Genomic DNA, 57,671 nt, shown 5'->3' with positions numbered 1-57,671 from the left:
GATTTTATGTGATGCGATTAAATCTGATCTACAAAAGCCGGACTCAGGTATTGCACAAAATTTAAGAGTCGCCATTCAACAAGTGGGCGAAAATATTGTCTCTAACGTCGCTGTACGCCAATTGCTGAATGAAAAAATGAGTGATATTGCCATCAATCTCTCCGATCAATATAGCGAAAAAGTCATTCGGTTTATCAGTGAACGTATACATGAATGGGACTCACGTGAAATGATAGATAAGATCGAAAACGAAGTCGGTGGCGACTTGCATATGATTCGAGTCAATGGTGTCGTGGTCGGTGGTTTTATTGGCCTCGCACTAGGGATTATTCGTGCCTGTGTAGAATGGCTGCTTTAGCCGCCTGCAGCAGTCCTCCTCAAAGGAGATTGGCCGCAGGTTTGAGCTTTATGCGTAGAACCGTTAAACTTTGCCGATCCGAAAATTTAATAGAACAATAAAATCTATGCACTTACCTGCCATCTATACACTACCATTCATTCTAATCATCAGTAGCTTAAGCGCTTGCCAGACCATTTCCAAAACCAGTAGCACAGTCAGCGACAAAGTGATGGGCATGCTCGGTAAAGAAAAAGCCCCTGAAATCGATAAAAAAGGCACAGTCGATATCAGCAAAAGTACCCAACAACAGTTAGAAACCCTACTGACCAATATGCCGAAAAATCAGTGGGTCTATATTGAAAATGATCAACAAGGCACATCTACCCTCAAAAATAAATCGGCAGACAATTTCACCTTGAGCCTCAAATTGAATTGCAAAATCAGCACTCAGCGCCCTACTTTCAGTTTAAGCAATGCAGATGGCCAAGACATCCTAAAAGCACATGACACGAATGTGGGGCAAATTCAAATTTTGCTCGACAATAAAAACTTTGGAAATCCGTTTGAGACAGCCAATCAGCAAAAGTTCCAAAACTTTAAAACCGCTATCGCTCAAGCTAAAGTCATCAAAGTGTTTAATGCCTCAAAACTCTATACCTTCCAAAACAACAAAGCCGAGTTACTCTCTAAAGCCGTAAGTTGTCGCGATAGCTTATAAATATTCAAGGCAAAATGCAGTAAGTCACCTTTTGACTCAGCTGTGACTTACATGCAGGCTTATTTTGCAGGTGGTTGTGGCCCTGACATATCGACCAACAGGCCTGTAAATTTTCGAACAAACGGCAATAAAATCAGCACAATGGGAAAAGCAATTGCCCAAGAAATCATCCAATTATGCAGCCATAGGGTAAGAAAACCCTCAAACCAACCTAAATTTCTGAGCATATTAATAAACGAAATAATGCCGCTCATGAGACAAGACAAAATAAACGGCACGATAATCAGCGCCCAGCGTGCAGCTAACTTCGGCACATTGCCAAAAATTTTAGGGGTGGGTTGTGACATGTCCATATACTCAAGCAGTGATCCTGAATCGCTAAACCACTTATATCGTTTTACTTCGATATAAGCAATGCTTCACTTTTATCGAATATTTTTTATTCGCAACAAATGGGTTCACCTAAAGAGCCTGAAATTTGCTATATTTACCGTTTTTCTGCGACATTTATTTTTCGACTGATTATGAATACGGCAATACAAGCAGCGCTCGATCATGCAGTGCAATCCCTTCAAGCTGAAGGTGTACTCCCAAATGACTGGAACAATACTAGCAATTTGACCCGAACCAAAGACCGAAGCCACGGTGACTTTGCGTCAAACATTGCCATGATTGCCTCTAAAGCTGCAGGTATGAAGCCGCGTGATTTAGCCGAAAAAATTCTGGCAAATCTTCCAGAAGTCGCAGATATCAGCAAAGCAGAAATTGCAGGTCCTGGCTTTATTAACTTCTTTTTAAATGCTGACCAACGTTTTGCTGTCTTAGACCAAATTCAAGCTCAGAAAGATCAGTTCGGTCGCACACAGGCCAATGCTGAAAAACGTGTTCAAGTGGAATTCGTTTCAGCCAACCCAACGTCTAGCCTACACGTGGGTCATGGTCGTGGCGCAGCTTACGGTATGACCGTTGCCAATCTTCTTGAAGCAACAGGTGCCAAAGTTGACCGTGAATACTACGTCAACGATGCTGGTCGTCAAATGGATATCTTGGCGACATCGACTTACCTGCGTTATTTAGAATTGACCGGTCAACAACTGGTCTTCCCTAAAAATGCATACCAAGGCGACTACGTTAAAGAAATCGCTCAAAGCATTATCGACAAAGATGGCGATGCTTATGTACGCCCTGTTGCCGACATCTATAAAGATGTACCAGAAGACGTTCAATATGCAGCTGAGCTTGATGCTGAAGGCAACAAAGTGGTGCTTTCTGGCGACAAAGAAAAGCATATTGATGGTTTGATTCATAATTCTCAAAACCATTTGGCTGCAGGCTACCGTGTGTTCCATCAAGCTGCGCTGAAAGCCATTCTTGATGACATTAAAGATGACCTCTGTGAATTTGGCGTGACTTTCAATCAATGGTTCAGCGAAGCAACCTTGACTGAAAAAATTGATGAAGCATTACAAATGCTCGATCAACGTGGTTTCTTATACGAAAAAGATGGCAACATCTGGTTCAAATCAACTGAATTTGGTGATGAAAAAGACCGTGTTGTGAAACGTCGTAATGGTCAGACTACATACTTCGCATCCGACATTGCTTATCACTTAAATAAACTACAACGCGGATATACCGATATCGTTGATATCTGGGGTTCAGACCACCACGGTTATATTGCACGTGTGAAAGCAGCGATTGATGCGCTTGGCTATGATTCTAAAAAATTGACCGTACTTTTGGTTCAATTTGTGAGCCTATGGCGTGGCGGCGAGATGGTTCAAATGTCATCTCGTTCAGGTCAATTCGTGACTTTACGTGACTTACGTAAAGAAGTGGGCAACGATGCTGCTCGTTTCTACTACGTCATGCGTAAATCAGAACAACACATTGACTTCGACTTAGACCTTGCTGTGTCTCAAAGTAAAGACAATGCGGTGTACTACATCCAATACGCACACGCACGTATCTGCCGTATGCTCGAAAAAGCTGCTGCGACAGACGTTCAATTCTCTGCTGAAGCTGCACGTCAATTTGCAGCTAAACTTGAGTTAGAAGCTGAAACTGAAGTTCTTGCTAAACTTGCGGCTTATCCTGAAATTGTGGTTCGTGCAGCAAACAGCTATGAACCACACCAAGTGGGTAACTACTTGAAAGAGTTGGCGGCGTTGTTCCATGGTTGGTACAACGAAAATAAAGTCTTGGGTGATGATGCAGAACTGACTCAAGCTCGCTTATTACTGTCTGTAAACGTACAGCAAGTTTTACGCAATGGTCTTGAATTATTGGGTGTGAGTGCGCCTGAAAGCATGTAAGCAACCCTTTATGTTGCGAGCACAATAGAAATTCATCGGCATCGCCCATGCACAAACACAGCGCATGGGTTTAAGCGTCATCAATTGCATTGTGCTAAAAAGAATCCTTTTCAATACAGGCTCGAAATGAGCCTGTATTTCGTTTATATTCAGCAATATGTCCGTGTCATCTTGGCTGTGCTGAAATTGTGAAAATTAAACAAATTCCTGATGACACTCATGTAATATATAACAATCAAGACTTGCTACTTTGGGCTGCCCCAAAGTGGTTCGTGACAATTAAAATTAAATGAGGTTTCCACGTGTTTGGAAAAACGCAGCGCGGTGTATCTGATCGGCCAAATAAGCCTAAAAAACCATTGATTCCAGCATGGCTAGGTACACTTGTCATCATTTTAATCGTGTTGAGTTTCTTAGTTGCGCTCATGCTTTGGAAACCTTGGGAGCCTGTGAAGCCAAAAGGTCAAATTACCTCTGAACACTACCAAGAAGAAACCAATAAAGACTATCGTTTCTACGACCTATTGCCTCAGCAACAAGTGACGCCAATTCCTGAACAAGCTGTTCCAGAAACCGAAAATAAAGAAACGGTGGTGATTGTTGATGCACCAGAACAAAAGCCAGTTGAAACCACAGAGCTTGGACTAGAAACCACAGAAACTGCGCCTGTTGCTGCAAGTTATATTCTGCAAGTGCGCAGTTATGATGATCCTGATCAAGCCGATGCACGACGTGCTGAAATTATTTTGAACGGTTTATCTGCCGATGTGATTCAAAGTAATGAAAACGGCAAAGTTTGGTATCGCGTTGTGTCTGGCCCCTATGATTCACAAGAAGCTGCTGTGATTGCACAGCAAACTTTACGTCATAGCAGTATCGACTCGATTGTCGTAAAACGCTAAATTTTGAAATTAAAAAAAAGCGCCTGATGGCGCTTTTTTTTATTCATTCCTTTAATAAAGGGAGGTTAGAAGGGATTCTTTTTTGAATACATCAGCTTAGCTCAAAAACCTCTCCCTAACCCTCTCCTAAAGGGACAGGGAATTCATTAAATGGTATGCCCTAAAGCTTCGCCCATCACCACAGTCGAGTTGGCTTTAAAGGTCGCATCCCATTGCATTTTGTTTTCTTCAAACAACACAACCGCTGTTGAACCTAAATAGAAACGGCCCAATTCTGCACCTTTTTCTAAGAATAAATCGTGTTGATTCAGTTCCAAACGCCCTGTCGGTTTAACTTTACCTGTAGCCACGGTTTCAATACCTGCCACGATCATTGCACCTACCAGTACAACCGCCATACGACCAACTTCTGTATCAAATAAGCAGACCATGCGTTCATTGCGAGCAAATAAACCCGGAATATTTTCAGCAGTGGTTTGGTTTACAGAGAATAATTCACCCGGTACATACAAAGTTTCTGTCAATGTCCCTGCAAATGGCATATGTACACGGTGGTAGTCTTTTGGTGACAAATAAACCGTAGCAAACTGCCCATTTTTAAAGGGTTCAGCCAATTGTGGATCGGCAATTAGGTTTTCAACAGTGAACTTCTGGCCTTTGGCCTGAAATACATCACCATTTTCAATTTTACCCAGTTGTGAAATCGCACCATCTGCAGGTGAAACAACACTGGATGGATCAGCATCGACTGCACGCACGCCTTCTTTTAAAGAGCGAGTGAAAAATTCATTGAAGGATTTAAATTTTAAGGCATTGCTTTGCTCAGCAATCGACATGTCGATGCCATACTGCGCTTTAAATGCGGTAATCACGGCATTTTTCACCACAGGGTTTTCGCTTGCAGCCAATTTACCCACGATACGTGATAATTTGTGCTGTGGAACAACACGCTGAGCTTGAATAAAAATTTGTTTTTTTAACTGAGATGTAAGGCTCAAGACGGCAACTCTCCGGTGATCACAGGACTATCGAGTCGGTTGCCCCACTCGCTCCACGCACCATCATAAGCTCGAATATTCCAACCGAGTAAACGTCCCAGTATATAAGCTAGGCCCGACCGATGATGGGACTGACAATACACCACCACGGGTTCGTTTAAATTGAATCCCAATTGTTCTAAGCGTTGTTGTGTGCGTTCTAAAGGATGCAATTTTAAATGATTTTCTCGGTTAAGGGCAGTACTCCATTCGAAATGTCGTGCCCCCGGAATGTGACCGCCGCGTCGCGCAGCCAAACGTAAGCCTGTATATTCATCTTCGGTACGGCAGTCCCATACTTGGATCTGCTCCTGCTGTACACGAGCCAATAGCTCATCATAGTTTGTTTGATACTGAGCACGCGCCTCTGCACTTACTTCAACCAATGGGCTCACGGGTTCAAATTGCTCAATTTCAGACGAGGTCGGTAAGCCTGCCCCAAGCCAAGCATGGATGCCACCATTGAGGAGACTGGTATTTTCAAAACCGAGGCAATGTAAGTTCCAAATCAGTCGACCAGCCCATGCCCCACCTTCATCGTCATACACTACTACATGATGTTCTGGACTGATATTCAGATAGCGAATGAGCTGTTCTAAGCCAGCTTGGTCAGGTAATAGCCCCATCGCTTGTTCTTCTTGGCGCACTAACAGTTTCGGCTGCACATGCAGTGCATGTGGAATATGCAATTGGTCATAAACCGAACGACGACTCAAATCGACGATCCGTAGTTTTTCATTACCAAGATGTGGAACCAATTCTTCCGCTTCAATCAGCAGACCAAAATTCAGTGTAGATGCTGTCATCGTTGTTCGTGTTGTATTTTGTGCGATTAAATTCGATCTTAGCATAAGTCATTTTCACTATTATTCTGAATTTTTGCATTCCTTTAGCAATATTTTAGATATAAAAAAGCCGAATCATTGATTCGGCTTTTTTATTTTTATCTAATGCTGTGTTTAAGCGCTAACTTCAGAGATGTCAAACACCTGACGTAGATACGCTAAGAAAGTATCATTATCCGTCATGGTTTTACCCGGACTATCTGAAATTTTTGCCACAGATTGACCATTACATTCAACCAACTTCAGCACGATATTCAGTGCAGTTTGTCCCATATCATTGGTCAAGTTGGTGCCAATACCAAAACTCACTTGGAAACGGTCTTTAAAGTAATTGTGTAAATCCCAAGCTTTTTCAATGTTCAAGCCATCACTGAAAGTCAGCATTTTGGTTTTACTGTCAATTTTAAGCTTTTTGTAATGTGCATAGGCTTTATCGCCCCATTCATACGGGTCGCCACTGTCATGACGTAAACCGTCGAATAGTTTGGCAAAGTACAAATCGAAGTCACGTAGGAACGCATCCATACCGACAACGTCCGTTAAGGCTATTCCTAAGTCACCGCGGTATTCCTGTACCCATGTTTCTAGCGCAGACTTCTGGAAGTTACGTAGACGAACATCAAGCGCTTGGAATGCTTGTAGGAACTCATGCGCCATTGTACCAATTGGAGTAATGTTCAAGTCTTTGGCAATCAGAACATTACTTGTACCGCGGAAAATATACGGTGAAGCCTGATTTAATTCTTCAATTACATGCTTTTGCCATGCATAACTATAACGACGACGCGTGCCAAAATCAGAGACCAAGAATGGTGGATCATTTGGATTTTGCCGTGCTTCATACTGCTTCAGCAAGGCAATCTTATGTTGCAAACGGCGCTCACCTTCGGCTAAAACTTCGGGTGTACGAATACGTTGGAAATATAATTCATTGACGATGGCTAAAACAAAGATTTCAAACATCATCGCTTGAACCATTGGGCCTTCTACCCAAATGTCGAGTCGACCTTCATCATCAATACCCGCTTTAATAAAACGGCGTTTAAGCTGAAATAATTCAAGATAATCAACAAAATCGCTTTTAATAAAACGTAAACTGCGTAAATACTGCAATTCATCTTCTTTAAACTTCAACTGACAAAGCATGTCGAGCTGCATGTTTAAATCATCCAAAATTTCAACCAGTGGATAGGCTGTATCATCCAAGTTACGGCAACGAAAGTGATACACACTATGGGTTTGCGGAAATTTGTGTAACACCACCTGAAGCATGGTGAATTTATACAGATCTGTGTCTAATAAGGATTGGATGATTGGAGACATAAAGACTTTCAGTTTTTATCAACTCTTTGCATTAAAGCATACTTTATTGATAAAAAGCCGATTGATTTAGTGGAATAACTTATAAATCACCGCGATTCATCGACTTTTTTCAATTTTTTTGCTGAAGCTGAGCGCGATCAAGCTCACTATTTTTTGAGTAACTGTCGATATTTTTCTTCTTGACCAAATTCACGCGCAAACTGTTCTGCAGTCTTTTGCCCCATTTTTTTGGCATTTGCATCGCAATCCACTTGGCGTAATTGCTTTGCAATCGCCCATTCTAATTTAAACATGGCACCCATCAATGCGGTGTTGCCTTTATTGTCACGTGCGCAGCGGTCTGCACCTTGTTCTAGCAAACGAGTCACAATATTTTGATGACCATAATAGGTCGCCATCATCAGTGGTGTAAAACCCGAAGCATTGCGCACATCGACCGGAAAACCGTGCTTAAGAAATTCATTGATGACTTCTTCATTGCCAGTTTTGGCTGCAGCAAAGAAAATTGCGATCAATTCCTGTTGTGAGGTCATCTGATCGCTTGCAGTTGCTTTAGCGGGGGAGATATCTTCCGCGATTGCCACGTTTGCGAATGCGGAACCAAACGCTAGAAGACTGGCTAAAGTCAAATGTTGCATAACTTTCATGATGAACTCCAACAGAAATCGAATGTAGAATTGAATTGGAAACAATTCATTTCATTAAAAAAATGAATATTTAAGGAGTGCCTATGAAACTCCCCCTAGGGTGCAGGAAAGGTATGGAGCTTCATAGGACTTTTTTGAGGTAACGTTCTAGCCCCTAGTTACCAATCCTTCAGACTGATCGAAATTAGTCTTTCAGTTGTGCTGCTTTGGCTTTTACAGTTGCAAGGTTACCGTTTACTGCTTTGGTCATACGCATACCGTAGTCTGCATCTGCTTTGTAGAAGTAAGACAACATGATGTGTTTCGTTTCCGAATCTTTTACGTTGCCAAGGTCAGCAGCCAAGTTCATGATTAAGTTTTCTTTCTCTTTCGCAGAGTATGAACGATAAAGCTCACCCGCCTGCTTGAAGTTTTGCTCTTTCACGCCTTTTTGCTGAACTGTGCCAGAAAGCGGTGTTTCAACCGCACGCGCTTTCGCAGTCGCTGGTTTTGGCTCAATACGGCTTGGCTCGTAGTTCACATTTGATGAAGTGCCGCCAACATTCATGTAACCATCTTGGTTGTTGTTGTTTACAGCAACTAATGGACGGTTGACTGGAATTTGTTGGTGGTTCGCACCTAAACGGTACATTTGTGTATCTGAGTAAGAAAAGATACGGCCTTGCAGCAGACGGTCTTCTGATGGCTCGATACCTGGGACTAAGTTACCTGGAGCCAATGCCACTTGTTCCGTTTCCTGGAAGAAGTTTTTCGGCATACGGTTCAGCGTCAATGTACCCACTTTAGTTTCTGGAACTAAGTTCGTTGGCCAGATTTTAGTTGGATCAAGTGGGTCAAAATCAAAGCTGTTTAAATCTTTAGGATCTAACACTTGGATATAAAGATCCCATTTCGGGAATTTACCAGCATTGATGTTGTTATAAAGATCGTTAGTCAAGTGGTTGAAATCTTTACCTTGTTGCTCAGCAGCTTCTTTAACGTTCAGACCTTTCACACCTTGTTTAGAGCGGAAGTTGAATTTAACGTATTTGTATTCGCCTTTGTCGTTATAAAGCTTGTATGCATGCACACCAAAGCCGTCTTGTTCGCGGTAGCTGGTAGGCACGCCTTGGTTACCATACACATAAGTCAACATGTTGGTTGCCCATGGCTGGCTAGACAAGAAATCAAATACGCGGTTTGCGTCTTGAACGTTGTTGATTGGGCTAGGCTTCATGGCATGGATGAAGTCTGGGAATTTGATCGCATCACGGATGAAGAACACTGGAGTTTGGTTACCCACTAAGTCCCAGTTGCCTTCTTGTGTATAGAACTTAATCGCAAAACCGTGCGGATCACGTAAAGTTTCTGGAGAACCTTTACCGTGAATTACAGTCGAGAAACGTAAGAAAACTGGAGTCTTGGTACCTGCTTTGAACAATGAAGCAATGGTTAGATCAGATAAATCTTTAGTTGCAACGAATTCACCATAAGCACCTGTACCACGGGCATGTACCACACGCTCAGGAATACGCTCACGACCAAAACGTTGTAATTTTTGAACCAATTGCACGTCTTGAAGTAGAACTGAACCATTTGGACCCGCAGTAATCGAGTTTTGGTTATCGCCTACTGGTGCACCATTGTCTTTGGTTAATGGCGCTGCTTGAGTCGCCGCTGTTGCTGTTGCTAACATCGCAACCAATAAAGAACGCTTAAACATCGTCTTAATCTCTCTGTTAAATACCTTTCCTGCCCCGCAAAGATACTGATATTCAATAAATAGATAAAACAGATTATTTTTATAAATTCAATCGTATTATTAGATTTATAAAAAATATACATTTCATTTTCAAATGTTTGAGCCCAAAATTTTCTAAACATCGCTTCGAAAGAATGCTGTCTTTGCTACAATCCCTGCCCTATGTTCAATTTTCTACTCGGAAGAATTTATGCGGGCCTTGTTACAACGTGTTTTGGAAGCCAAAGTAGTGGTCGATGGTGAGATCACGGGTGAAATCAATCACGGTATTTTAGTGTTTTTAGGACTTGGTAAAGCTGACGATTTAGAAAAGGGCAAAAAACTGATCGATAAGATCTTGAAATACCGTTTTTTTGATGATGAACAAGGCAAGATGGGCTGGAATGTCAGTCAAGCCGGCGGCGGTATCCTCTTGGTGTCTCAATTTACTCTGATGGCACAAACGCAAAAAGGCCTGCGCCCCGATTTTGGCCCTGCCATGCCGCCAAGCGATGCCAAAGCGCTGTATGAACAGCTGGTCGATTACGCCAAGAGCCAATATGACCATGTACAAACAGGCATCTTTGCTGCCGACATGAAAGTGCATTTGGTCAATGACGGTCCAGTGACCTTTAATTTAGAAGTTGAATAACCACTGAAGCATTAAAAAAGCCCTCTTTTGAGGGCTTTTCACAAGCTAGAATAATACGGTCTTAAATGGTTGTAATCAGTTTTGCACGTTGCATTACTTCCACAGGGATATCTTTCACAAGCATGACTGTTAATGACTGATCATTTTTCTTTGACGTTGTTGTTTGATTTGCGTCTAGAACAGTATTTACATCAGCGGGATTCAATGTATACATTGCACCAGTAGCTGGATCAACAATTAATAAACCAATTAATCCACCAAAAATAATATTGGCTACATACCAACCATTTACTGTCCCTGTTACCTGCACAGTTTTTGTTTGAAAACCATCTTTTTTGAACGTTACTTCATAAGCTGCTGGTTTAAAATATCCTGTACCGCGTTTTAAAGTTACAGTTGCAGGTGTGATACCTGTATGTACCTTTTCCCCCGCTTTATTTGTAATTGAAATCGATGCTTCATCCGGCACTGACTTAAACGTTAAAGTTTGAGTTGACCCCGAAATGATACTTGCACAACCTGTCATTGTTAATGATGCAGCAATTAAACCCGACGTAATTAATTTTTTCATAAAAATACCCCCTAAAAAGTGGGGGTATTTTTACCAAAAAAACGTTAATTTTCAACGAAAATTAAAATTATTTACCGGTTTTTTCTTTAATAAACGCACGTGCGATTTTGATTTTTTCTTTAACCGGTTTTGGAAGTTTAGGTGGAATTAACTTCGCCACTTGGTTAAACCAGACCAGTAGACCAAAATCACCTTCCATTTTAATACTGCCATTTTGCATACCCGTCATAAATGCTGTTGGGTCACCTTTCATTAGGGTTTTCACGCCCTGTTCGCTGTCCGCAAATTGCAAAATAAAGTCTGCTTTTTCCGCATCGCCTGAAACAGTATCAATCTGTCCATTATTTACAATAATTTGACGTGCAACACCCAAATCTGTACCGATTTGAATGCGGAATTGACGTTCATGAACCAATTCAATGAATTTAGGGCTAGTACGTGCAAGCTGTTTCATACGAAGCGCTAAACCTGCCACGAGTAAATCAAGTGGATCCGTACTGACATCAACTAAAGGTAGTTTTACGACAGGAATTGATGATAGTTTCATGACTTAAAGCCTATTGTAATTGTTGGAAAATTGACTGGCTTCATCCTACCATAACTTGGCTTTTGAGAAGTAAGGCTTTGTATCTCAAATCGGACTAATGCGTTCATAAAAAAATGCGCCCTCAGGCGCATTTTCATTGAAATTTTGTTCTGACACTTATCGGCTCGAACATTGCTGTTCTTCATCATATACAGGCGTGTGCTCTATACATTGGCGCTTTGCCATCGCACGCTCTGCACGGCGGTCTTCACGTAACAATACTAAAGTGAATACCACCATTGCGGCCATTAATGCCGTTAAATAACTATAGGTCACTGATAATTCAAACATGGTTTGTGTGCCAAATCGAATCACTTCAATGAGTCCCCACACCAGCATCCCCGCCAGCATAAAACTTAACCAGCGACGATAAGGCGAGAAGAAAACAGCAATCACAGCCGCCGATACCAAGCTCAGGCCAACGATTGTTGCTAAATTCGCTGTTAACATAAAAACCTCCGTCATTTGACAGCTGACATCTCTTGTCTTACAGGATGCTGAGCCGTCTCACTACTGTATCTTCAGTAAATAGATTTGGTCGATCTCAATCTCTTGCAAGCATTATGCTGAGTTTTTTGCATAAAAAAAGTCTCGTTTTTTGTCCATGCGACACACCTTGTCGCAACATTATTTTGTCATTACATTTTTTCTTTTTAAAGAATTTCTAGAACAATGATGGCATCTCGTTTCGAGTGTCATTACAAAAAAAACAGCTGGTTTTAGGCTAAAAAAATTAATTTTTCGAATGCTGTTAATCGTTGTTTTTATCGACAATTTTCTTCTACCGTTCATCGGATGAGCTGAATTTTTGGCATAAAAAAACGCAGCCTTTTGGCTACGTTTTTTAGTATGACTTAAATGGTTTTAAGCACGATTCAAATCTTTATCATGCACACCAAGCAGGTAAAGAACACCATCTAGACCCACGCTTGAAATGGCTTGATTGGCATTTTGACGCACCAAAGGTTTCGCACGGAAGGCAACGCCTAAGCCAGCTAAAGACAACATAGGTAAGTCATTCGCACCATCACCGACTGCAATGGCTTGTTCTAATGAAATCCCCATTTCTTCAGCGATTTGTGTCAATAAGAAGGCTTTGCGGGCACCATCTACAATATGGCCTTTCACTTCACCTGTTACAGCACCATCTTGTACGTCCAGTACATTGGCATGGACTTCATCGATACCCAGTTTTGCTTGTAGATATTCGGCAAAATACTGAAAACCACCTGACAAAATAGCCGTGCGATAACCCAATGATTTAAGCGTTGAAATGAGACGTTCCGCACCTTCTGTGACAGTCAGACGTTCTGCAATCTTAGGCAATACCGAAGCATCCATACCTTTGAGCAGTGCCACACGTGCACGGAAACTTTGTTGGAAATCGAGTTCACCTTGCATAGCACGTTCAGTGATTTCTGCCACTTGAGCGCCAACACCCGCTTCAATCGCCAATTCATCAATTACTTCTTGCTCAATCAGCGTCGAGTCCATATCAAAACAAACTAAACGACGATTACGACGGTAAGCATTGTCCTCTTGAACGGCAACATCTACCCCAAGTTCGGTAGATAGACGTAAACATGCTGCACGCATCGCAGTGGCATCCAACATTTGGCCTTTTAAACCAAATTGAACGCAGGCACGGCGCGGACCTTCGCTCGATCCATCTAACTCTGGACGGCCAGATAAACGAGTCACAGTTTCAATATTGAAGCCTTGGCTCGACACAATATTTGTAACTGCCTGTAAATGAGATGCCTGTAATTCTGGCGCAAGTGCCGTAACGATATAGCGTGTGCGGCCTCCCTCATTTACCCATTGTTGATATTCTGTTGTAGAGATTGGTTTAAAGCGCACAGTTAAGCCAATATCATGTGCTAAAATCAACATCTCCTTCATGGCTAATGCTGTCGCAGTCTGGTCTTCCGACGAAACAACAATACCTAAAGTCAGCTGATTGTGGATGACTGCTTGTCCGACATCTAAAATCTGTAAGGAATGTGCGGACAAAACCTGCATTAATCGTGTAAATTGATTAGGTTGGTCAGGTCCTAAAAGTGATATAAGAATGATTTCTCGCATGAATTGACTCGGGTCTGAGCTACAACTAATGTAAGAATCATAATCTAAATTGAATAGAATTGCCTTGGAAGTTTACGTTGAATGCGCCTAGACAAGGGCTATTTGCTAGCCTATTAGTAGTTTGTTTTGCTTTGCATACCTTTTTATTGGTATTGGCAACAACCCACCAACTGAACGAAAACCGTGCCAGTCAGGGACAACTGATGACCAGTCAATTGGTTACAGACAGCCTATCTGAGCTTGAGCCGGCCAATACCGTATCATTAGCCTTACTTGCTGACCGCTATGCAACCAACCCGAGCGTGGCTTCCATCCGCATCTTAAATGCCAATAATCAAGTCTTGGCTACAGGCGGTTTGACCAAAACCCGTGACGGTGAAATCTTTGTTCGTGATGCGCTGCAAAACGAAAAGAAAGTTGGAACGGTTGAAATCACCTTAATTAAACCAAGTATTGGTGAAATCTTACGTACGCAATGGGCCGCGATTCTATTTTCATTATTCTTACATGGCTTGTTGTGGTTAGCGTATCGCGCAATTGCACGTCCAAGTCGTACTGAATATTTAGCGCGAATCAACAATGAATCACGTCTAAAACATGAAATTCAAACGCTAGCGCAGGCTTTAGAACAAGAAAAACACAATGCCGCTGTGGCGATTGCTCAAGCGCAGCAAAATGCGCAAGCCAAAGCAAAACAGCATAAAGATATGAAACCAGTGGTTCTCGACAGCAACAGCTTGGCATTAAATATTCAATTTTATGATCCGAAACAGCTTCTCGATAGCGTCAACAAAACCGTGTCTGTGCCGTATTTTAATCTCTGCCAAATTTTCTTGAATAAAACCACAGAACTCTGTGTTCAACATTATAAATTGAACAGTTCTGACATCAGTACAGTGCATAAGTTTGATGAACATGGCGCAACCATCAGCATGACCGCTGACACTCCAGATGCGCTACGCTGTCTCACCATGATCAGCTCAGTATTCCAATTGCTCTCAGATGTTTTATATAAACGCTACCGTGAAGAAAAACGTTTCGTTTTACAAACCCGTAGTGCGATTTCAAGCTCTGTCGAAGCTATGCAATTGTCTTCTGTACAAGCGGCTGAACGTTTAGTCCAACAATTGGTTGCCAAAGAAAGTGCCATTCATGTGCCGACAACTTTGCTCAAAGAGATTTCAGATCATTTCCAATTGGTCAGCTTGCCAAATCCGACCAATGTGTTGACGCGTCATGCGTTTATGCTCAATGGAATGGACAGTGATGCCGCTGAATTGGCTCAAAACTTCAGAACTGAAATTTTAAAATCCAAACAGTCAAAAGCCTCGTAAAGGTTTTAGCGCAATCAAAAATCCCGACTTGAGTCGGGATTTTTTTGTCTTAAACAGTCGAAATTTTCTGTGCAATCAAATATTTTTGCGCGTTATGCGGTTCGGTACCTGCTTCAACCGCGACTTTCTCCCATTGCCCATTCGACTGCATTTCCCATGCATTTTGATTATCTTCCAAATAGTTAAGTAGACCATCTTTCATAATGCGTTTTTTCAAACGGCTTTCCAAAATGGGAAAACAGGTTTCGACCCGTGAAAATAAGTTACGTCCCATCCAATCGGCACTGGCACAGTACAATCGTTTTTCGCCTGCATGCTCAAAATAATACACTCGAGTATGCTCTAAAAAGCGCCCAACGATAGATCTCACATGAATATTCTCAGACATACCTTTGACCTGAGGAATCAAACAACAAATCGAACGGATAATTAAATCTACACGTACCCCTGCTTGCGATGCACGATACAAAGCAGCAATCAGTTGCGGTTCCGTGAGTGCATTGACCTTCACAATAATTCTTGCGTATTTTCCCGCTTGTGCGGCAACAATTTCCTGTTCAATCAGTTTCAGTAATTCAGTATGCAGGGTAAATGGTGCATGCAGTAAGGCTTTCAGCTTCGCCATCTTGCCCATGCCGGTCAGTTCCTGAAACATACGATGCACATCTTCGCAAATATCGGAATGCGTCGTCATCAGGCCATAATCGGTATACATCCGCGCATTGCCTGCGTGGTAATTACCTGTTCCCAAATGGGCGTAGCGTAACAACTGATTATTTTCACGGCGTACAATCAAAATCATCTTGGCATGGGTTTTATAGCCCACAATGCCATACACCACGACAGCGCCCGCTTCTTGCAATATATTGGCCACGGTAATATTGGATTCTTCATCAAACCGCGCCCGAAGTTCGATGACGGCGGTTACTTCCTTGCCGTTGCGTGCCGCCTCCGCCAAAACTTGTACGATGTCCGAATCTGGCCCACTACGATAGAGCGTTTGCTTAATGGCTAATACCTGAGGGTCTTTTGCAGCTTCACGTAATAAGTTGATGACCGGTTGAAAGGAGTCAAACGGATGATGTAACAACACATCTTGTGTTTTTAATACATCAAAAATCGCGGTTTGTTTACGAAAAACTTTAGGAATAATCGGTGTATAGACCGGATATTTCAGTTCAGGTCGATTAAAACTAGTACTGAGACGTGATAAATTGATCGGGCCTTCAATGCGATAGAGCTCCTGCTCACTCAAATCAAATTCATCTAACAAATAATCAATAATGCTTTGTGGACAATCATCTTCAATTTCTAAGCGAACTGCCCGACCAAAACGGCGTGAAGACAATTCATCTTTTAATGCCACCGCCAAGTCATCTACATCTTCAGCCAGAACCAAATCTGCATTGCGTGTCACTCGAAAGGCATAACAGCCTGTCGCTTTCATCCCCGGAAATAAATCATTGATATGTTGCTGAATAATGGCGGTCAGAAAAATTTGTGTTTCTGTACTGCCTTCAACTTCGACGGGCATTTTGATTAAACGCGGCAAGGAACGTGGCGCAGGCACAATCGCCATTTCAATGGCACGACCAAAGGCATCTTTTCCTTCTAGGCTCACAATAAAGTTGAGGCTTTTATTGACCAAGCGTGGAAACGGATGCGATGGATCTAAGCTAATTGGTGTTAAGACCGGTTGAACTTCTTTACTAAAATAATGGCTAATCCACGCCCGATGTTTTTCTAAAATATCTTTAAATTGAATAAAGCGAATGCCTTCACTTTGTAATGCAGGCAATACAGCATGATTGAGGGTCTGGTATTGCTCTGCAACCGTGTCATGAATCACTTGGGAAAGTTCATCTAAGACCACTTCAGTCGGAATGGCATCTGGCGTCCGTGCAATCGCATTCAAATCTCGTTGTTTCATCAGCCCCGCAATGCGAATTTCAAAGAATTCATCTAAATTGCGTGAAAAAATGATGAGAAAATTCAAGCGTTCAAGTAAAGGTAAACTTGAATCGAGTGCCTGAGCCAAGACCCGCCGATTGAAATCTAAAAGTGACAATTCACGATTATAATAGGTCTCTGATGAATGCTGAAAATGTTGCATACCCTCTCAATGCTGTTTGAAACAGTCTATATCTAAAGTGTTTGCCGGCATGTTAGGCAGCGGATATGACACTTATGTTACAAATAGCATTAATCAATTAAAAAAGCATCCAATTCTCTAAAGCCGTATTCATCAAATCGTAAAATTTATTTTCGACATCAAAAAAGAGGGACATTGCCCTCTATTTTACTGAATTGTTTTTTCGTTTATTGCACAGGCTTGTCTTGTTCCGATGCTTTGGGCTCACTCGTCCGTGCTGCCCAATAGGTTGCCAGTGCAGGACCCGAGATATTGTGCCACAAACTAAAAATCGCACTCGGCACAGCGGTCAGAGGTGAAGCGGCAAAATGGGTCGCCGCCAATGCCACACCCAAACCTGAGTTTTGCATCCCAACTTCAATCGACACTGCTTTACAGTCTGCATAGGGCAATTTAAATAGTCGGCTGGCCCAAAAACCCAATAGATAGCCCAAGCCATTATGTAAGGCAACTACCCCAAGAATCAGTAAACCTGATTGCAAAATCTGTGTTCGGCTACCCGCAATGATTGCCGCCACAATCGCCACAATTGCCACAACAGAAACCAATGGCATGACCTGTATATAGGCATCCACTCGGTGCTTAAAGACAGTTCGAATCATTAACCCCACAATGATCGGAAATAAAACCACTTGTAAAATTGAAACCAACATCGATGCCGCATTAATTTCAATCCATTGGCTTGCCAGCAAATAGAAAATCGCAGGGGTTAAAACCGGTGCGAGTAATGTCGAAACAGAGGTACAAGCAACAGATAATGCGGTATTGCCTTTTGCCATATAGGTGATGACATTAGAGGCCGTTCCACCCGGACAGCAACCGACAAGAATGACCCCGATTGCGATTTCTGTCGGCAGTTGTAATAATTTACACAAGAAAAATGCCAATCCCGGCATCACAATAAACTGTGCCAAAACCCCGATCATCACAGCTTTCGGACTTTGCAATACACTTTTAAAATCTTGCAGTGTCATGGTCATGCCCATACCCAACATAATGATGCCTAGCATCCATGGGATATATGCTTTTAACCAAACAAATACATCGGGAAAAAACATGGCGAGCGCTGCAAACAGCACCACCCAAATCGCAAATGTTTTCTGCACAAATTGAGTGAATTTTAAGAAAGCCGACATAGGCATCTTCCATTTAAAAACAGGGACAAAAAAAGGCACACCCTTGTGCCTTTTCTCAACTGAGCCCACTGGGTCATGCCAAAGATAATGCCTGTGCATGCTGCTGCACAATATCTTTCAGGTAAATACGCTTCACCCCATTCGCCAACATGTCTTGCCATGCATGCTGAAGCGAACCCTGTAAATCGATCCCTTTGGTCAAATCAGCAATCACAAAAGTTTCAAAACCAAGCTTACGCGCATCCATTGCCGTCCATGCAACACAGAAATCCGTGGCGATCCCCACCACAAAGACCGTATCAATACCACGTTCGCGCAAATAGCCCGCCAAACCCGTTGAAGTTTTCTGATCTGCTTCCATAAAAGCAGAGTAGCTGTCGATATGCTGATGAAAACCTTTACGGATAATCAGCTGCGCCGTCGGTAAATTTAAATCAGGATGTAATTCGGCATCCTGTGTACCTTGTACACAATGTGTTGGCCACAATACTTGCGTTCCATAATTCAGCTCTATGCTGTCATAAGGTGCATGCTCAGGATGATTTTCAGCAAAAGAAATATGGTCGGCTGGATGCCAATCTTGAGTCAGCACAATATTCGCAAAGTATTGTCCCAGTTGATTAATCCCTGGAATAATTTGATCGGCATTGGCAACAGCCAACTGACCGCCTGGGGTAAAACCATTTTGTACATCGACCACAATCAGCGCTGTATTCTTTTGCATATCTCTCCATCCGTTGTCATGCATTGTCGGCGACTCTACTGATTCGCTCATATTTTAAAAGCCTTAGTATTCAGTCCTGTGCATAAAAATAAAATGACTGTCCTTCCTGACAATACCGATACTTGGGCAAATGCTCAACCAAACGCTGTGCAAAGCGTGGGTAAATATGGGCTTTTCGCCGAGTCGAAGCATGAAAATAAAAATAGCGCGGTTGATGTTGAAAGATATATTTTAATAAATGGCGGCGTGTCTGTTGCATGACCTCAAACGCATTAATATTTTCAGCAACATCTTCTAGGGTAGGTTCATCGGCAAAGGCCAACCACGCATTTTGTCTCGGCTGCTGGCGATTTCTTTGAAATACAGGTTTGAGTTCTAAGATAAATTCGTATTGATGTAGATACAAACTGAATTCACGTTGATCAACTTTAAAAATTGCGACCAGTTTTCTTGCTGACATAGCCCCTCTACGTTGATTTTTTGTTTTTTCTTTCTGCTGTATTTTTACATAAAATACATTTATTTATCTTGATTTAAAGCATTAGTGCGACTTCTATTGTCGCCATAAAAAAAGCCCGCAATATGCGGGCTTTTTTGATATGGCATGTTCCTTATGATGGAATACGACGTACCAATAACAACATAAATATTGCAGAGATTGCGATACATGGAATTGCAGCGGTAATCACCCCTGCCGCACCAAAACCTGCTGCCAATAACTGACCCGCAATTGCAGGGCCTAACATTGCACCGACACGACCAACAGCTGAAGCTACACCAACACCCGTACCACGTAACTGTGTTGGATACACGATACCACCGAAGGCATACAGCACACCTTGGCAACCAATCACGAATGCACCGACTAAAGCTGACGCCATGTACATTTGAGTCAATGAACCTGCACCATTCAGCGCAAATAGACCTGCCAAAATACCACCGTACATCAAAATGATCACATAAGCTTTCTTCCAACGGTCAGTCAACATACCTAAAATGATCGTACCAATGGTTGCACTCACCATGAAGTAGAACTGCGCAGTTGCACCATCTTTACGAGTGAAACCGAGTTCGGTGAACAACGACGGTAACCAGCTCAACATGATGTACACCACCATCAAGGTGAAGAAGTAGCTCACCCAAATTGAGAAAGTACGTAAACGGTTTTCTGTGTTAAAGAGGTTTTTGAAAGCACCTTGTTGCACTTCGCCATTGGCGGTCGCTTGAACCGCTTGATCTTTGGCTTTCAAGAATTCACGCGATTCGGGCAGGAACCAAATCATCAATGGAATCACAACAATCGGTAATAAACCGCCTAAATAGAAAATATTTTTCCAGTTTGCACCGAAGTCCGTCATTGCAACTAATGACAAGATTGCCGCACCCACAGGCATACCACAGTACATCAAACCGACTGCACGACCACGATTTTGTGGTGTTACCGCTTCAGATGCCAAGGTAATTAAAATTGGCATTGCTGCACCTAAACCTGCACCTGCAAGAAAACGTACAGCGAGTAAGCTATGGAAGCTATTTACCCATACCGTACATAAGGTAAAGATGGCGAACATCCCCGTAGACCAAATTAATACTTTTTTACGGCCCATTCGGTCTGCAATCCGACCACCCACCAAAGCACCAGGTAATAATCCTAAAATACCGGCACTAAAAAACACCCCGAGCTGCGAGCTATCCAGCCCGAAATATTCACGAATCCCTGCTGCTGCAATACCTGCAGCCTGAATATCCAGACCTTCGATTACGGCAATAAGGAAGCAGATTGCTACCGTGACAATAGCATGCTTGTTATCTGACTTTTCCATTGGAGAATCCTTGTTGTCATCAGCGTTCAAATTAAGTCGCATCATCGCTGAGCCTTATAAAGGATATAACTACCAATAAGTTGAAGCCTTTCGTCCAAAATTGGATTACGTGCATGGTGTAATAGTTTTTGTGCTTTAAGTCACAAAGTCGTAAAAACAATTAAAAATTTAAAATAAAAAAATATGAATCGTGCAATGAACAGTCAAATCAAGCGATCTTTTTAAACACTCATAAAAACATGTCTATTTCTATTAGATATAAAAAAGATTATTACCCAAGTTTTTAACAATCATTTGTAATAAAACCCGAGCGAATTGATATAGTTTTTAAATCTTTAGTCATTGTTATTTAATCTTAAATTCTGATTAAAAAGCACGGAATACACATAGATCAACCTTTTGCTGATGATTTAATCAATCCCATCAACCATGCCAACCCTCTCGATTGAATAACACATTTTCAAGATTCAGCCCTGCTGAACAATTTTCAGACTGCAAAAAAACCGCTATTTTACACTTGATTGTTTTAAGTTTGATTTGTATAAAGAATTTTATGGCTTTGACCAAAGCATATTGTTCTTATGCGTTTGATCAGTCATAATTTGCGTAAGCATTATTCAATTTGGGTATAGCCCAATGAACATGCTACAAATCAAAATTCGAAACCATCCAGAAATCTATATTTCATCTTGTCGGATGGACAAATAGGATAGCTTTTCAAAATGACTCAGCAAGCTCAGACCATTCAAGGTTCAATTGTCGCAATCGTCACCCCAATGTTTGAAGATGGCAGCGTAGATTGGAAGAGCCTCGAGAAGCTGGTTGAGTGGCATATAAAGCAGGGCACCAACAGTATTGTTGCTGTAGGGACTACAGGTGAAGCTTCTACCTTGAGCATGGCCGAACACACTCAGGTGATCAAAGAAATCATCCGTGTGGCGAACAAACGCATTCCAATTATTGCCGGCACAGGTGCAAACTCAACCCACGAAGCGATTGAACTCACCAAAGAAGCCAAAGAATTAGGTGCAGATGCGGCATTATTAGTAACACCATACTATAACAAACCGACCCAAGAAGGCCTGTATCAACACTACAAAGCAATTGCTGAAGCTGTTGATTTACCTCAAATTTTATACAACGTCCCTGGCCGTACTGGTGTAGATATGCACAACGACACCGTGATCCGTCTTGCTGATATTCCACAAATCGTGGGCATTAAAGACGCCACTGGCGATGTTCCTCGTGGTCAAGAACTCATTGAAGGCCTTAAAGGCAAAGATATGGTGGTGTACTCAGGTGATGATGCAACGGCTTATCAGTTAATGGGTTTAGGTGCTAAGGGCAACATTTCGGTTACTGCGAACGTGGCGCCAAAAGAAATGAGCGAAGTGTGTGCAAGCGCTTTGGCGGGTGACGCAGTCCAAGCCGAGCAACAAAACAATACTGTTGCAAATTTACATCAAATTTTATTTTGCGAATCGAACCCAATTCCTGTGAAATGGGCACTTCATGAGATGAACCTGATTGAAACAGGCATTCGCTTACCATTAACACCCCTTGCAGAACAATATCGCACTCCGCTTCGTGAAGCACTCATCACTGCGGGCGTTATCAAATAAAGAAGAGCAAACATCATGCAATTACGTTTAGGACTTAGCCTGGCACTTTCAGTGTTTACATTAGCCGGTTGTAGTTCACTTGCCTTTAATAATGGCACACTGGACTATAAACAAACCACAGATGTTGAACCACTGAAATACCCTGAAGGGTCGATGGTTCGTCCTGCAACGCCTTTGTATCCTGCTCCATCTGTTGACCCACTAGCAATTGAGCATGCACCAAAGCTTGAAAATAAGCGTGGCAATCGCTATGCCCTTCCGCGTCCAGCCGCGGAAAAAAATAATGTCGTCGCAGATTCCTCAACAGACAGTACAAATATTAGCCACCCTCAACTATTGGTGGATGGAAATCAAAATCCACTGATCAAAGTTGAAGGAAATTCTGCTACAATTTGGCAATACACACTTGCTACCCTCAGCAGCCTTAACCATACCATTGTTGGTCAGAGCAAAAACCGTTACGAAGTAACCGTCAAGGTCGATCAGCAGACCTATGTCTTAAGACTTTCTTCTGTAGGTTCAAGCAATAACATCGCTGTGTTCAATGCCGATAACAGTTTTGCAGACAAAGAAAAAGCTGCAGATCTGTTAGCTCAGATTTACCAAAATTGGCCAGCCTAGTCGTACTAGGCATTTTTTCTCGAAAAAGGTTCCCTCATGTTAAAACAAACCTTGCTCTATACTGGTAAAGCGAAATCTGTTTATGAAACAGATAGTTCTGACCACCTCATCCTAGTTTTCCGTGACGATGCTTCTGCATTCAACGGTGAAAAAATTGAACAACTGGATCGCAAAGGTAAGGTGAACAACCGTTTTAACGCCTTTATCATGGAAAAATTGGCTGCGGCTGGTATCGAAACTCATTTCGAAAAACTTCTTTCTCCAACTGAAGTTTTAGTGAAAAAATTAACCATGGTTCCTGTAGAGTGCGTAATTCGTAACTATGCAGCAGGTTCACTTTGCCGTCGTTTAGGCGTTGAAGAAGGTAAAGAACTTACTCCGCCAACTTTCGAATTGTTCTTCAAAGACGATGCGTTAGGCGACCCAATGGTGAATGAATCACAAGCGATTGCTTTAGGTTGGGCGACTGCTGAACAACTCGCTCAAATGAAAGAATTGACTTATAAAGTAAACGAAGTACTTAAAGGTCTATTCGATGCAGGCAACATGCTGCTTGTTGACTTTAAACTTGAATTTGGTGTGTTCCACGACCGTATCGTACTGGGTGACGAATTCTCTCCAGACGGCTGCCGTCTATGGGACAAAGACACTAAGAAAAAACTCGACAAAGACCGTTTCCGTCAAGGTTTAGGCGGTGTGGTTGAAGCTTATGAAGAAGTTGCTGCGCGTTTAGGTATCGACCTTTCTGATATCTAAGTCGTTCATCGATTTGAAAAACCGAGCTCTTTAGCTCGGTTTTTTAATGAAATATTACTCGATTAATCTATGATCGAAAAAACAAATGTTAACCATAAAAATCCTCTGTTTCACATTTAGCCAAGTTCACACTAAGATAGCCACATACCAGGCAGCACTAGGATCTATAAGTTTCCAATGTGTATGCCGACCAGATTTTCCATCTACCCTCTAGGATGTATCTCCCCAAAGACATCCTATTTTTTCAGCCCAGCTCGCCTTGAGTTGGGCTTTTTTTTGCGTGAAATAGACATAAAAAAAGGCGCCGCAGCGCCTTTCCATTATGATCATTCAAATCATTGTTGCTGTTGTTGTTGCATCCAACGGCGTTGCTGCAAACGCTCACCTTCGACTTCACGTTTATTGCGTGCAGACTCATACAGCTTAGTGCCTTTCAGTTCAGGCGGCATATAGTCTTGCATGACAAAATGTTCAGGATAATTATGTGGATATAAATAGTCCACGCCATAGCCTTGCTCTTTCATCAATTTGGTTGGTGCATTTCTCAAATGCAATGGCACGGGTAGATTCGAGGTTTTTTCTGCCAAATCTAAAGCTTTGTTTATGGCCAAATAAGTGCTGTTACTTTTTGCACTGGTTGCCAAGTACACCGCACATTGCCCCAAAATGATTCGACACTCAGGCATACCAATTGCCTGCACAGATCGGAAGCATTCTCCTGCCAACAGCAAAGCATTTGGATTTGAGTTGCCAATATCTTCAGATGCCGCAATCAACATACGACGGGCAATAAAAACAGGATCTTCACCACCTTTGAGCATTCGAGCCATCCAATACAAAGCGGCATCTGGATCACTGCCTCGAATCGACTTAATAAAAGCCGAAACTAGATCATAATGCTGTTCGCCCGATTTGTCATAGCGTGCAATATTTTGCTGCGCAACTTTGACTACCACCGCATTGTTAATGATATTTTCTAAGTCTGGCTCAAACGTACTGGCGATTAAATCTAAAAGATTTAATGCTTTACGAGCATCACCTGCGGCAAATTGAAATAAAGCTTCATATTCTTCGATTTGAATATAACGCTCTTTTAAAAACGAATCTTGGTGAATGGCTTGATCCAATAAGCGCTGAATTACGTCATTATCCAGAGCATTTAAGGTATACACCTGACAACGCGACAATAAGGCATTATTAACTTCAAATGAAGGGTTTTCTGTGGTTGCACCAATCAGGGTAATTTTGCCCTTTTCAACTGCATTCAGTAAGGCATCTTGTTGTGACTTATTAAAGCGATGAATTTCATCAATAAACACCACAGGTGTCAATAAATCTCCACCATCGGCGATGATTTCACGTAACTCTTTCACCCCAGTATTGAGCGCAGATAAACTAATAAATGGTCGGTCAACGGCCTGCGCTAACAACAATGCAATTGTGGTTTTACCTACACCCGGAGGTCCCCAAAAAATAATCGATGGCAAATGCCCTTGGTCAATCATCTGGCGTAACGGTGCATCTTCACCCAAAAGGTGATCTTGTCCAATAATTTGCGATAAATCATGAGGACGCATGCGTTCAGGAAGAGGAATTTGGCTGTCTGACATCTTATTATTTCGTTTCCGGCAATTGGGGACGTTTTTTCTATTCTAACACTGCCTTGGCAGAATCTTTGCTTTATTCGATATTCAATTTAAGAGGCTGGTTTGATGTCATTATTTAAGTATCTTGCATGTAAAAATCCTTAGGCGAATGTTAACTATAATGTAACAAGAGATCTTATCCCTTATCGATCAAATTAAAGTATGATCGGCTAGATATCCCATTTTTAGCTTGCCTGACCCAATTGGACAGATTGTATGAAGCAATCATTAAAGCAAAAGCAAATACCTCAAGTTCAACAAGGCATTGATCTATCTATATATTCATTTCAACAAATGCCTCAAGCCAAGAATATACAATTACAACATACCCAATGTGCAGAATTACGCGAAAAACTCGACAGCCGTAATCAAATGTTAGATGCCAGTGTCGACTGTATTAAATTATTAAGCCTAGACGGTCATATTCTGCATATGAACCGCGCTGGTTGCTTAGCTCTCGGTGTGTCGCCGACTGAAACTGAGTTTGGTATGTCATGGCACAAATTATTGCCTGAAGAAGTCCGCGACGCGTGTCTGAATGCTTTTGCAGAAGCCAAACAAGGAAAAACTTCTCGCTTTGTCGGCATGAGCCAAGTGGCCGATGAACCCATAGCTTATTGGGATAACATGCTCAGCCCAGTATTCAATGAATATGGTCAAGTCAAAGAAATTCTCTGTGTCTCCCGTGATATTACGGTACAGCGACTGGCGGAAAATAAACTCCAACGGATCATTGAACAGGATGATTTAACAGGTTTATTAAACCGCCGTGCGTTTAGTCGAGTCTTTAAAAGTCACTTAAGAGTGGCACGAGAACATCAGCAACAACTGGGTTTGTTATTGATCGATCTGGATTATTTTAAGCATATTAATGACACCTTAGGGCATAGTGCTGGAGACCATTTACTGCATACCCTTGGGCAGCGTTTTCAGCAATGTTTTGATACAAATATTGTAGTTTCACGTTTAGGTGGTGATGAATTTGCCATTTCTATTCCAAATTTAAAATCGCAACAACAATTACAGAATTTTGCCAGCATCGCCTGTCAGCAAATGGATATGCCGATTTTCTATAATGGACAAAGCATCAATATAGGTATGAGTATTGGCTGCGCGATCTACCCACGCGATGCACAAAATTCCTCGAATTTACTTAAATGCGCAGATATTGCACTGAATGATTTAAAAGGCAGTGGTCGTGGTGGGGTGCGAATGTTCAACCACACCATGTTCAAAATCCTTGAAAATACCACTCGTCAATTAACGCTAGCGCGCAGCCTGATTAAGTCCAATCAAATTATTCCGTTTTATCAACCCAAAGTTCGCCTTTCTGACAGTCAAGTGGTCGGCTTTGAAGCTTTGCTGCGTTGGTACGATAAAGACCAACAATTACAATTACCTTCTCAAATTTTTGCTGCATTTCAAGATTATGAATTGGCTTCACGCATTAGTGAAACGATGCAAATTAAAATCTTTCAAGATATTCAAAAATGGATTGAACTCGGACTACAACCGCTACCAATTTCAATAAATGCTGCCCCTGTCGAATTTTTACGTGATGATTATGCGGAAAAACTACTGAATCGCTTAAAGCAGTTTGGTATTTCACCGGACATTATTGAAGTCGAAATTACCGAGCAAAGCCTGTCGGAACGTGGCTCAAATTATGTGATTCGCGCCCTCAATTTATTGAAAGACCATGGCATCCACATTTCTTTAGATGATTTTGGTACAGGTCATTCATCATTAACACGTCTAAGTAACTACCCTGTCGACTGTATTAAAATCGACCGTAATTTTGTGGAACGCATGCACACCGACTGTTCAGCACTAGCCATTGTCAAAGCGATTACCCAAATTGGTGCGAGTGTTTCCCTGAATATACTGGTCGAAGGTATAGAGAAACCGGAACAGGTCGATACCTTAAAAGAATGTAATTGTCATACTGGACAAGGTTTTTACTTTTATCGCCCGCTCAGTTATGACCATGCGATGGAACTTTTAAGTCGCTAAAACTTGTGGAGCATGACACGATGACACTGAAGTATTTAGTCAGTGCCTGTCTGGCAGGCCAACCCGTTCGTTATGATGCAAAATCAAATACACAACAAGCGATTTGCCAACTGATGCAGACTCACCAAGTCATTACGGCCTGCCCAGAAATGATGGGCGGCCTGAGCTGTCCACGTTTTCCTGCAGAAATTCAAAATGGTCAAGCCACTGATGTGCTCAATGGTACAGCTCAAGTTAAAGATGTTTTGGGGACAGACGTTAGTGCTGAATTTATTGCAGGTGCTCAACGAATGTTAGAATTGGCCCAATTACACAAAGTTGATGTTGTTGTCTTGAAAGATCGCAGCCCGTCTTGCGGCAGCCACTACATTTATGACGGCAGCTTTACCCGTACGAAAATTGAAGGCTATGGAGTAACCACAGCACTCCTCAAACAGCACGGTTTTCAGGTTCTGTCAGAACAAGACTTTCTGGCTATGATACAAGATCAACTCTAGATCCAAGATAGAGCGTATCTGTGTCCTTTAGCGTACCCAACGTACAATATAATCTTCAATATCATCAGGGTTGACGTCTTCTTCACTGATGCAACGCCCTGCGGCAGACTTTCGTGCCTTCAAAATACTGTCACGATTTCCCGTCACCAGATGATGCCAACGTGGTAAATCTTTACCTTCAGAAATTCTACGATAAGCACAGCTTGGTGGTAGCCAATGAAATTGGTGAATCTGATGTGGCGTCAGCTGTATACAGTCTGGAACATGTGATTGACGATTTGGATAATTGGAGCAAGATGCCTTTTCACAATCTAAAAGTTTGCATGCCACTTTGGTGTAGGCAACCTCATGAGTATCTTCATCTTCAAGCTTAATTAAACAGCAAAGCCCGCAACCATCACAGAGTGACTCCCACTCCAAATGGGTGAGTTCAGTCAAAGCATGCTTTTTCCAAAAATGTGGGCGTAGAGTATCGGTCATCTTCTCGCTCGCAACAAAGGTGGCAGGCATATTAACTGAACCTGCACATTAATTCTTTGTTTAAGTTACCGAATATTGAACATTAAATAAACAAAAGACTACATAGTAGGTTTTTTTAGCCTCTTATAATGGGCATACAGAATAAAAAATCACATGGAGATAAAACTATGTTCCGTTGGGCTATTATTTTCGCTGTAATTGCATTGATTGCTAGTCTGCTAGGTTTTGGTGGTGTGGCAGGCTTATCCAAAGACTTTGCTGTTATTCTTTTGGTTATTGCAGTTATCCTTGCAATTGTTGGTTTCCTCTCTCGAGGAAAAGTTTAGGCGACGGATTGTATGTCGTTTTAAACTACAAATTACCCCCCCCCTTAGACTCATGGATAAGAAACGTACGTTTTTATCATCTTGAGTGTCAATGAAAAAAATAAGAGCCTATGAGCTCTTATTTTTTTACATCCACGTAAACTTACTACGTTATATGGTTTTAGCTTTATGGTTTTAAATGACATGGTCTAAAGCCTGTTGCAATTAAGGCGATACCATAAGCAGCAACACCAATCACACATAAGATGATCACTTCCGCGACACGCATCCACGCAGATACATCACCGTTGTACCATGTTAAGCCATACCACAGTGCAGCAATCATCACAGCATTGGCTATCGCAAACTGAATCACCAACTTTTTCCAATGTGCACCAAAGCGAAAAATATTGCGCTTATGTAAATAAAAATACAGCATCCCTGCATTCACTAAAGCGGAACCCGATGATGCCAAGGCCAAGGCCATATGCTCAGCATGCCAATCAATCAGTTTAAAGAATCCAATAAACACCACATTAAGAATGGCATTCGCTGCGACCGCCATTAAACCTACACGTACTGGAGTTTTGGTATCTTGTTGCGCATAAAACCCTGGTGCAAACACTTTAATGAGCATGAATGAAATCACACCGGCACTCATACATTGCAATGCCAATGCGGTCATCTGTGTATCTTCAAAGCTAAATTGACCACGTTCAAATAAGGCCTGAATAATAGGTGTAGAGAGCATGAAAAGCGCAATACTTGCAGGCACACCCACCAAGATAATGACCTTAGCTGCCCAATCAATCATACGACGGAATTTTTCTTGATCTTGTTCAGCATGACGCGCAGACAACGAAGGTAAAATTACGGTACCTATCGCGACACCAATTAAGCCCAATGGCAATTCGGTCATCCGTTCGGCACTGTATAACCATGACACCGAACCATCTTGCATGAAAGACGCCCAAATGGTGTTCAACAGTAGGTTGATCTGCGTCACTGAGACACCAAACAGTGCTGGCAGCATCAACTTCATGATGCGATCAACACCTTCGTGTTTGAAGTCAACTTTCGGTGGAATCAGTAATTTTTTACGCCACAGCTCTGGAATCTGAATCGCCAATTGCAAGAAGCCTGCCGCGACAACAGACCAACCCAAAGCCATAATTGGCTCAGCCATATAAGGGGTTAACCATAGCGCACCGGCAATCATCGCGACATTGAGTAACACTGGAGCGAACGCAGGTGTACTGAATGAGCCATAACTATTCAAAATACTGCTGGCAAATGCCGTTAAGGACATAAACAGTAAGTAAGGAATCGTTAGGCGAAACATATCGGTGGCTAACGCAAACTTGTCTGCATCACCATGGAAACCCGGTGCATAGATATAGATAATCGCGGGTGCGGCCACCATCGCGATGAACGTCAAGCTGGTCATCACTAGACCTAAACAGCCAAAAACACGGCTAATCAGAATCTGGACTTCGGCATGGGTTCGACTGGTTTTATATTCAGTCAATACAGGAATAAAGGCTTGTGAAAATGCCCCTTCTGCAAATAAACGCCTAAAAAAGTTAGGAATACGAAAGGCAACCACGAAGGTATCGAAGTCTTTACCTGCACCAAATACATTTAACAGGACAATATCCCGTACCAGTCCCAATACACGGGACAACATAGTCATTGCACTGACAATAACTGTCGAACGCCAAAGCGCCATCGGTATTTCTCACTTTTGAAAGTGCGCCTATTGTAATGAAACTCGTCAAGGAATTTCATTGGTTTATTAAACGCAGTGTGTATTGTTTATTTGTTTTTAAAATGATGCAGCTGCTGACGAAAAGCGTTCCACTCAAAAAATGGACCCGGATCAGTTTTACGTCCCGGTGCAATATCTGAATGCCCTGCAATATGTTGTTGAATTTTAGGATAAGCCTGTTGTAAACACGCCACGACCTCTGTCAGCACGGCATATTGTGCAGCTTCAAAAGGTAAATCATCACTTCCTTCGAGCTCAATACCTATCGAATAATCATTACATTCTTTTTGCGCTAAATAGGTTGAACGACCAGCATGCCAAGCCCGATCATTAAAATTGACAAACTGTAGGACTTCGCCTGTACGCAGGATCAATAAATGTGTCGATACCTGCATCCCTTCAATGGTTTGAAAATAAGGATGTTTCGACCAATCCAACTGATTTTGGAAAAATTGTTCGATATAACCACCGCCAAACTGAGAAGGTGGCAAACTAATATTATGAATGACGACAAGCTGAATTTCGGTATCTTCAGGACGCTGGTTAAAATTCGGTGATGGAATTTGACGCGCACCTAGCAATTGCCCATCCTGCACCTGAAATGTTGTTGCTTGTGACATAAAAAAATCCTGTGTCTAAGCCGGCCTGCAATGCTACAGATCAAAACGCCGAGCCCTACTTGAAAGGTTTAATGCTAAAACTTTCACATTGAAATCTCAATTCAAGTCTGTGAAAGGAGTTAAAAATCGCTCATTTTTAAGGAACAATGCTAATATAACGCGCACATTTTCCTGGGTTAAAAAGATACGGAACTTCTTATGAGCATATCGCAATCTTTGCTTGAACAATCTATCCAAATCAATATTCAACACGCACTACAAGAAGATATTGGCGAAGGCGATATTACAGCCCTGTTAACTCCAGAAGATGAACAAGCCACTGCAACGATTATCAGCCGTGAAGAGATGATCTTGGCGGGTCAGCCTTGGGTTAATGCACTCATTCAGGCTTACGATGCCGCTGTCCAAGTCACTTGGTTGAAACATGATGGTGACCGTGTTGCCGCAGGCGAAGCCTTTTTAAGACTCGCAGGTTCTGCGCGTAGTTTACTCACGGTTGAGCGTCCAGCCTTAAATTTTATACAAACATTATCTGCAGTAGCGACTAAAACTGCTGCCTATGTCCAGCAGCTTGAAGGTTTGAATACTCGTTTACTCGATACCCGTAAAACCTTACCAGGCCTACGTATTGCACAAAAATATGCAGTTGCTGTCGGAGGTGGTCAAAACCATCGCTTAGGTTTATTTGATGCGTTTTTAATTAAAGAAAATCACATCATGGCAGCAGGTGGCATCCAACAAGCGATTGCCAAAGCACACCAGATTGCACCGGGTAAACCTGTGGAAGTTGAAGTCGAAACTTGGGATGAACTCAACCAAGCATTGGAAGCAGGTGCGGATATTGTGATGTTGGATAACTTTAGTCAGCAACAAATGATTGATGCCGTTAAACACGTCAATGGTCGCTGCAAACTTGAAGCGTCAGGCAATATCACTATTGCGAACTTACGTGAAGTGGCAACGACAGGGGTCGATTATATTTCGATGGGTGTGCTCACCAAAGATGTCACAGCGATTGATTTATCGATGCGCTTTAATGCCTAACGCTCTAGACTTACTCTAAACATAAATAAAGGGTGCTATTGCACCCTTTTTGATGCTTAACCTCTAGCATGACTTAATCATCATCTTGCTGTTGTTTTGCACCTCGTTGATCTTCATGTTCAGAGTCCTTTTCATGCGCCGCATCGTCTTCATGCTGCTCGCGCTCATCTTGATCATCGTCCTGATCTTTTGAGTTTTCACTTTGTTCAGAAAAACGACCACCTTCACGCTCTTGATCCTGATTCCCAAAAAAATCACAACCACTGATCAACAATACGCTGAACAAAGAAAAATACATCATCCAATTTTTCATATTTAGTCCTTCAAAGCATCCTGATCCTATTAATTTGAGTCAAAGACACGCTACTGAATAGCCGATTCGTGTTGGATTTTCTATATTCAACGCATAAAAGAACGCATCCGAAGATGCGTTCTTTATTCAGTTTGAACTGAATCAAACAACTTACCAGCCTAAAGCTTCTTGTTGTTTTTTGATCAATTCTTGAATGCCTTTTTCAGCCAGTTCAAGCATTTCATTACACTGTGTACGTGTAAATGGTTTGTCTTCTGCTGTACCTTGAAGTTCAATGAACTCACCAGCTTGTGTCATCACTACGTTCATGTCTGTTTGGCAGCTTGAATCTTCTTCATAGCAAAGATCAAGTAATGCTTCGTCTTGATACATCCCTACAGAAATCGCAGCAACTAAACCTTTTAATGGATCTTGTTTAATTTTTTTATTTTCAAGCAAGACATTCATTGCATCGACCAAGGCAACTGCTGCACCTGTGATTGATGCTGTACGTGTACCGCCATCTGCCTGAATCACATCACAGTCGATGCTGATGGTATTTTCACCCAATTTTTTCAAATCGACCATCGCACGTAAGCTACGACCAATCAGACGTTGAATTTCTTGAGTACGACCGCTTTGTTTACCACGTGCCGCTTCACGGTCAGTACGTGTATGTGTTGAACGAGGTAACATGCCATATTCAGCAGTCACCCAACCCTGACCTTTTCCTTTAAGGAAACGCGGCACTGAGTTGTCGACACTTGCAGTACAAAGAACTTTTGTATGACCAAATTCAACCAATACAGAACCTTCCGCATAACGTGTGTAGTTACGGGTAATTTTTACTTCACGTAATTGATCTAATGCTCGTTGGTCGATACGCATAATGAGTCCTTAATCTGACAAAATTGATTGCGGCACATTATAACAGAAGGTACAGCCAGATTCGGGACGCATTCGTGTGCATTTACAAAATCCATTCATCCAAGTTTTGATAGGCCCATCGTACGACATCAGGAAATTTGTTAGACTGAAGCCACGCAAAATTCAGGACGAATTGCATGTCGATACGGGAAGAACGTAAGCAACAAAGTCGTAAAGCTATCCTTGATGCAGCGCTTGCATTGAGTACCACAGGCCGTTCTTTTAGCAGTCTGAGCTTACGCGAAATTTCCCGTCATGTCGGCTTGGTTCCTGCTGCGTTTTATCGCCATTTTCAGGACATGGATGAGCTCGGTTTGGAACTAGTCGACCAAATGGCCCTGCACCTTCGCAATGTACTCAATCAACTGAGTCAGCAATGCTTTCAAGCACCCGATGCACGTACACGACAGAGTCTGGATTATTTATTTCATGCCGTTGAGCAATTTCCTGAGGCATGGATGTTTCTCATTGCAGAGCGTTGGGGTGGTTCAGCTTCCTTAAGACAAGCCATTACACGTGAATTTAATTTTCTCAGTACTGATTTGGCCCATGCACTGGCTCAAGTTGAAGCGACTCAACACATTCAATCCGAACAAGACCTCAAAGTATTGGGACAAATTTTGTTTGAATTGGCCTTAAGTTGGGCAATGCAGTGGATTGACTTACATCGACATGTTGAGCTTCCACAACGTACGGATGCGCTACAACAATTTCGCCGCCAAGCTCAGACTCAAGTTCAGCTCTTATTTCGTGGCATTTTGCATTGGGATCGATCTTTGGCTCAAATCGCTGATCCACAAAATTTATCGACCTAAAACGCAAAATATGCCTGCATAAAAAAAGCCGCATCGAGTGCGGCTTTTTCAAAACACTGTTATTTCGCTTTACGTTCTTTATCAACAAGGAATTTCACGATTTCAACGGTACGGGCATCTTCACCTTGTACGATGTATTTACCATTGACGGTAATCGCAGGCACGCCGCTCAATTGATATTGAGCTGCTAAGTTTTTCGCTTGAGCAATTTTTGAAGACACAGCAAATGATTTAAATGTGCTGTTAAATTTCGCTTCAGGAACACCATAACGGGTGTAGAACTTCGCAAATGCGCCTTGTTCTAAGATATTTTTCTGACCCACATGAATGTCATGGAACAATTGTAAATGTGCTTTTTGACGAACACCCAGTGCTTCCGATGCATAGTAAGCACGCGCGCCTTGTTCCCAAAGTGGATTCATTGCTGCAGGTGTACGGACAAAACGTACATCTTTAGGCAATTGCTTTAACCACGTTTGCATATGCGGTTCTAATGTAAAACAATGTGGGCAGCCATACCAAAAGAACTCACGGACTTCGATTTTACCCGGACGTTCGACTTTAATCGGTTTTGGAATAACTGTGTAATCAGTCCCCGCGACAAATTGCGCTGCCATCGCACTGCCAGAAAAAGCCAAAATAGCTGTTGTAATCGTGCCTAAAAGGAATTTTTTCATTGAACTTATCGTCCTCAAAATCATTATGATTAGTTTATGGCAACACTATAAATCAAATCTGTCGATTTCGTTTTCATTCTGTGAACTTTTTTAAGGCTTTTATCGCTTTTTTTTCAGGACGCGCTACACTAACTCCCATAAACTTTTTTCTAAAATATAAAGACTTGATTGAGGTGCAACCGATGTCGCAATTGAATGTTGATCCACAAGAAATTGCCAAATTTGAAGCTTTCGCAGCCATATGGTGGGATCAGCATTCTGAGTTCCGCCCTTTGCACATGATTAATCCCCTGCGTTTGAACTGGATTGATGAGCATTCAAATGGTATCACTGGCAAGAAAGTATTAGATGTGGGCTGTGGCGGCGGTATTTTAGCTGAAAGCATGGCACGTCGCGGTGCGCAAGTATTGGGTATCGACATGGGCGAAGCGCCGTTGAATGTTGCACGCTTACATGCCGAACAAGAAAATGTACAAAATATTGAATATCGCCAAGTACCTGTAGAGCAATTGGCAGAAGAGCAAGCAGGTCAATATGACGTCGTCACCTGTATGGAAATGCTCGAACACGTACCCGATCCAGCTTCGATCATTTTAGCCTGTCAAAAGCTGGTAAAACCGGGTGGTCATGTGTTCTTCTCGACCATTAACCGTAATCCTAAAGCCTATTTGTTTGCGATTATTGGTGCGGAATATGTTTTACGCATGTTGGCGAAAGGCACTCATGATTATTCGAAGTTTATTAAACCTTCAGAATTAGCTCATGATATTCGTCAAGCCGAGTTAAAACTCAAAGATATGACAGGTTTACATTATAACCCGATTACCAAACGCTATTGGCTCGCACCGAATGTGGATGTGAACTACATGGTTCATACGGTGAAAGAAGCCTAATGAAAGCTGTACTCTTTGATCTTGACGGTACACTGATTGATACCGCGGCTGATTTTATTCGTATTATTCAAGACATGTGCCGTGACAAAGGCATTGCGGTGGTCAGTGCAGAAGACATTCGTGTACAGGTATCTGAAGGCGCGCGTGCCATGGTCAAACTGGTCTATCCAGAGTTAGACGTTGAAGATCCTATCTTTCTGGCACATCGTCAACGCTTTCTAGATCTGTATGGTGCTGATATAGCCGTCGATACAGACCTTTTTGAAGGCATGTATCCGCTACTCGATGAACTGGAACAGCATCAAATTCCGTGGGGTATTGTCACCAATAAGCCGCGTTCACTCAGTGAAGCGTTGCTCAAAGCGTTGAATTTGACTGAGCGCTGCTCGGTATTGGTTTGCCCAGATGATGTCAGTAAAACCAAACCAGACCCAGAGCCGATGTATTTAGCCGCCAAGCACATTCATCTTGATGCTCAAGACTGTATCTATGTCGGTGATCATCCACGTGATATCGATGCAGGTCGTAATGCGCAGATGTACACGATTCTAGCGGCTTATGGCTATTTACCTTTACAACACAAAGATGACTTAACAGCTTGGCATGCAGATTGTATAGTGAAGACTGTTGCTGACCTGCATGAAGTCATTCATGATTTGGTCATCAAACCGAAAACGCTCAACACAGCGACTTTATAACGATAGAACACAACACAATAAAACGAGGAGGTACGGATGAAATATTCAGAATATCAACCTCGCCCCGATCTGCTCAAAGATCGCATTATCCTGATTACAGGTGCGGGCGATGGTATTGGCCGTGCGGCTGCCCTCAGTTATGCCTTACATGGCGCAACCGTGGTCTTACATGGACGCACACTGAATAAACTAGAAGTGATTTACGATGAAATTGAAGGCTTGGGTGCCCCCCAACCGGCGATTTTACCGCTACAACTGTCTAGTGCCTCTCCTCGTGATTATGAGCTGTTGGTCGATACCTTAGAAAAGCAATTTGGTCGCCTAGACGGCATTTTGCATAATGCCGGGATTTTGGGTGAGCGAACTGAACTAGAACATTATCCTGTGGATGTATGGGATGATGTCATGGCGGTGAACCTTCGCGCGCCCTTTGTACTGACTCAAGAGCTGATGCCACTACTACAAAAATCTGAGCATGCCTCAGTGGTCTTTGCCAGTTCAGGTGTGGGGCGTGAAGCCCGTGAACGTTGGGGCGCGTACTCGGTTTCAAAAATTGCCATTGAAGCCGTAAGCACATTGTTCGCTAAAGAAAATGAACACCCCAATATTCGTTTTAACTGTATTAACCCTGGTGCGACACGTACTGCCATGCGTGCAAAAGCTTATCCAGACGAAGATCCAAAAACTTTGCCTACGCCTGAAAGCATCATGCCTGCATATTTATATTTAATGGGTGACGACAGCTTGCATTTAACCGGTGCCAGCATAGATGCCCAAGATGAATAGGGTGAAAACCCAATTTAAAAAGGAAGATCGCGCTTCCTTTTTTTATGTATCGAATGCTTACAAGGCTTCAGCAATCGACTGATTTTGCGGTGTACACGCGAAAGTCGACTTGAGTTTTTAGCAAATTTGCCGATACTTGGGGCATTCTTTAAAAACATTGGATTGATACATGTCTGACTTTAGCAATATTACAGTGACTCCAACTGAGGATGGCATGGTTAACCTACTGGTCGATGGTCAACCGATTTCAGCAAAATATGGCATGAAATTCGACCCGAGTATCGTGGACGATTTAAAGGGCTTAGATGTCGGTCAAAATGCAAAATTATTTGAACAATTTATTTTTTCGCATACTGACTTAAACTTTGAGCATGCCTATTTCTATGTCACTTGCATTCAAAAGCAAGAAGCAGGCTTTCAAGTGATCACTAACTTTGTTTATCGCATCATTGCGCAAGATCAAGCACCGTTTGAGCATGTGATTACCAAACAAGGTGCAGCAATGACACCTGAAGATATTAATGAATTTATTCAAGCTCATATTCAAAAATCATTAACGGATTATACCGACCTGAAATACGCATACTAAGTGTGTTCCAAGTGAAAAATTCATGTTTAAAAAGGGCCATTTGATGCCCTTTTTTTAAACCCTTAGATTAGCATTTGAAATTCAACAAGCTTTGATCAATAGACAGCTTCATTACCCAACTTTCCATTGATCGTATTTTTAAATTATTTTTATAATAATATTCGGTTTTTCAAATTAAATATAAAAGCATAGACTGCTTGCCATGACATAGACCGACGGCAAGGAGACCCAAATGGCTGATCAAACACGTAAAATTGAAACCATTCGTTCAATTGAAACCTTACAACTGACTGAAAATTTGATCTCTGCAATGGACGATGCCGAGCAAGCTGAATCTGTGGCTCAAGCGATTTATTCACTCCAATGCCTCAATGAGCAGTGGTACTAAAACCCGAATTTACCCACCGTTTTCATTCCAGTATCTCTACCCTATTTGCCCATCAAGACTTGATGGGCGTTTTTGATCGTGCTTACAATAGACCTCAAATTTGATCAAGACTGCATTGCAAGGATAAAAAGCACGCATTATCGGACCATCGCTTTCAAGATGGAAAGATTGTTCTCGGCGCCAAATTTATCGCATAATATCCGCAATCTCTTCGTTTTATTTAAAGAAATATTCATCTTTCTTCACAGTTTCTCTGCATTTAATGCGTACAGTAGTGATATTGAAGATAAATTACTCATGAGGGTTGAACATGAAAAAGATTTTGCCAATTTTGGCTATTTCTTTCAGTGCTTTAATAGCAAGCAGCATCACGTCTGCAGCGCCTCACTTCAAGAACGATGAACGTGGCTTTGATGGCCCACGCGGCAATGCATATGGTCAAATGAAAAAAGATCGTGATTACCGTGGTTATCAGGACGATGACGATCTTGAAGATCGACGCCGTATGCGTGAACAACGTGGAGTCAAACGTTTGCAACAACATAAATGGCAAACGGGCTATGTGATGCCACAGCATTATCGTGGTAATGGTTATAAAGTCGATTATAAAGACCATAACTTACCTAAACCATCGCGTAATCAGCAATGGTATAAAATCAATAATGACTACATATTGGTCAACTCAGATAGTAACAGTATTCTGAAAATTTTAGGTATGTAAGCCGTTTTGAATTTAATTTCGCCATATTTTTAAAGTCCAGATCAACTCTGGGCTTTTTTTATGAGTTTTTTTTAATGTTTAACCGCAAAAGCTGATGCTGCCTAGCGTTCAGATCATTTACACACCTTCAAATTTCCTCCATACATTTCACAATTCAACTATATTGCCCCCACGCTTTCTCTGAACTTTCTCGCTAATTTTGAATCATCGAAAAACAGATTAGAAATGTATAGAGGTGTCCCATGAACAAAATCGTATCGAGTTTAGTTCTTTCCGTATCGGCTTTGATGGCAACAACAGCAGCCATTGCTGCGCCAGACCATCGTCAAGATGACCGCCGTTACCATCCGTCATACCAACATCAAGACAACCGTTGGGACAAAGATCACCGTCCGAGTAATTGGAATAACAACAACCGTTATGACAATAATCGCTACGACCGTAATGACTTTCGTCGTGTAAATCCAAGCCGCGATTGGCGTGTTGGTCAAAGCTTTCCTCGTTATTTCGATTCAAGCCGCTACAAAGTGAGTGACCGTGAAGCGCGCCGCTTACCGAACACCGGTCGTTATCAACAATGGTACAAAATCAATGGTGACTACGTGCTAGTCAATGATCGTACCGATCGCATCATTCGCATTAAGAATGGCTAATCATTCGACGATCTCTTAAGTCCCTTTCCCAACACCTGAACACTGTTCAGGTGTTTTTTATCAAATGGAGCGTAAAACTCTGTCCTTCAGGTCAGAGATATAAGCGACACGACATGAAGTGTCGTTTGATTTAACTAAGGACTATTTTCCTTGAGTTTTGATTGTTAATATAAGTACATGAAAACCCTTAAATTACGTATAAAAGACAAACATTGCAAGGTGTTAGACCAACTAGCATCAGAAGTGAACTTCGTCTGGAATTATGTCAATGATTTAGGGTTTAGGCATTTGAAGCGGAAAGGTGAATTTCTCTCTGCTTTTGATATTGCCAAATATACGAAAGGCACATCCAAAGAATGTAATTTACATAGTCAAACCATTCAGGCTGTAACTGAAGAATTAGTCACCCGAAGAAAGCAATTTAAAAAGGCAAAGCTGAAATGGCGTGTCAGCAATAAAAAATCAGCAAGGCGCTCTTTGGGATGGATTCCCTTTAAAAAGGTGGCTATCAAATATGCCAATGGATATGTCCAGTATGGAAAACACCAATTTAAGCTTTGGGATAGCTACGGATTAAGCAAATACACGTTAAAAACAGGTTCATTTGTAGAGGATAGCCGTGGGCGTTGGTATGTATGTCTTGTTGTTGAATCGCCTAAGCAAGATAAATCGACAGCAACCCAAGCGATTGGTATTGATCTAGGCTTAAAAGATATTGCCACCTGTTCTGATGGCACAGTAATTTCAAATCCAAAATTCTATCGAAAATATGAGCAGAAATTAGGTATTGCTCAGAGAGCCAGGAATAAGAAGCGTGTTCGTGCATTACACGCCAAGATTGCAAATAGTCGAAAAGATCATTTGCATAAAGCAAGCACCAAGCTTGTGAATGAAAATGCATTGATTATTGTAGGTGACTTGAGTGCTAAAAAATTAGTAAAAACCAAAATGGCAAAATCTGTTTTGGATACAGGATTTTCTGCACTAAAAACAATGCTCAAGTATAAATGCGAGAACGCAGGCGTATTGTTTGAAGAAGTCCAAGAAGCCTATACCACCCAACTCTGTTCGTGCTGCGGTGAGATCACCTCAAGTAGTCCCAAAGGTAGTACAGATCTTGGAATAAGAGAATGGGAGTGCATGAGCTGTGGTACAGCTCATGATCGAGATATAAACTCAGCTCTAAACATTCTTGCGCTTGGGCATAAGCGTCTAGCTGTAGGAATCACCCTCTTTTAAGGGGGTGAGGATGTCAAATTTGCTTTCCGCTGTCATATGTTTTTGTTTAGAATCATCCATACCAAAGCGAATAAACAGGCATAGGCATGCAAACGAATATCACTGAACCATCTTCCAGCACAACCTTACAGTATGTGCATTGGTTCCGTCATTCTGCACCCTATATTAATGCGCATCGCAACAAAACCTTTGTCATCATGTTTGATGGTGAAGCGCTGCAACATGAAAATTTTCAACACATTATTCATGATATTGCCTTATTACACTCACTTGGTATTCGTCTAATTTTGGTGCATGGTGCTCGTCCGCAAATCAATCATAATTTACAAAGCAGCGGCATCAAGACACCATTTCATCATCACCGTCGCATCACCACTCGCGAATCCTTACCTGCGGTGATGAATGCCGTCGGTTCCATTCGTCTGCAAATTGAAGCCCTCCTGTCTATGGGTTTAGCCAACTCACCGATGTACGGCGCGCGTATTGATGTGGTCTCAGGCAATTTGGTCACGGCAAAACCGTATGGCATTCGTGACGGTATCGATTTTCAACTGTCTGGTGAAGTTCGTTCCGTCGATATCGATGCGATTCAACGTCATTTAGAGAGCCAAAATATTGTGGTGCTTGGGCCAACAGGTTATTCCACGACAGGTGAAGTGTTTAATTTATTGGCTGAAGAAGTTGCGACCAAAACCGCCATCAGCTTAAAAGCGGATAAGTTGATTTTCTTGGGCAAACAACATGGTTTGCACAATGAACATGGGCAGCTACAACGCGAAATTACGCCTCATCAACTTGATCAGCATATTTTGCAATATCAAGATTCTAACCCCGACATAGCCCTGCATTTAAGCGTTGCCAAAGATGCTTCCCTTCAAGGCGTACACCGTGTTCATCTCATTTCCTATGCCTATGATGGCGCATTGATCGAAGAATTGTTCACGCGTGACGGCTCTGGCACCATGATCACTGATGCGCATTATGAAGAAGTGCGTACTGCCGATATTCAAGATGTTGGCGGCTTAATCAATCTCTTACGCCCTCTCGAACAAGAAGGCATCTTGGTTTATCGCTCACGCGAACGTCTGGAAAATGAAATTGGACAATTTGCAGTGATTGAACGTGACGGTACGATTTTGGCCTGCGCTGCGTTATACCCGATTCCTGTCACAGGGAATGAAAAACGCTCTGCTGAAATCGCGTGCGTAGCTGTGCATCCGGGGTATCGAAAATCAAATCGCGGTAGCCAAATTTTGCATTATTTAGAAGAAAAAGCGCGAGATTTAGGTATTGAACAATTGTTTATTTTGACCACACGGACAGCGCATTGGTTCCTTGAACAAGGTTTTGAACAAGTCAGTGTCGATGACTTACCGAATGCCCGTCAGGCCTTATACAACTACCAAAGAAACTCATTGGTTTGTAAAAAGTCACTTTAAAGTGGCTTTTTTTATGCGCTGAATAGCATTATTTTGCATAAGGTTATGCCTAATCCCTTGGCTATCCCCCTCAAATCACTTTGCAAGCCACAGAATAACCATATCTGCCATTTAAATAACCCAAATAAATAAATAATTTCAATAACTTAAAATAATACTTTGACACATTATATGTTTTTCTAAAATCATAATTTTTCATAAGTTTTGCTGATTTTTATTTATCTTTTTTCCTGATTTTAAATTTAAGTTTTCTTATTTTTTTCGAAAAAGAAAACTCTTTAGCTTATGTGTTCATAAATCAACAGTTCTGCAAATTTAGACCTTTATAGGAGCAACACATGCGTACTCACAAAGTAAAACTTTGGACAAAAACACTTGTACTGTCTACAGCGGTTGTGGGTGCCATGATGATGTCGGGCTGTGGCAAAAAAGAGGCTGATGAAAATGTCACCTTAAATATTGGCTTCCAAAAATATGGCTTATTGCCAATTTTAAAAGAACGCGGAACCTTAGAAACAGCCTTAAAAAGCCAAGGTGTAAATATCAAATGGGTGGAATTTCCTGCGGGTCCACAGCTGCTTGAAGGGCTCAATGTGGGCAGCGTGTCATTTGGTGAAGTCGGTGAAGCACCGCCTATCTTTGCTCAAGCCGCTCAAACCGATTTGGTTTACATTGCCAACCAACCTGCAGTTCCAAAAGCTGAAGCGTTAATTGTGCAAAAAGATTCGGCTATTCACAGTATTCAGGACTTAAAAGGTAAACGTGTGGCCTTAAACAAAGGCTCAAACGTGCATTACCTGTTGCTCAAGCTGTTGGAAGCCAATCAGCTTAAATTTAGCGACATCAATGTCGTGTATTTACCACCTGCCGACGCACGTGCTGCTTTTGAAAAAGGTGCCGTTGATGCATGGGTAATTTGGGACCCGTTCCTTTCTGCTGCTGAGCATCAACTTAATGCTCGCAGCATTGCCAATGGCGAAAACTTGGTGAAGAACTACCAGTTCTATTTGGCCGATCGTAAATTTGCTCAGGAAAATCCAAAAGTGCTGCAAGCTGTGGTGAATGAGTTGAATTTGACCACGCAATGGGTCTCAAAAAATCAAGACGAAGCGGCCAAGTTACTCGAAGGCAAAACTGGCTTAGGTCTGGATGTACTTAAAACATCTATTTCACGCTTAGGCAATCAAGTGACGCCGATTACTGCACAAGTGGTGCAGGAGCAGCAGCAAGTCGCTGATGCGTTTTATAACGAAAAATTAATTCCCAATAAATTAAATATTGAGTCGGCCATTATCAAATAAGTCGACTACAGCATAAGGGCGATGCCATGCGTATTCTAAGAACATTTTCCATACTGACTTTAGCCACTTTGGCCCTTGGACTCAGTGCCTGCCAAAAACAAGAAACAGCACAGCAGGATGGTGAAAAACCAGCTGAAACAGCCGTAAAAACCTTGGTTATCGGTTTCCAAAAATCAGCCTTAAATTTACTGGTTGCCCGTGAACAAAAGCTCTTTGAACAACAATTTCCCGGCGCTCAGATTGAATGGAAGGAATTCCCTGCTGGCCCACAAATGTTAGAAGCCCTTGCGGTCGGTGCGGTGGATTATGGCTATGTCGGCAACACCCCGCCTATTTTTGCCCAAGCTGCCAATAAAGACCTGAATTATATTGGCTATGAAGTGGTGCCTGAACAGTCGCTTGCTGTCGTGATTCCAGCGGACAGCTCAATCAAAACCATTCAAGAATTACGTGGTAAACGCGTTGCTGTACAAAAAGGCTCGAGTGCGCATGAGTTATTAGCCAAGACTTTAGAAAAAGCCGGTTTGACGTGGAGCGACATCCAACCAATTTGGATTCCACCAGCAGATGCACGAGCCGCATTTGATAAAAAATCAATTGATGCATGGGCCATTTGGGACCCGTTTTTATCTGCAGCGGAGTTGGATGCTCAAGCTAAAGTGCTGATTCAATCTGGTGATTTTCCAAAGACCTATTCATTTTATGTGGCAAATCCAAAGGTCGTTCAAGCACACCCTGATGCCCCAGCTAAATTTTTGAAGGCCCTAGATGCTTCCGATCAGTGGATTGTGAAGAACCAAAATGTGGCTTTAGAGATTTATCAAAACAGCACTGGGCTGCAAAAGAATATTGCTGCGCAAGCCTTTTCTCGCCGATCTAAACCATCTCCTGTGCGACCGCTGACACCTGAGGTCATTCAAGCACAGCAAAATATTGCGGACTTATTTAAACAAGTCCAACTGATTCCAAACAACATTCAAGTCCAAAAGCAAGTTTGGACACCTTCATCACATTGATACCCGAGCCATCAAAAATACAAGGAACTGAACATGAAAATTTTCTGGTTTATCCCTACCCACGGTGACAGTCGCTACTTAGGAACAAGTAAAGGTGCGCGCCAAGTCGATCATGCCTACATGAAGCAAATTGCAGTAGCGGTGGATAATCTTGGCTATGAAGGCGTTCTGATTCCGACAGGTCGTTCATGTGAAGATCCATGGCTTACAGCTGCAAGCTTGATTGATGCCACTAAAAATTTAAAATTTCTAGTCGCGCTACGTCCGGGGGTGACAACGCCTGCACTGACTGCACGAATGGCTGCAACATTTGACCGTTTATCTGGCGGCCGTATCTTACTGAACTTAGTCACAGGCGGTGATGAGCAGGAACTCAAGGGTGATGGTGTCTATGAAGATCATACGACGCGTTACCAAACTGCTGCTGAATACACCACCATTTGGCGTGAAATTTTAACCCGCTCACATACCGGTGAAAGCTATACCTTCCATGGCGAACGTTTGAGTGTAGACGACGCCAAATTACTCTATCCACCGGTACAAAAACCTTATCCACCACTATGGTTTGGCGGTTCGTCAGAAGCTGCTGTTGAACTCGCGACAGATCAAGTTGACACCTATTTAACTTGGGGTGAGCCACCTGCTGCGGTAAAAGAAAAAATTGCAGTGGTGCGTGAAAAAGCCAAAGCCAAAGGACGTGAACTGAATTATGGCATTCGTTTACATGTCATTGTACGCGAAACCAATGAAGAGGCATGGAAAGCAGCTGAAGAACTAATCCAATATGTCGACGATGCCACCATTGCAGCCGCGCAAGCCAAGTTCAAAACCATGGACTCTGTAGGGCAACGCCGTATGGCTGAACTGCACAATGGCGACCGTAGCAAATTAGAAGTATCTCCAAACTTATGGGCAGGTGTTGGATTGGTTCGTGGTGGTGCAGGTACGGCACTCGTTGGTGATCCTGAAACTGTAGCCGCACGTATTCAAGAATATGCCGATCTCGGGATTAGCACCTTTATTTTCTCTGGTTACCCACACCTAGAAGAGTCTATCCGTTTTGCAGAATTGGTGTTCCCACTACTGCCATTGGAAACACGTCAAAAATTGGTTCAACCAAACTTAACAGGCCCATTTGGTGAGATTGTCGCGAACAACTACACCCCAGATGAAAATAAAAAAGCTGAAAAGATTCAGGAGCCGGCCTAATGTCCAAAACTGTTTCTGTTGAAACCTTCAAAGCACCGAAGGTTTCACGTGGAACACAACTCGGGCAGCGTTTGCTGCCTTGGTTGTTTCCTATTGCATTAATTATTGTGTGGCAAATTGCCTCTGTTACAGGGCTGTTAGAAAGTCGTATTTTGCCTGCGCCAAGTGCGGTGGTGGTGGCCTTTTGGAACTTACTGATCAGTGGTGAACTGTGGAAGCATGTTCAAATCAGTGCAGGTCGTGCTTTGGTTGGACTTCTAGTCGGCGGTGGTTTAGGTCTTTTTTTAGGTCTGCTGAATGGTTCATCCAAAACAGCATCGACGCTACTCGATACCACGCTGCAAATGATCCGTAACATTCCTGCTCTTGCCCTGATTCCCTTGGTGATTTTATGGTTTGGGATCGATGAATCGGCCAAACTTTTTTTAGTCGCTATTGGCGTATTCTTTCCCATTTATATCAATACCTATCATGGTATTCGTTCTGTAGACCCTCAACTGATTGAAATGGGCAAAAGCTACGGTTTGAGTGGCTGGCAACTGTATAAAGAAATCATTCTACCGGGGGCGATGCCGTCTATTTTGGTTGGTCTGCGTTTTTCACTCGGGCTCGTTTGGGTTTTGTTGATTGTGGCAGAAACCATTTCTGCACAAGCCGGCATCGGTTATATGACCATGAATGCACGCGAATTTCTACAAACCGATATCGTCTTGGTCGGGATTTTATTGTATGCCCTACTCGGTAAATTAGCCGATGTACTGGCTGTTGCCTTAGAAAAATATTTACTCCGTTGGCACTCGGGTTACCAAAAATAAGGAGCATGTGATGACCGATTTAAGCATAAGCCGTCATGCAGACGACTCAACCCAACCTCAGCGTTCTTCAGTCGAGGATATCAACCCCCATGCGGTGTTGGGCGCAGAGATCCTGATTGAACAACTACACAAATTTTATGGCGATGTTAAAGTCCTTGAGGACCTTGACCTGCATATTCAACCCGGTGAATTCTTGGCAATTGTCGGTCGTAGTGGCTGTGGTAAAAGTACCCTGCTTCGCCTCATCGCCGACTTAGAAAAGCCCAGTTATGGCGAAATTAAATTTAAGTCTGCACGTCATATTCGTGAAGGCATCACCAGTGATGATATTCGTGTGATGTTCCAAGACCCTCGCCTTCTGCCTTGGCGTAGCATTGAGAAAAATGTACAACTTGGTTTAAGCAAAGACCAACATGCCAATGCCACAGCACTCCTCGAGAAAGTTGGTTTAAAAGACAAAGCGGGGCTTTGGCCAACACAGCTATCAGGGGGGCAACGTCAACGTACTGCACTGGCACGTGCTTTGTCACATAAACCACGCATTTTGCTGCTAGATGAACCACTGGGTGCGCTCGATGCCTTAACACGTTTAGATATGCAGAATTTGATTGAAAAACTCTGGACTGAACAAGGGTTTACCGCGATTTTGGTCACGCATGATGTGAGTGAAGCCGTACAGTTGGCAGACCGAATTATCTTGCTGGATAAAGGCCATATTGCCAAAGAATTTAGTGTCGATTTGACCCGTCCACGAAAAAAAGGCATTGAATTTACTGAACTTGAACAACAAGTCTTACAAGCGGTCTTGGCCACTTAAGCTGTACTTGTGCAGGAAATCATCACTTAAACCGTGTGACTTCCTGTCCTATTCAAGAACAATATCGCAACAAAACCATATTTAGCATTGAGGGGAGATTTATCGCCTGTTGACAAATACATCACAAAAATTACGATAAATCATATAAATCCATGATTAAAAATAATGATTTATTTAAATTTCACCCTAAAATGATTATTTGAAATATTATGGTATTCGTCGTATTTATTTGACCGTTGAACAGAATAAACTGCCAAAATTCATAAAATTAGAAACGATGATTGTGCACAAATCTGTTGATTTGCCGTACAATTCAATATTCCCTTTTCATTTTCTTAAAAGAGCTAATGGAACAAAAAAAGAGTACCCAGAAACGCCACCAGTTGCTTAATGCAGCACTGGATGTCTTTTCCCTGTATGGCTTCAATGGCGCCAGCTTGGATGAGATCGCACAGATTGCAGAAATGCATAAATCGAATATTTTCTATTACTATGAAAATAAAGAAGCGCTTTATGTTGAAGTTCTGACAACGGTTCTACAAAAGTGGCTTGCTCCGCTACAAATGTTGGAAGCAGACCTTGAGCCTGAAGAAGCGATCACCAATTATCTATTGCAGAAAATTGAAGTATCTCGTACGCAACCGAAAGCCTCACGTTTGTTCGCACTTGAAGTCATTCAGGGCGCACCACACATTCTTGAAATTTTAAAAGGCCCACTAAAAAAATTAGTTAAACGCAAAGCCAAAGTCATCAGCAACTGGCAAGAGCAAGGTAAAATTTCAAAAGATATTGATCCAGAACTTTTAATTCTGAACATTTGGGCAATTACGCAAAACTATGCTGACTTTGCAACCCAAATGGAAATGGTCACTGGAAAAACCTTACGTAATCGCAGTATGCAACAACGGATTATTCAACATACCGTTCATATGATGCTTTACGGTGTAATTCCACGCCCAGAAAAGTAAATTGAATTGGGTCGAATTGGCATACGACCATAGCATTCTATGGTCGCCGACCGAAATTAGCTAAATGCCTTATTTGACTGTTTGATATAATTTCAATAATTTCTTTGCGCCGAATAATAAATTTTCTTCCCAATCCAGATGCGCTGTGTCATTCGCACCATCGGTAATATATTTTACCGATACAAAGCGAACACCCAGTTTTTTACATACTTTAGCGATTGCGTAGCCTTCCATATCGACAAGATTACACGGTACTTTCGGCAGCCCAGTTTCAAAGCTGTCGCCTGTACCACAAATTCCTTTAGGCAAATGGCTAAACATGCTCTCTGGCTGAATTTCAGCAGGATGATCGGTATCCATCGGCGTCACCCCCACATCAAAACCCAAAGGCGATACATCCATATCCCGTTGTACAAATTGAGCTACTTCAACCAAAGCATGTGCATCAAAATGTGAACTTCCCGCAGTGCCCAAATTCAGCAAAGTATGACATCCGGTTTTTTGAATCACATCAAAGGCTTTAAATGCGGCATTGACTTTACCAATACCACTGTAATGCACTTCAATGCCTGCAGCTTCAAATAAGCCTTTAGATTCACTCGGCAGTGCCATAATTAAAGCGATTTGCTGACGCATAGCGGTCTCCTCAAATTGATGCCTTCATATAGCATACATTTGCACGTGCGCAGAAAAAATCATCTTCAAAAATCACATTGCTCAGAAAAATAAATTCCTCACGCAGATTTCAATGCTATCAAATTTGAAATTGCATCGGACGTTTGCCAATAAATGACGGTGCCAATTGTTGGTCATGACGTAAGGCATCTAAAATCTTCTCTAAGGCAATATGTGCCATATCCCCTCTCACACTATGCGAATGGGTCATCGGCATATGCTCGATGCCAGCTCTTCGCGCTGACAAAATTTTAATGTCTTGTTTGTTGACCACCCAAGTATAGGCATTCACAGCCGGCATCAATGCCTTAGACAACAATTTTGGAATGGGAAATTTATAGCTAACACAGGTATAAACCCTTGACTCAAATGGCCCCACAGGGCTAATCAGACTATTAAACACCATGCCCGACGGCTCTCCCCAATGGTACTCCACCAAGGTAATATTCGGTGCGATAAAACTGTCGCGGTGAACCTGTTCAGCACCATGCGGATTGGTCAGCCATGGCATCATGCCAACATCTGCATCATGGTCATGATAGTCAACGACTACTTTGCGCGGCCCGACATCTATGGTGGCATCCACGGCTTTTCCGGACTCTGAACGAAACCAGCCTTCATGCACAAATATGGTATGAGTCACATCCATAATATTCTGTGCAACAGCGCCCATCTCGCCATCATAACTGCCGACCATGTAATAGCTGACCCAACCGGCTTGATCATAAAATGGTAATTTAAATATTTCTGGGCGTTCTTGTTTTGGCTTTTCACCGAGATAAATCCATACCACCCCATCTTGCTCACACACATCAAAACTACGCTGTTTAAAGGGATGCGGTTTTTCTGGAAAAAATTGTCCATTGACACTGGGAATATGCGCCACATGGCCATCACCCTGATACGACCAACCATGATATGGACATGTCACGCAGCCATCAGTCATTTTACCCTGAGACAAAGGCACACCACGATGCACACATTGATCGAGCAATGCAGCGGCTCTTCCATCTTTTTGTCGGAACAGGACAATTTTTTTACCATACAGGGTGGCTGAAAAAGGTTGATCTTTTTTGAGTTCTTTAGAGGTACAAGCGACGTACCATTCTTCTAATAATCCTTTGGCATCATCCCAAAAACGGGTTTGATTACACATAATTCGATCCTTATTTTTATCTTTTTTGTTTTAATCCATATGCCTTGCTCTAGCACCTACACTACAAGCAAGTTTATATCTCGAAGCCAGTTGATCTCTCGAAAATACGCGCAAATTTTATACATGAATGTTTTGCTTGGATAGCAAAATAACGTAACTGCATCACACGCTTGCAGAAGCTCTATATTTGTTTGTTGAAATCCGTCAAAGCCAACGCGCTATATTTTTCTTCAACGGATTTACATTCACCCGACATCATTTAAGATGTGCTCTGAGCATCACAATACGCTTTTAAACACGGAGAAAAAAATAAGCTGCCACGATAAAACCCTTGTATGGTTTTCAGCATCACCAATAACCAAAGCGTACAGAGCAAAACTGCAAAAAAGGTGCCGCACTGTTGGATAGCATTTAATTGCGTATGTTCCGCCAAATTGATGACCGCCAAACTAAAAACGCCGAATGGAAATGTCATCGCCCACCACCCGAGATTAAAGAGTAAATCTCGTAAATGTTTTAGCGTGATGAGTATAGCGATTCCAAACCACCATATACCAAATCCGAGCAGAACAAGGGCTGCGAACACACCGCCTTGAAGCAACACCTGTCCTAAATCTGCCAAGTCTACTGCTGTCAAAATACGTGGGGCTTGCTCGCCCAAAAGTAACAGCGCTAAAGCCCCTGTCCCAATCGGTCCTAAGGCCAACCAACTGCTGATCGCCATTTCCTTACTTGGCAATTGATGTAAAGCCAGACGCAGCAACAAGATACTTAAGATGGCAAATGCAGGAAATACTGAGATTCCCCAGAAAAATATGGACAGCATGGGCCTGTGCAGGTAAATGCGCCAACAATAAACCACCTGAACTGGCAGCCACCTCGCAAGCCACTATCGGCAATAACCATACTGCGGTCATGCCTTGCAGCGCATGTTGCTGACGACTAAACATCAGAAAGGGAACACACCATGCAATCGCAATTGCCATCAACACATCGACATACCATAAATATTCAGCCCATGTGATGATGCTTACGCCCAAAAACTCAGTGTACAGCGTGGTGCCAAATTTCAATGCGCCATTGATCAGGGTTGCCAGTGCCATGGGGATTGCCCCAAGAAATAAACTCATCACCGGATGCTGGAAAATCTGCTTGGCTTCTTGTGGATACAAGATCCATCGGCTGAGATACATCCCACTAAACAATATGAACAACACGATGCTGATCTGCCACAGCGCTGCTCCGAAGGACCACATCCACTGCGGCGCCACCGCTATAGATGGTAAAATGAGGGCCACCACACCTGTGCCCATCACCACCGTAAACCAGTTTGGGGTGAAATGACGAATCAAGTCTTGTTTATGCTGGAGTTGATAAAATGGCATTTTCATCGCATGATGCTCATCAAAATGGAATGTCTATAGTTTAAGCACACCATTAAACAAGAAAAATTGATTAATATTTATTTTTATAATTTATTTTATTGATAGTAAATTCATCTCTGCATAAAAAAACTTGAGTAAAAACACAACAACAAGACGAACGCAGAAGATTATGGCAATATATAGCCCTCAAACATTTTCAACAATTGATTCGCCCATGAAGCTGCTCCGTCTGAATGCTTTAGCGCCCCACTTAGAACTCCCCAAAACTGCCGTGACCATTGGCAATTTTGATGGTGTACATTTGGGTCATCAAGCGATGGTCAGCCAGCTAAAAGACATAGCACAGCAACAAAACTTAAAAACAGCTGTGATGATTTTTGAGCCACAACCGCTTGAATTCTTTAAAGCTTATGATGCACCGCCTCGAATCAGTTCACTACGTGAAAAAGTCGAATATTTAACTGAACTAGGCGTCGACTATATTGTGGTGGCGAAATTTGACAATGCCTTTCGTAATCTCAGCGCCGAAGAATTTGCCGATATTTTAAAAAATAAACTCAATACACAAAGTTTAGTTTTGGGCGAAGATCATCACTTTGGCAAAAACCGCCAAGGCAATAGCGAATTTTTACGCCAATACGGCTTCCAAGTCACAGCCCTGCAAAATGTCGAAGTTGATGGCGAACGTGTCAGTTCGACACTGGTTCGTCAGACATTACAAGCAGGCGACCTTGCCCATGCCGCAAAACTTTTAGGTCGTCCTTATAGCATCACCGGTCGTGTGCAGTATGGCGATCAAATCGGTCGCACCATTAATTTTCCTACCATTAATGTGCGTTTAAACCGTCATAAACCTTGTTTAAATGGCATTTATGCAGTCGATGTCATTTGTGAAACCGAATCTTTAACAGATAAAGTAAAAAACGAAAATGCTGACAAATTAGGGGTTGCAGGTTATGCACCCTCTGCCCTGTTTGGTGCAGGGCATGTTGGTACGCGTCCCGCGATTAAACAGGAACATCCTGAATGGCGATTAGAAGTACATTTTCCTGATGTTTCTGCTAATCTGTATGGCCTGTTAATGCGGGTGACGTTCTTGAACTTTTTACATGGCGAAAAGGACTACCCTTCGCTTGAAGCATTGAAAGCCGGAATTGATGACGACGTCGAAAAACTCCTTGAGTTTCGAGGTCAGCACCCTCATTTCCCCTTTTAAACCCCGATTATTTATTGTAAAACGCGTCAGTCAACGGGCTGATAAATTTGGAAGACAACTTGCATGAGCGATAAGCAAACTCCTGAAAATGCAGTGGATTATAAAGCCACGCTAAACCTCCCAGGTACTGAATTTGCGATGAAAGCAAATCTCGCAGTACGTGAAGCGAAATGGTTAGAAGAGTGGTATGCCGACAACATTTATCAGCAGATTCGTGCATCGCGTATTGGCAAGAAAAAATATGTGCTTCATGACGGCCCTCCATACGCAAATGGCCAAATCCACTTAGGCCATGCGGTAAACAAAGTCCTGAAAGACATCATCATCAAAAGCCGTGTAATGGACGGTTTTGACGCGCCGTATGTGCCGGGCTGGGACTGTCACGGTCTTCCAATCGAACTGAAAGTTGAAGAAAAAGTCGGTAAAGTCGGCGTGAAAGTAGATGCCTCAACTTTCCGTAAAGCATGCCGTGAATATGCTTACACCCAAGTCGAATTACAAAAGAAAGACTTCGTGCGTATGGGCGTATTTGGTGATTGGGACAATCCGTACCTCACCATGAACTTCAAACAAGAAGCCGACATCGTTCGTTCGCTCGGTGAGATTGCCAAAGCAGGCCATATTGAGCCGGGTCTTAAACCTGTGAACTGGTGTTTGGACTGTGGTTCTGCCTTAGCTGAAGCTGAAGTGGAATACGAAGACAAAAAATCAGATGCGATTGACGTTGGTTTTAGCGTTGTTGATTTAGCTGATTTATCTGCACGCCTAGGTGTTACAGTTAGCGATTCTACAGATATCGTGATCTGGACAACTACGCCTTGGACCATGCCTGCCAACCAAGCGGTTGCTCTACACGCTGAGCTTGAATACCAATTGGTGAAAGCAACTGGCGAAGACAAAGCAGCGCAAAACTTCATCCTTGCAAAATCATTGGTTGAATCTGCAACTCAGCGTTATGGTTTTAACGCAGTAGAAGTGATTGCTGAATTTGCTGGTGCAAAACTTGAAAATCTAGTACTACAACATCCGTTAATTGCTGAACGCCAAGTGCCAGTGATTTTGGGTGAGCATGTCACAGACGGCAGTGGTACAGGTGCTGTGCATACCGCGCCAGGCCATGGTGTGGACGACTATAAAGTTGGCTTACAGTACAACCTGAAAGTCGACAATCCAGTTGGCGGCAACGGTGTATATTTACCGACTGCGCCAATTTTTGCAGGCGAACACATCTACAAAGCCAATCCAAAAATCATTGCTGCTTTAACCGAAGCAGGCAAACTTTGGGCACATGTGGTGATCAAACATAGCTACCCACATTGCTGGCGCCATAAAACACCGATTATCTTCCGTGCAACACCGCAATGGTTCATCAGCATGGATGCAAAAGGTTTACGCCAAGGTGCATTGAACGCGATTGAAAATGACATCAGCTTCGTACCGGATTGGGGTAAAAACCGTATCCAATCGATGATTGAAGGTCGTCCAGATTGGTGTATCTCACGTCAACGTACATGGGGCGTGCCAATTCCATTCTTCGTGCATAAAGATACCAACGAACTTCACCCGCGTACCCCTGAGCTAATCGAAGAAGTCGCGAAGCTGATTGAACAAGAAGGTATTGACGGTTGGTATAACCGTGATGCGTCTGAGTTTATCGGTGCAGATGCAGAGCAGTACAATGCAGTTCGTGACACTCTAGACGTTTGGTTTGACTCTGGAACAACACACTTTGCAGTACTTCGTGAACATGAAGAATTGCAAGACCCTGCTGACTTGTACCTTGAAGGTTCTGACCAACATCGTGGCTGGTTCCAATCTTCATTGTTAACATCTATGGCGATTAATAACCGCGCACCTTACAAAGGCTTATTGACTCACGGCTTCGTTGTGGACGAAAAAGGCCGCAAAATGTCGAAGTCGATCGGTAACGTGATCACTCCGCAAGACATCATTAAAGACATGGGTGCAGATGGCCTACGTTTCTGGATTGCGTCTGCAGACTACCGTTATGAAATGACTGCAGGTAAAGAAATCTTCAGCCGTGCATCAGATGGTTACCGCCGTATCCGTAATACGTTGCGTTTCTTGTTGGCTAACTTGAATGGCTTCAAACCATCGACTGATGCTTTGCCTGTCGATCAATTGATCGCACTGGATCAATACATCTTGCAACGTGCTGCGGAAGTACAAAAAACTATTCAACAAGCTTATGAAGATATGAACTTCCATATCGTGACTAGCGCATTGACCAACTTCTGTATTAATGACTTGGGTGGTTTCTATCTCGACATCATCAAAGACCGTCAGTACACCACCAAAGCAGACTCAGCAGCGCGTCATTCTGCACAAACGGCGTTGTATCACTTGGTTCAAGCCTTTGTCCGTTGGATGTCTCCTATCTTGAGCTTTACCGCACAAGAAGCTTGGCCGTTGATTCCAGAGCAATCTGAGAAATATGTATTTACTGCGGAGTGGTATGACATTCCTGTAGCCTCTACAGCGAATCTGGTGACTGAAGCTGAATGGCAAACCTTGATCACCGTCAAATCTGCGGTGAACAAGTTTATTGAAGCTGCACGTACTGCAAAAACTGTGGGTTCAAACTTGTCTGCCAAAGTTGAACTTTGGGCCAATGCTGAGCTGAAAGCTGTTTTAGACAAATTCGGTGAAGAACTGCGTTTTGTCCTCATCACTTCTCAAGTGATTGTCAATGCGTTTGATGCAGCGCAAGGTGAAGCCTCTGACCTTGACGGTTTAAATGTCAAAGTCTCTGCTGCTGATGGTGAAAAATGTGCACGCTGCTGGCATGTACTGCCAGATGTGAATACACATCACGAACATCCAGGTCTTTGTTCTCGTTGTATTATTAACCTTCCTACAGGTCAAGGCGAAGAGAGAAAATATGCCTAATCCACAAGAAAAAAAGGGCTTCTTTCAATTCTACCCACACAATTTAGTGTGGGTGGGCTTATCCATTGTTGCCATTATTTTGGATCAATGGACCAAATGGATTGCAAGTACACATCTGAACTACGCAGATCCTGTACCTGTCATGCCCTTTTTAAATTGGACATTACTACATAACTATGGCGCTGCCTTTAGTTTCTTGTCCGATGCCGGTGGATGGCAACGTTATTTCTTTACTTCACTCGCAGGACTTGTGTCTGTCATTTTTGTATTTTGGCTCATGCGTATGCCAAAAAACGTGAAAGTCCTTCCAATTGCCATTGCCCTGATTTTAGGCGGCGCAATCGGCAACTTAATTGACCGCGTATCTTTAGGTTATGTGGTGGATTTCATTCACGTGTATTACAACAACAGCCACTTTCCTGCATTTAATATTGCAGACAGTGCCATTACATTAGGCACGATTCTGCTTCTTATCGATACGTTTTTCTTAGAAAAACACCGAATTCAACGTGCGGAAGCGCAAAATGACTGATTTTATCAATCCTAACGAGGAAACTCGTATTGAAGAAGGTTCTAAAGTAGACCTTCACTTTTCTGTTGCTATTGAAAATGGCGTAGAAATTGACAATACCCGTAGCCGTGCTGAACCTGTCAGCCTTGTCATGGGTGATGGCAGCTTATTACCGGGTTTTGAGAAAGCTTTATTCGGTTTACGTGCAGGTGACCGCCGTACTGTGAGCCTTCCTCCTGAAGATGCTTTTGGTCCATGGAACCCGGAAAACGTACAAAAATTTGATACTGTCAAATTTGAGCAACGTCCTGTTGAAGGCCATATGATTGAGTTTGAAGATAAAGCCAAACAAAGTCTGTATGGGGTGATCAAAACTGTAGGTGAAGACATTACCGAAGTGGATTTCAACCACCCTCTAGCCGGTAAAAATATCACCTTTGAAGTTGAAATTTTCAAAGTGACCCCTGCCGGTCAACAAGGCGTGAAACTGATCTAAGTTTCAGCAAATGAAAGCTCCTTCGGGAGCTTTTTTTTATCACTATTTTTATAACTATCAATCGACTCGATACATTTTCTGTATATGCAACGGACCGAATTCATATTAATTTAATGCAAGACTTTAAAACAAGACGGGAAATACCATGAAACTTCATATTATTGTCGGCAGTGTCCGCGAAGGCCGCACGGCAATTAAGATTGCCAACTGGCTACTTTCAGAAATCGAAAGCTATGACTACAGTACCGTAGAAACTGAAATTGTCGATTTAAAAGAATGGGATCTGCCTATTTTTGCAGGCGCACATCCACCATTAACCGGGATTTATGACCAACCCAAACAACAAGCATGGGCAGTTGACATCCTCACCCCCTTAAAAGAGGGTGATTCCTACAGCTAGACGCTTATGCCCAAGCGCAAGAATGTTTAGAGCTGAGTTTATATCTCGATCATGAGCTGTACCATAGCTCATGCACTCCCATTCTCTTATTCCAAGATCTGTCTTACCTTTTGGACTACTTGAGGTGATCTCACCGCAGCACGAACAGATTTGGGTGGTATAGGCTTCTTGGACTTCTTCAAACAATACGCCTGCGTTCTCGCATTTATACTTGAGCATTGTTTTTAGTGCAGAAAATCCTGTATCCAAAACAGATTTTGCCATTTTGGTTTTTTACTAATTTTTTAGCACTCAAGTCACCTACAATAATCAATGCATTTTCATTCACAAGCTTGGTGCTTGCTTTATGCAAATGATCTTTTCGACTATTTGCAATCTTGGCGTGTAATGCACGAAC

57 protein-coding genes and 3 pseudogenes (1 of these 60 running past the window's edge) are annotated in these 57,671 nt (G+C 42.4%); 34 read left to right on the top strand and 26 right to left on the bottom strand.

Features of this window, described 5'->3' with window-relative positions; genetic code table 11:
- Both FTU77_RS00300 and FTU77_RS00295 read left to right on the top strand, forming a co-directional pair.
- Positions 1-358: the 3' portion of a DUF445 domain-containing protein gene (locus FTU77_RS00300; RefSeq protein ID WP_180025876.1), read on the top strand. The gene continues 953 nt to the left of window position 1, outside the view; 358 of the gene's 1,311 nt are visible here — the last part of the coding sequence; its start codon lies beyond the left edge, outside the window; the stop codon is at positions 356-358.
- 106 nt (positions 359-464) lie between these two features.
- A complete protein-coding gene (locus tag FTU77_RS00295; protein ID WP_168379702.1) occupies positions 465-1,058 on the top strand; it encodes a hypothetical protein in 594 nt (197 codons plus the stop codon).
- 59 nt (positions 1,059-1,117) lie between these two features.
- Here FTU77_RS00295 and FTU77_RS00290 read toward each other — a convergent pair whose 3' ends face one another.
- Positions 1,118-1,405: a DUF2798 domain-containing protein gene (locus tag FTU77_RS00290; RefSeq protein ID WP_372491143.1), complete on the bottom strand. Its 288-nt coding sequence runs from the start codon at positions 1,403-1,405 to the stop codon at positions 1,118-1,120.
- A gap of 177 nt (positions 1,406-1,582) precedes the next feature.
- On the opposite strand from FTU77_RS00290, the gene argS reads away from it, so the two are divergent.
- Complete coding sequence (gene argS, locus FTU77_RS00285) at positions 1,583-3,373, top strand: arginine--tRNA ligase (protein WP_180054170.1); 1,791 nt, start codon at positions 1,583-1,585, stop codon at positions 3,371-3,373.
- A gap of 302 nt (positions 3,374-3,675) precedes the next feature.
- A complete protein-coding gene (locus tag FTU77_RS00280) occupies positions 3,676-4,275 on the top strand; it encodes an SPOR domain-containing protein (RefSeq protein ID WP_180004357.1) in 600 nt (199 codons plus the stop codon).
- A 146-nt stretch (positions 4,276-4,421) separates the two neighbouring features.
- Here FTU77_RS00280 and asd read toward each other — a convergent pair whose 3' ends face one another.
- From asd to FTU77_RS00255, 5 genes are all read right to left on the bottom strand, one after another.
- Positions 4,422-5,273 carry an archaetidylserine decarboxylase gene (gene asd, locus FTU77_RS00275; protein ID WP_078190610.1) on the bottom strand — a complete coding sequence of 284 codons (852 nt, stop codon included), beginning with the start codon at positions 5,271-5,273 and terminating at the stop codon, positions 4,422-4,424.
- On the bottom strand, positions 5,270-6,118 hold the full coding sequence (locus FTU77_RS00270) for a sulfurtransferase (RefSeq protein ID WP_180024687.1): 849 nt from the start codon (positions 6,116-6,118) through the stop codon (positions 5,270-5,272). The genes asd and FTU77_RS00270 overlap by 4 nt, the downstream gene beginning before the upstream one ends.
- Positions 6,119-6,271: 153 nt before the next feature.
- Positions 6,272-7,480 (bottom strand): nicotinate phosphoribosyltransferase, encoded by a 1,209-nt coding sequence (gene pncB / locus FTU77_RS00265; RefSeq protein WP_180011649.1) that lies wholly within the window; start codon positions 7,478-7,480, stop codon positions 6,272-6,274.
- Between the two features lie 146 nt (positions 7,481-7,626).
- Positions 7,627-8,127 carry an ankyrin repeat domain-containing protein gene (locus tag FTU77_RS00260; protein ID WP_078193253.1) on the bottom strand — a complete coding sequence of 167 codons (501 nt, stop codon included), beginning with the start codon at positions 8,125-8,127 and terminating at the stop codon, positions 7,627-7,629.
- A gap of 184 nt (positions 8,128-8,311) precedes the next feature.
- Positions 8,312-9,829: a catalase gene (locus tag FTU77_RS00255; RefSeq protein WP_180054169.1), complete on the bottom strand. Its 1,518-nt coding sequence runs from the start codon at positions 9,827-9,829 to the stop codon at positions 8,312-8,314.
- A gap of 229 nt (positions 9,830-10,058) precedes the next feature.
- Between FTU77_RS00255 and dtd the strand changes: the two genes are divergently transcribed.
- Positions 10,059-10,499 carry a D-aminoacyl-tRNA deacylase gene (gene dtd / locus FTU77_RS00250; protein WP_180054167.1) on the top strand — a complete coding sequence of 147 codons (441 nt, stop codon included), beginning with the start codon at positions 10,059-10,061 and terminating at the stop codon, positions 10,497-10,499.
- 61 nt (positions 10,500-10,560) lie between these two features.
- On the opposite strand, the gene FTU77_RS00245 is transcribed toward dtd, so the two are convergent.
- From FTU77_RS00245 to serB, 4 genes are all read right to left on the bottom strand, one after another.
- Positions 10,561-11,070, bottom strand: coding sequence for a hypothetical protein (locus FTU77_RS00245; protein WP_180054165.1), 510 nt, complete (start codon positions 11,068-11,070; stop codon positions 10,561-10,563).
- Between the two features lie 67 nt (positions 11,071-11,137).
- Complete coding sequence (locus FTU77_RS00240; RefSeq protein WP_078190615.1) at positions 11,138-11,617, bottom strand: SCP2 sterol-binding domain-containing protein; 480 nt, start codon at positions 11,615-11,617, stop codon at positions 11,138-11,140.
- Between the two features lie 156 nt (positions 11,618-11,773).
- A complete protein-coding gene (gene aciT, locus FTU77_RS00235) occupies positions 11,774-12,106 on the bottom strand; it encodes an AciT family ciprofloxacin tolerance protein (protein ID WP_078190616.1) in 333 nt (110 codons plus the stop codon).
- Between the two features lie 414 nt (positions 12,107-12,520).
- Positions 12,521-13,741, bottom strand: a complete 1,221-nt coding sequence (serB, locus tag FTU77_RS00230) for a phosphoserine phosphatase SerB (RefSeq protein WP_078193257.1) — start codon at positions 13,739-13,741, stop codon at positions 12,521-12,523.
- Between the two features lie 77 nt (positions 13,742-13,818).
- Here serB and FTU77_RS00225 point away from each other — a divergent pair, with 77 nt between their 5' ends.
- Positions 13,819-15,075 (top strand): hypothetical protein, encoded by a 1,257-nt coding sequence (locus tag FTU77_RS00225; RefSeq protein ID WP_078190618.1) that lies wholly within the window; start codon positions 13,819-13,821, stop codon positions 15,073-15,075.
- Between the two features lie 49 nt (positions 15,076-15,124).
- Here the strand turns inward: FTU77_RS00225 and ppk1 are convergent, their stop codons facing one another.
- The 5 genes from ppk1 to mhpT form a co-directional block, all read right to left on the bottom strand.
- Positions 15,125-17,188 carry a polyphosphate kinase 1 gene (gene ppk1, locus FTU77_RS00220; RefSeq protein WP_180054163.1) on the bottom strand — a complete coding sequence of 688 codons (2,064 nt, stop codon included), beginning with the start codon at positions 17,186-17,188 and terminating at the stop codon, positions 15,125-15,127.
- Positions 17,189-17,394: 206 nt separating this feature from the next.
- Positions 17,395-18,363: a bile acid:sodium symporter family protein gene (locus FTU77_RS00215; RefSeq protein ID WP_078190620.1), complete on the bottom strand. Its 969-nt coding sequence runs from the start codon at positions 18,361-18,363 to the stop codon at positions 17,395-17,397.
- A 73-nt stretch (positions 18,364-18,436) separates the two neighbouring features.
- Positions 18,437-19,087, bottom strand: coding sequence for a bifunctional nicotinamidase/pyrazinamidase (gene pncA / locus FTU77_RS00210; RefSeq protein WP_180054339.1), 651 nt, complete (start codon positions 19,085-19,087; stop codon positions 18,437-18,439).
- A gap of 70 nt (positions 19,088-19,157) precedes the next feature.
- The gene (locus FTU77_RS00205) at positions 19,158-19,547 is read right to left on the bottom strand and encodes a hypothetical protein (RefSeq protein ID WP_180054161.1); all 390 of its coding nucleotides are present in this window, start codon (positions 19,545-19,547) and stop codon (positions 19,158-19,160) included.
- 151 nt (positions 19,548-19,698) lie between these two features.
- Positions 19,699-20,910, bottom strand: a complete 1,212-nt coding sequence (mhpT, locus tag FTU77_RS00200; RefSeq protein WP_180004342.1) for a 3-(3-hydroxy-phenyl)propionate transporter MhpT — start codon at positions 20,908-20,910, stop codon at positions 19,699-19,701.
- Positions 20,911-21,632: 722 nt separating this feature from the next.
- Between mhpT and dapA the strand changes: the two genes are divergently transcribed.
- From dapA to purC, 3 genes are read left to right on the top strand one after another with little or no spacing between them, the layout of a single operon-like run.
- Positions 21,633-22,532: a 4-hydroxy-tetrahydrodipicolinate synthase gene (gene dapA, locus FTU77_RS00195; protein ID WP_078193262.1), complete on the top strand. Its 900-nt coding sequence runs from the start codon at positions 21,633-21,635 to the stop codon at positions 22,530-22,532.
- 15 nt (positions 22,533-22,547) lie between these two features.
- Positions 22,548-23,153, top strand: a complete 606-nt coding sequence (locus tag FTU77_RS00190) for a lipoprotein-34 precursor (NlpB) (RefSeq protein ID WP_168379718.1) — start codon at positions 22,548-22,550, stop codon at positions 23,151-23,153.
- A 36-nt stretch (positions 23,154-23,189) separates the two neighbouring features.
- Entirely contained in the window at positions 23,190-23,909 is a 720-nt protein-coding gene (gene purC / locus FTU77_RS00185) for a phosphoribosylaminoimidazolesuccinocarboxamide synthase (RefSeq protein WP_078190626.1), read from the top strand.
- Between the two features lie 335 nt (positions 23,910-24,244).
- On the opposite strand, the gene FTU77_RS00180 is transcribed toward purC, so the two are convergent.
- Positions 24,245-25,519 carry a replication-associated recombination protein A gene (locus FTU77_RS00180; protein WP_180054159.1) on the bottom strand — a complete coding sequence of 425 codons (1,275 nt, stop codon included), beginning with the start codon at positions 25,517-25,519 and terminating at the stop codon, positions 24,245-24,247.
- A 252-nt stretch (positions 25,520-25,771) separates the two neighbouring features.
- On the opposite strand from FTU77_RS00180, the gene FTU77_RS00175 reads away from it, so the two are divergent.
- Together FTU77_RS00175 and FTU77_RS00170 are read left to right on the top strand one after the other, a co-directional pair.
- Complete coding sequence (locus FTU77_RS00175; protein WP_180054157.1) at positions 25,772-27,568, top strand: EAL domain-containing protein; 1,797 nt, start codon at positions 25,772-25,774, stop codon at positions 27,566-27,568.
- Between the two features lie 20 nt (positions 27,569-27,588).
- Positions 27,589-28,065: a DUF523 domain-containing protein gene (locus FTU77_RS00170; protein WP_078193265.1), complete on the top strand. Its 477-nt coding sequence runs from the start codon at positions 27,589-27,591 to the stop codon at positions 28,063-28,065.
- 27 nt (positions 28,066-28,092) lie between these two features.
- Here the strand turns inward: FTU77_RS00170 and FTU77_RS00165 are convergent, their stop codons facing one another.
- Positions 28,093-28,545 (bottom strand): YcgN family cysteine cluster protein, encoded by a 453-nt coding sequence (locus FTU77_RS00165; RefSeq protein ID WP_180054337.1) that lies wholly within the window; start codon positions 28,543-28,545, stop codon positions 28,093-28,095.
- A gap of 167 nt (positions 28,546-28,712) precedes the next feature.
- On the opposite strand from FTU77_RS00165, the gene FTU77_RS00160 reads away from it, so the two are divergent.
- Positions 28,713-28,871, top strand: a complete 159-nt coding sequence (locus FTU77_RS00160; RefSeq protein WP_005006601.1) for a DUF1328 domain-containing protein — start codon at positions 28,713-28,715, stop codon at positions 28,869-28,871.
- 166 nt (positions 28,872-29,037) lie between these two features.
- Here FTU77_RS00160 and murJ read toward each other — a convergent pair whose 3' ends face one another.
- Positions 29,038-30,579 (bottom strand): murein biosynthesis integral membrane protein MurJ, encoded by a 1,542-nt coding sequence (gene murJ, locus FTU77_RS00155; protein ID WP_180054155.1) that lies wholly within the window; start codon positions 30,577-30,579, stop codon positions 29,038-29,040.
- A gap of 86 nt (positions 30,580-30,665) precedes the next feature.
- On the bottom strand, positions 30,666-31,238 hold the full coding sequence (gene ampD / locus FTU77_RS00150; protein WP_078190631.1) for a 1,6-anhydro-N-acetylmuramyl-L-alanine amidase AmpD: 573 nt from the start codon (positions 31,236-31,238) through the stop codon (positions 30,666-30,668).
- A 198-nt stretch (positions 31,239-31,436) separates the two neighbouring features.
- On the opposite strand from ampD, the gene nadC reads away from it, so the two are divergent.
- Positions 31,437-32,282, top strand: a complete 846-nt coding sequence (nadC, locus tag FTU77_RS00145) for a carboxylating nicotinate-nucleotide diphosphorylase (RefSeq protein WP_180054153.1) — start codon at positions 31,437-31,439, stop codon at positions 32,280-32,282.
- 73 nt (positions 32,283-32,355) lie between these two features.
- Here nadC and FTU77_RS00140 read toward each other — a convergent pair whose 3' ends face one another.
- Together FTU77_RS00140 and rph are read right to left on the bottom strand one after the other, a co-directional pair.
- A complete protein-coding gene (locus tag FTU77_RS00140; RefSeq protein ID WP_168379723.1) occupies positions 32,356-32,595 on the bottom strand; it encodes a hypothetical protein in 240 nt (79 codons plus the stop codon).
- A 150-nt stretch (positions 32,596-32,745) separates the two neighbouring features.
- Positions 32,746-33,462 carry a ribonuclease PH gene (rph, locus tag FTU77_RS00135; protein ID WP_078190634.1) on the bottom strand — a complete coding sequence of 239 codons (717 nt, stop codon included), beginning with the start codon at positions 33,460-33,462 and terminating at the stop codon, positions 32,746-32,748.
- A gap of 176 nt (positions 33,463-33,638) precedes the next feature.
- Between rph and FTU77_RS00130 the strand changes: the two genes are divergently transcribed.
- The gene (locus FTU77_RS00130; protein WP_078190635.1) at positions 33,639-34,316 is read left to right on the top strand and encodes a TetR family transcriptional regulator; all 678 of its coding nucleotides are present in this window, start codon (positions 33,639-33,641) and stop codon (positions 34,314-34,316) included.
- A gap of 59 nt (positions 34,317-34,375) precedes the next feature.
- On the opposite strand, the gene FTU77_RS00125 is transcribed toward FTU77_RS00130, so the two are convergent.
- Positions 34,376-34,993 (bottom strand): thiol:disulfide interchange protein DsbA/DsbL, encoded by a 618-nt coding sequence (locus FTU77_RS00125; protein ID WP_078193271.1) that lies wholly within the window; start codon positions 34,991-34,993, stop codon positions 34,376-34,378.
- A gap of 182 nt (positions 34,994-35,175) precedes the next feature.
- Between FTU77_RS00125 and ubiG the strand changes: the two genes are divergently transcribed.
- The 15 genes from ubiG to FTU77_RS00050 all read left to right on the top strand — a co-directional run bounded on the left by ubiG (position 35,176) and on the right by FTU77_RS00050 (position 48,525).
- Positions 35,176-35,886: a bifunctional 2-polyprenyl-6-hydroxyphenol methylase/3-demethylubiquinol 3-O-methyltransferase UbiG gene (gene ubiG, locus FTU77_RS00120; protein ID WP_078190637.1), complete on the top strand. Its 711-nt coding sequence runs from the start codon at positions 35,176-35,178 to the stop codon at positions 35,884-35,886.
- On the top strand, positions 35,886-36,584 hold the full coding sequence (locus tag FTU77_RS00115; protein ID WP_180054151.1) for an HAD family hydrolase: 699 nt from the start codon (positions 35,886-35,888) through the stop codon (positions 36,582-36,584). The genes ubiG and FTU77_RS00115 overlap by 1 nt, the downstream gene beginning before the upstream one ends.
- Positions 36,585-36,620: 36 nt before the next feature.
- Positions 36,621-37,370 carry a YciK family oxidoreductase gene (locus FTU77_RS00110; RefSeq protein ID WP_078190639.1) on the top strand — a complete coding sequence of 250 codons (750 nt, stop codon included), beginning with the start codon at positions 36,621-36,623 and terminating at the stop codon, positions 37,368-37,370.
- 169 nt (positions 37,371-37,539) lie between these two features.
- Positions 37,540-37,959 carry a hypothetical protein gene (locus FTU77_RS00105; protein WP_111885093.1) on the top strand — a complete coding sequence of 140 codons (420 nt, stop codon included), beginning with the start codon at positions 37,540-37,542 and terminating at the stop codon, positions 37,957-37,959.
- Between the two features lie 232 nt (positions 37,960-38,191).
- A complete protein-coding gene (locus tag FTU77_RS00100) occupies positions 38,192-38,347 on the top strand; it encodes a hypothetical protein (protein ID WP_180008593.1) in 156 nt (51 codons plus the stop codon).
- A 310-nt stretch (positions 38,348-38,657) separates the two neighbouring features.
- Positions 38,658-39,068, top strand: a complete 411-nt coding sequence (locus FTU77_RS00095; protein WP_180022986.1) for an RcnB family protein — start codon at positions 38,658-38,660, stop codon at positions 39,066-39,068.
- A 242-nt stretch (positions 39,069-39,310) separates the two neighbouring features.
- A complete protein-coding gene (locus FTU77_RS00090; protein ID WP_168379728.1) occupies positions 39,311-39,721 on the top strand; it encodes an RcnB family protein in 411 nt (136 codons plus the stop codon).
- Between the two features lie 177 nt (positions 39,722-39,898).
- Positions 39,899-40,960, top strand: coding sequence for an RNA-guided endonuclease TnpB family protein (locus FTU77_RS00085; protein ID WP_180054149.1), 1,062 nt, complete (start codon positions 39,899-39,901; stop codon positions 40,958-40,960).
- 86 nt (positions 40,961-41,046) lie between these two features.
- The gene (gene argA, locus FTU77_RS00080; RefSeq protein WP_180004326.1) at positions 41,047-42,399 is read left to right on the top strand and encodes an amino-acid N-acetyltransferase; all 1,353 of its coding nucleotides are present in this window, start codon (positions 41,047-41,049) and stop codon (positions 42,397-42,399) included.
- 338 nt (positions 42,400-42,737) lie between these two features.
- Positions 42,738-43,700: a sulfonate ABC transporter substrate-binding protein gene (locus FTU77_RS00075; RefSeq protein WP_180054147.1), complete on the top strand. Its 963-nt coding sequence runs from the start codon at positions 42,738-42,740 to the stop codon at positions 43,698-43,700.
- Positions 43,701-43,726: 26 nt separating this feature from the next.
- Positions 43,727-44,716 carry an aliphatic sulfonate ABC transporter substrate-binding protein gene (locus FTU77_RS00070; protein WP_180054145.1) on the top strand — a complete coding sequence of 330 codons (990 nt, stop codon included), beginning with the start codon at positions 43,727-43,729 and terminating at the stop codon, positions 44,714-44,716.
- Positions 44,717-44,749: 33 nt separating this feature from the next.
- Positions 44,750-45,925, top strand: a complete 1,176-nt coding sequence (gene ssuD / locus FTU77_RS00065) for an FMNH2-dependent alkanesulfonate monooxygenase (protein WP_180054143.1) — start codon at positions 44,750-44,752, stop codon at positions 45,923-45,925.
- Positions 45,925-46,740, top strand: coding sequence for an aliphatic sulfonate ABC transporter permease SsuC (gene ssuC / locus FTU77_RS00060; protein WP_078190647.1), 816 nt, complete (start codon positions 45,925-45,927; stop codon positions 46,738-46,740). The genes ssuD and ssuC overlap by 1 nt, the downstream gene beginning before the upstream one ends.
- A gap of 10 nt (positions 46,741-46,750) precedes the next feature.
- Positions 46,751-47,557 (top strand): ABC transporter ATP-binding protein, encoded by an 807-nt coding sequence (locus FTU77_RS00055; RefSeq protein WP_180027319.1) that lies wholly within the window; start codon positions 46,751-46,753, stop codon positions 47,555-47,557.
- Positions 47,558-47,904: 347 nt separating this feature from the next.
- Positions 47,905-48,525: a TetR/AcrR family transcriptional regulator gene (locus tag FTU77_RS00050; RefSeq protein WP_078190649.1), complete on the top strand. Its 621-nt coding sequence runs from the start codon at positions 47,905-47,907 to the stop codon at positions 48,523-48,525.
- A 69-nt stretch (positions 48,526-48,594) separates the two neighbouring features.
- Here FTU77_RS00050 and FTU77_RS00045 read toward each other — a convergent pair whose 3' ends face one another.
- The 3 genes and pseudogenes from FTU77_RS00045 to FTU77_RS00035 all read right to left on the bottom strand — a co-directional run bounded on the left by FTU77_RS00045 (position 48,595) and on the right by FTU77_RS00035 (position 51,747).
- Positions 48,595-49,161 carry a 5'-nucleosidase gene (locus tag FTU77_RS00045; protein ID WP_111886021.1) on the bottom strand — a complete coding sequence of 189 codons (567 nt, stop codon included), beginning with the start codon at positions 49,159-49,161 and terminating at the stop codon, positions 48,595-48,597.
- Positions 49,162-49,279: 118 nt separating this feature from the next.
- The gene (locus tag FTU77_RS00040) at positions 49,280-50,356 is read right to left on the bottom strand and encodes an aromatic ring-hydroxylating dioxygenase subunit alpha (protein WP_180054141.1); all 1,077 of its coding nucleotides are present in this window, start codon (positions 50,354-50,356) and stop codon (positions 49,280-49,282) included.
- 259 nt (positions 50,357-50,615) lie between these two features.
- Positions 50,616-51,747, bottom strand: a pseudogene (locus tag FTU77_RS00035) (TDT family transporter).
- A gap of 208 nt (positions 51,748-51,955) precedes the next feature.
- On the opposite strand from FTU77_RS00035, the gene ribF reads away from it, so the two are divergent.
- From ribF to FTU77_RS00010, 5 genes and pseudogenes are all read left to right on the top strand, one after another.
- Complete coding sequence (gene ribF, locus FTU77_RS00030; protein ID WP_168379800.1) at positions 51,956-52,957, top strand: riboflavin biosynthesis protein RibF; 1,002 nt, start codon at positions 51,956-51,958, stop codon at positions 52,955-52,957.
- Between the two features lie 63 nt (positions 52,958-53,020).
- Complete coding sequence (ileS, locus tag FTU77_RS00025) at positions 53,021-55,867, top strand: isoleucine--tRNA ligase (RefSeq protein ID WP_180054139.1); 2,847 nt, start codon at positions 53,021-53,023, stop codon at positions 55,865-55,867.
- On the top strand, positions 55,860-56,399 hold the full coding sequence (gene lspA, locus FTU77_RS00020) for a signal peptidase II (RefSeq protein WP_078190655.1): 540 nt from the start codon (positions 55,860-55,862) through the stop codon (positions 56,397-56,399). The genes ileS and lspA overlap by 8 nt, the downstream gene beginning before the upstream one ends.
- Positions 56,392-56,874 (top strand): peptidylprolyl isomerase, encoded by a 483-nt coding sequence (locus FTU77_RS00015; RefSeq protein ID WP_078190656.1) that lies wholly within the window; start codon positions 56,392-56,394, stop codon positions 56,872-56,874. Before lspA ends, FTU77_RS00015 begins: the two co-directional genes overlap by 8 nt.
- Before the next feature lie 145 nt (positions 56,875-57,019).
- Positions 57,020-57,229 (top strand): annotated as a pseudogene (locus tag FTU77_RS00010) (NADPH-dependent FMN reductase); the annotation flags it as partial.
- An 18-nt stretch (positions 57,230-57,247) separates the two neighbouring features.
- On the opposite strand, the pseudogene FTU77_RS00005 reads toward FTU77_RS00010, so the two are convergent.
- Positions 57,248-57,671, bottom strand: a pseudogene (locus FTU77_RS00005) (RNA-guided endonuclease InsQ/TnpB family protein); the annotation flags it as partial.

It is taken from the genome of Acinetobacter sp. YH12142 (assembly GCF_013418435.1).
In the GTDB taxonomy this organism is placed as follows: domain Bacteria; phylum Pseudomonadota; class Gammaproteobacteria; order Pseudomonadales; family Moraxellaceae; genus Acinetobacter; species Acinetobacter amyesii.
This window is presented reverse-complemented; position numbering and strand designations above follow the sequence as displayed.

Excerpts from the sequence above, each read along its gene's own strand:
- FTU77_RS00160 (WP_005006601.1), top strand. The coding sequence starts at position 28,713 with ATGTTCCGTTGGGCTATTATTTTCGCTGTAATTGCATTGATTGCTAGT.
- rph (WP_078190634.1), bottom strand. The coding sequence starts at position 33,462 with ATGCGTATCGACCAACGAGCATTAGATCAATTACGTGAAGTAAAAATT.
- FTU77_RS00205 (WP_180054161.1), bottom strand. The coding sequence starts at position 19,547 with ATGTCAGCAAGAAAACTGGTCGCAATTTTTAAAGTTGATCAACGTGAA.
- FTU77_RS00115 (WP_180054151.1), top strand. The coding sequence starts at position 35,886 with ATGAAAGCTGTACTCTTTGATCTTGACGGTACACTGATTGATACCGCG.
- serB (WP_078193257.1), bottom strand. The coding sequence starts at position 13,741 with ATGCGAGAAATCATTCTTATATCACTTTTAGGACCTGACCAACCTAAT.
- dapA (WP_078193262.1), top strand. The coding sequence starts at position 21,633 with ATGACTCAGCAAGCTCAGACCATTCAAGGTTCAATTGTCGCAATCGTC.
- FTU77_RS00045 (WP_111886021.1), bottom strand. The coding sequence starts at position 49,161 with ATGCGTCAGCAAATCGCTTTAATTATGGCACTGCCGAGTGAATCTAAA.
- ampD (WP_078190631.1), bottom strand. The coding sequence starts at position 31,238 with ATGTCACAAGCAACAACATTTCAGGTGCAGGATGGGCAATTGCTAGGT.
- FTU77_RS00095 (WP_180022986.1), top strand. The coding sequence starts at position 38,658 with ATGAAAAAGATTTTGCCAATTTTGGCTATTTCTTTCAGTGCTTTAATA.
- FTU77_RS00015 (WP_078190656.1), top strand. The coding sequence starts at position 56,392 with ATGACTGATTTTATCAATCCTAACGAGGAAACTCGTATTGAAGAAGGT.
- FTU77_RS00090 (WP_168379728.1), top strand. The coding sequence starts at position 39,311 with ATGAACAAAATCGTATCGAGTTTAGTTCTTTCCGTATCGGCTTTGATG.
- ssuC (WP_078190647.1), top strand. The coding sequence starts at position 45,925 with ATGTCCAAAACTGTTTCTGTTGAAACCTTCAAAGCACCGAAGGTTTCA.
- murJ (WP_180054155.1), bottom strand. The coding sequence starts at position 30,579 with ATGGCGCTTTGGCGTTCGACAGTTATTGTCAGTGCAATGACTATGTTG.
- FTU77_RS00050 (WP_078190649.1), top strand. The coding sequence starts at position 47,905 with ATGGAACAAAAAAAGAGTACCCAGAAACGCCACCAGTTGCTTAATGCA.
- FTU77_RS00040 (WP_180054141.1), bottom strand. The coding sequence starts at position 50,356 with ATGTGTAATCAAACCCGTTTTTGGGATGATGCCAAAGGATTATTAGAA.
- aciT (WP_078190616.1), bottom strand. The coding sequence starts at position 12,106 with ATGTTAACAGCGAATTTAGCAACAATCGTTGGCCTGAGCTTGGTATCG.
- FTU77_RS00055 (WP_180027319.1), top strand. The coding sequence starts at position 46,751 with ATGACCGATTTAAGCATAAGCCGTCATGCAGACGACTCAACCCAACCT.
- FTU77_RS00125 (WP_078193271.1), bottom strand. The coding sequence starts at position 34,993 with ATGAAAAAATTCCTTTTAGGCACGATTACAACAGCTATTTTGGCTTTT.
- argS (WP_180054170.1), top strand. The coding sequence starts at position 1,583 with ATGAATACGGCAATACAAGCAGCGCTCGATCATGCAGTGCAATCCCTT.
- argA (WP_180004326.1), top strand. The coding sequence starts at position 41,047 with ATGCAAACGAATATCACTGAACCATCTTCCAGCACAACCTTACAGTAT.
- FTU77_RS00290 (WP_372491143.1), bottom strand. The coding sequence starts at position 1,405 with ATGTCACAACCCACCCCTAAAATTTTTGGCAATGTGCCGAAGTTAGCT.
- FTU77_RS00190 (WP_168379718.1), top strand. The coding sequence starts at position 22,548 with ATGCAATTACGTTTAGGACTTAGCCTGGCACTTTCAGTGTTTACATTA.
- FTU77_RS00100 (WP_180008593.1), top strand. The coding sequence starts at position 38,192 with ATGGCTGATCAAACACGTAAAATTGAAACCATTCGTTCAATTGAAACC.
- dtd (WP_180054167.1), top strand. The coding sequence starts at position 10,059 with ATGCGGGCCTTGTTACAACGTGTTTTGGAAGCCAAAGTAGTGGTCGAT.
- FTU77_RS00130 (WP_078190635.1), top strand. The coding sequence starts at position 33,639 with ATGTCGATACGGGAAGAACGTAAGCAACAAAGTCGTAAAGCTATCCTT.
- FTU77_RS00180 (WP_180054159.1), bottom strand. The coding sequence starts at position 25,519 with ATGTCAGACAGCCAAATTCCTCTTCCTGAACGCATGCGTCCTCATGAT.
- ubiG (WP_078190637.1), top strand. The coding sequence starts at position 35,176 with ATGTCGCAATTGAATGTTGATCCACAAGAAATTGCCAAATTTGAAGCT.
- FTU77_RS00260 (WP_078193253.1), bottom strand. The coding sequence starts at position 8,127 with ATGAAAGTTATGCAACATTTGACTTTAGCCAGTCTTCTAGCGTTTGGT.
- FTU77_RS00140 (WP_168379723.1), bottom strand. The coding sequence starts at position 32,595 with ATGAAAAATTGGATGATGTATTTTTCTTTGTTCAGCGTATTGTTGATC.
- nadC (WP_180054153.1), top strand. The coding sequence starts at position 31,437 with ATGAGCATATCGCAATCTTTGCTTGAACAATCTATCCAAATCAATATT.
- FTU77_RS00240 (WP_078190615.1), bottom strand. The coding sequence starts at position 11,617 with ATGAAACTATCATCAATTCCTGTCGTAAAACTACCTTTAGTTGATGTC.
- FTU77_RS00085 (WP_180054149.1), top strand. The coding sequence starts at position 39,899 with ATGAAAACCCTTAAATTACGTATAAAAGACAAACATTGCAAGGTGTTA.
- FTU77_RS00255 (WP_180054169.1), bottom strand. The coding sequence starts at position 9,829 with ATGTTTAAGCGTTCTTTATTGGTTGCGATGTTAGCAACAGCAACAGCG.
- pncB (WP_180011649.1), bottom strand. The coding sequence starts at position 7,480 with ATGTCTCCAATCATCCAATCCTTATTAGACACAGATCTGTATAAATTC.
- ileS (WP_180054139.1), top strand. The coding sequence starts at position 53,021 with ATGAGCGATAAGCAAACTCCTGAAAATGCAGTGGATTATAAAGCCACG.
- FTU77_RS00105 (WP_111885093.1), top strand. The coding sequence starts at position 37,540 with ATGTCTGACTTTAGCAATATTACAGTGACTCCAACTGAGGATGGCATG.
- mhpT (WP_180004342.1), bottom strand. The coding sequence starts at position 20,910 with ATGGAAAAGTCAGATAACAAGCATGCTATTGTCACGGTAGCAATCTGC.
- ribF (WP_168379800.1), top strand. The coding sequence starts at position 51,956 with ATGAAGCTGCTCCGTCTGAATGCTTTAGCGCCCCACTTAGAACTCCCC.
- FTU77_RS00245 (WP_180054165.1), bottom strand. The coding sequence starts at position 11,070 with ATGAAAAAATTAATTACGTCGGGTTTAATTGCTGCATCATTAACAATG.
- FTU77_RS00070 (WP_180054145.1), top strand. The coding sequence starts at position 43,727 with ATGCGTATTCTAAGAACATTTTCCATACTGACTTTAGCCACTTTGGCC.
- ssuD (WP_180054143.1), top strand. The coding sequence starts at position 44,750 with ATGAAAATTTTCTGGTTTATCCCTACCCACGGTGACAGTCGCTACTTA.
- ppk1 (WP_180054163.1), bottom strand. The coding sequence starts at position 17,188 with ATGCAACATTTTCAGCATTCATCAGAGACCTATTATAATCGTGAATTG.
- lspA (WP_078190655.1), top strand. The coding sequence starts at position 55,860 with ATGCCTAATCCACAAGAAAAAAAGGGCTTCTTTCAATTCTACCCACAC.
- FTU77_RS00110 (WP_078190639.1), top strand. The coding sequence starts at position 36,621 with ATGAAATATTCAGAATATCAACCTCGCCCCGATCTGCTCAAAGATCGC.
- FTU77_RS00295 (WP_168379702.1), top strand. The coding sequence starts at position 465 with ATGCACTTACCTGCCATCTATACACTACCATTCATTCTAATCATCAGT.
- FTU77_RS00165 (WP_180054337.1), bottom strand. The coding sequence starts at position 28,545 with ATGACCGATACTCTACGCCCACATTTTTGGAAAAAGCATGCTTTGACT.
- FTU77_RS00175 (WP_180054157.1), top strand. The coding sequence starts at position 25,772 with ATGAAGCAATCATTAAAGCAAAAGCAAATACCTCAAGTTCAACAAGGC.
- FTU77_RS00215 (WP_078190620.1), bottom strand. The coding sequence starts at position 18,363 with ATGTCGGCTTTCTTAAAATTCACTCAATTTGTGCAGAAAACATTTGCG.
- FTU77_RS00270 (WP_180024687.1), bottom strand. The coding sequence starts at position 6,118 with ATGACAGCATCTACACTGAATTTTGGTCTGCTGATTGAAGCGGAAGAA.
- purC (WP_078190626.1), top strand. The coding sequence starts at position 23,190 with ATGTTAAAACAAACCTTGCTCTATACTGGTAAAGCGAAATCTGTTTAT.
- FTU77_RS00075 (WP_180054147.1), top strand. The coding sequence starts at position 42,738 with ATGCGTACTCACAAAGTAAAACTTTGGACAAAAACACTTGTACTGTCT.
- FTU77_RS00170 (WP_078193265.1), top strand. The coding sequence starts at position 27,589 with ATGACACTGAAGTATTTAGTCAGTGCCTGTCTGGCAGGCCAACCCGTT.
- pncA (WP_180054339.1), bottom strand. The coding sequence starts at position 19,087 with ATGCAAAAGAATACAGCGCTGATTGTGGTCGATGTACAAAATGGTTTT.